This is a genomic window from Serratia sp. J2, assembly GCF_046269175.1.
In the GTDB taxonomy this organism is placed as follows: Bacteria; Pseudomonadota; Gammaproteobacteria; order Enterobacterales; family Enterobacteriaceae; genus Chania; species Chania fonticola_C.
The window spans coordinates 1-57,671 of the sequence record NZ_JBKABN010000012.1; the positions used below are offsets into that span (position 1 = coordinate 1).

44 protein-coding genes (1 of these 44 running past the window's edge) are annotated in these 57,671 nt (G+C 54.1%); 27 read left to right on the top strand and 17 right to left on the bottom strand.

The window, feature by feature from the left end; all coding sequences use genetic code 11:
- Window positions 1–35: 35 nt before the first annotated feature.
- From pflA to ycaO, 4 genes are all read right to left on the bottom strand, one after another.
- Window positions 36–776 (bottom strand): pyruvate formate lyase 1-activating protein, encoded by a 741-nt coding sequence (gene pflA / locus ACKWMY_RS13805; protein ID WP_024484611.1) that lies wholly within the window; start codon window positions 774–776, stop codon window positions 36–38.
- 310 nt (window positions 777–1,086) lie between these two features.
- The gene (gene pflB / locus ACKWMY_RS13810; RefSeq protein ID WP_024484610.1) at window positions 1,087–3,369 is read right to left on the bottom strand and encodes a formate C-acetyltransferase; all 2,283 of its coding nucleotides are present in this window, start codon (window positions 3,367–3,369) and stop codon (window positions 1,087–1,089) included.
- A gap of 60 nt (window positions 3,370–3,429) precedes the next feature.
- Complete coding sequence (gene focA, locus ACKWMY_RS13815) at window positions 3,430–4,290, bottom strand: formate transporter FocA (RefSeq protein ID WP_024484609.1); 861 nt, start codon at window positions 4,288–4,290, stop codon at window positions 3,430–3,432.
- A gap of 449 nt (window positions 4,291–4,739) precedes the next feature.
- Window positions 4,740–6,503: a 30S ribosomal protein S12 methylthiotransferase accessory factor YcaO gene (ycaO, locus tag ACKWMY_RS13820; protein ID WP_409486456.1), complete on the bottom strand. Its 1,764-nt coding sequence runs from the start codon at window positions 6,501–6,503 to the stop codon at window positions 4,740–4,742.
- A 148-nt stretch (window positions 6,504–6,651) separates the two neighbouring features.
- On the opposite strand from ycaO, the gene ansB reads away from it, so the two are divergent.
- The 9 genes from ansB to lpxK all read left to right on the top strand — a co-directional run bounded on the left by ansB (window position 6,652) and on the right by lpxK (window position 19,007).
- Window positions 6,652–7,698 (top strand): L-asparaginase 2, encoded by a 1,047-nt coding sequence (ansB, locus tag ACKWMY_RS13825; RefSeq protein ID WP_024529856.1) that lies wholly within the window; start codon window positions 6,652–6,654, stop codon window positions 7,696–7,698.
- 445 nt (window positions 7,699–8,143) lie between these two features.
- Entirely contained in the window at window positions 8,144–9,229 is a 1,086-nt protein-coding gene (serC, locus tag ACKWMY_RS13830; RefSeq protein WP_024529855.1) for a 3-phosphoserine/phosphohydroxythreonine transaminase, read from the top strand.
- A 116-nt stretch (window positions 9,230–9,345) separates the two neighbouring features.
- Window positions 9,346–10,632 (top strand): 3-phosphoshikimate 1-carboxyvinyltransferase, encoded by a 1,287-nt coding sequence (gene aroA / locus ACKWMY_RS13835; RefSeq protein WP_024529854.1) that lies wholly within the window; start codon window positions 9,346–9,348, stop codon window positions 10,630–10,632.
- Between the two features lie 192 nt (window positions 10,633–10,824).
- Window positions 10,825–11,514, top strand: a complete 690-nt coding sequence (cmk, locus tag ACKWMY_RS13840) for a (d)CMP kinase (RefSeq protein WP_021804920.1) — start codon at window positions 10,825–10,827, stop codon at window positions 11,512–11,514.
- A 191-nt stretch (window positions 11,515–11,705) separates the two neighbouring features.
- The gene (gene rpsA, locus ACKWMY_RS13845; RefSeq protein ID WP_021804919.1) at window positions 11,706–13,382 is read left to right on the top strand and encodes a 30S ribosomal protein S1; all 1,677 of its coding nucleotides are present in this window, start codon (window positions 11,706–11,708) and stop codon (window positions 13,380–13,382) included.
- A 62-nt stretch (window positions 13,383–13,444) separates the two neighbouring features.
- Window positions 13,445–13,729 (top strand): integration host factor subunit beta, encoded by a 285-nt coding sequence (gene ihfB, locus ACKWMY_RS13850; protein ID WP_004928264.1) that lies wholly within the window; start codon window positions 13,445–13,447, stop codon window positions 13,727–13,729.
- 255 nt (window positions 13,730–13,984) lie between these two features.
- Window positions 13,985–16,249 carry a ComEC family protein gene (locus tag ACKWMY_RS13855; RefSeq protein ID WP_409486457.1) on the top strand — a complete coding sequence of 755 codons (2,265 nt, stop codon included), beginning with the start codon at window positions 13,985–13,987 and terminating at the stop codon, window positions 16,247–16,249.
- A 35-nt stretch (window positions 16,250–16,284) separates the two neighbouring features.
- Window positions 16,285–18,030 carry a lipid A ABC transporter ATP-binding protein/permease MsbA gene (gene msbA, locus ACKWMY_RS13860; protein WP_409486458.1) on the top strand — a complete coding sequence of 582 codons (1,746 nt, stop codon included), beginning with the start codon at window positions 16,285–16,287 and terminating at the stop codon, window positions 18,028–18,030.
- Window positions 18,030–19,007: a tetraacyldisaccharide 4'-kinase gene (lpxK, locus tag ACKWMY_RS13865; protein WP_074028966.1), complete on the top strand. Its 978-nt coding sequence runs from the start codon at window positions 18,030–18,032 to the stop codon at window positions 19,005–19,007. The genes msbA and lpxK overlap by 1 nt, the downstream gene beginning before the upstream one ends.
- Window position 19,008: 1 nt before the next feature.
- On the opposite strand, the gene ACKWMY_RS13870 is transcribed toward lpxK, so the two are convergent.
- Window positions 19,009–20,415 carry a VOC family protein gene (locus ACKWMY_RS13870; protein WP_409486459.1) on the bottom strand — a complete coding sequence of 469 codons (1,407 nt, stop codon included), beginning with the start codon at window positions 20,413–20,415 and terminating at the stop codon, window positions 19,009–19,011.
- A 517-nt stretch (window positions 20,416–20,932) separates the two neighbouring features.
- On the opposite strand from ACKWMY_RS13870, the gene ACKWMY_RS13875 reads away from it, so the two are divergent.
- The 6 genes from ACKWMY_RS13875 (at window position 20,933) to ACKWMY_RS13900 (ending at window position 25,385) form a co-directional block, all read left to right on the top strand.
- Complete coding sequence (locus ACKWMY_RS13875) at window positions 20,933–21,142, top strand: cold shock domain-containing protein (protein ID WP_021804914.1); 210 nt, start codon at window positions 20,933–20,935, stop codon at window positions 21,140–21,142.
- A 221-nt stretch (window positions 21,143–21,363) separates the two neighbouring features.
- Window positions 21,364–21,585 carry a cold-shock protein gene (locus ACKWMY_RS13880; RefSeq protein WP_021804913.1) on the top strand — a complete coding sequence of 74 codons (222 nt, stop codon included), beginning with the start codon at window positions 21,364–21,366 and terminating at the stop codon, window positions 21,583–21,585.
- Between the two features lie 110 nt (window positions 21,586–21,695).
- Complete coding sequence (locus ACKWMY_RS13885; RefSeq protein WP_409486460.1) at window positions 21,696–22,955, top strand: winged helix-turn-helix domain-containing protein; 1,260 nt, start codon at window positions 21,696–21,698, stop codon at window positions 22,953–22,955.
- Window positions 22,956–23,425: 470 nt separating this feature from the next.
- Window positions 23,426–23,608, top strand: coding sequence for a Trm112 family protein (locus ACKWMY_RS13890; protein ID WP_021804911.1), 183 nt, complete (start codon window positions 23,426–23,428; stop codon window positions 23,606–23,608).
- A complete protein-coding gene (kdsB, locus tag ACKWMY_RS13895; protein WP_024530368.1) occupies window positions 23,605–24,354 on the top strand; it encodes a 3-deoxy-manno-octulosonate cytidylyltransferase in 750 nt (249 codons plus the stop codon). The genes ACKWMY_RS13890 and kdsB overlap by 4 nt, the downstream gene beginning before the upstream one ends.
- 134 nt (window positions 24,355–24,488) lie before the next feature.
- Entirely contained in the window at window positions 24,489–25,385 is an 897-nt protein-coding gene (locus ACKWMY_RS13900; protein ID WP_024530369.1) for a YcbJ family phosphotransferase, read from the top strand.
- Here ACKWMY_RS13900 and elyC read toward each other — a convergent pair.
- Complete coding sequence (gene elyC / locus ACKWMY_RS13905) at window positions 25,382–26,155, bottom strand: envelope biogenesis factor ElyC (protein ID WP_261161179.1); 774 nt, start codon at window positions 26,153–26,155, stop codon at window positions 25,382–25,384. The genes ACKWMY_RS13900 and elyC overlap by 4 nt on opposite strands.
- A gap of 152 nt (window positions 26,156–26,307) precedes the next feature.
- Here elyC and cmoM point away from each other — a divergent pair, with 152 nt between their 5' ends.
- The 7 genes from cmoM to ACKWMY_RS13940 all read left to right on the top strand — a co-directional run bounded on the left by cmoM (window position 26,308) and on the right by ACKWMY_RS13940 (window position 37,072).
- Window positions 26,308–27,093, top strand: a complete 786-nt coding sequence (gene cmoM, locus ACKWMY_RS13910) for a tRNA uridine 5-oxyacetic acid(34) methyltransferase CmoM (protein WP_024484594.1) — start codon at window positions 26,308–26,310, stop codon at window positions 27,091–27,093.
- The gene (gene mukF / locus ACKWMY_RS13915; protein WP_024484593.1) at window positions 27,090–28,412 is read left to right on the top strand and encodes a chromosome partition protein MukF; all 1,323 of its coding nucleotides are present in this window, start codon (window positions 27,090–27,092) and stop codon (window positions 28,410–28,412) included. The genes cmoM and mukF overlap by 4 nt, the downstream gene beginning before the upstream one ends.
- A complete protein-coding gene (gene mukE / locus ACKWMY_RS13920) occupies window positions 28,393–29,121 on the top strand; it encodes a chromosome partition protein MukE (RefSeq protein WP_024484592.1) in 729 nt (242 codons plus the stop codon). The genes mukF and mukE overlap by 20 nt, the downstream gene beginning before the upstream one ends.
- The gene (mukB, locus tag ACKWMY_RS13925) at window positions 29,118–33,557 is read left to right on the top strand and encodes a chromosome partition protein MukB (RefSeq protein ID WP_409486461.1); all 4,440 of its coding nucleotides are present in this window, start codon (window positions 29,118–29,120) and stop codon (window positions 33,555–33,557) included. The genes mukE and mukB overlap by 4 nt, the downstream gene beginning before the upstream one ends.
- Window positions 33,558–33,776: 219 nt before the next feature.
- The gene (gene ldtD / locus ACKWMY_RS13930; protein WP_211134849.1) at window positions 33,777–35,627 is read left to right on the top strand and encodes a L,D-transpeptidase; all 1,851 of its coding nucleotides are present in this window, start codon (window positions 33,777–33,779) and stop codon (window positions 35,625–35,627) included.
- A 180-nt stretch (window positions 35,628–35,807) separates the two neighbouring features.
- Window positions 35,808–36,356, top strand: coding sequence for a YcbK family protein (locus ACKWMY_RS13935; protein ID WP_021804901.1), 549 nt, complete (start codon window positions 35,808–35,810; stop codon window positions 36,354–36,356).
- 68 nt (window positions 36,357–36,424) lie between these two features.
- The gene (locus tag ACKWMY_RS13940) at window positions 36,425–37,072 is read left to right on the top strand and encodes an MBL fold metallo-hydrolase (RefSeq protein ID WP_065685317.1); all 648 of its coding nucleotides are present in this window, start codon (window positions 36,425–36,427) and stop codon (window positions 37,070–37,072) included.
- A gap of 61 nt (window positions 37,073–37,133) precedes the next feature.
- Here the strand turns inward: ACKWMY_RS13940 and ACKWMY_RS13945 are convergent, their stop codons facing one another.
- From ACKWMY_RS13945 to ACKWMY_RS13965, 5 genes are all read right to left on the bottom strand, one after another.
- Complete coding sequence (locus ACKWMY_RS13945; RefSeq protein ID WP_024530374.1) at window positions 37,134–38,324, bottom strand: amino acid aminotransferase; 1,191 nt, start codon at window positions 38,322–38,324, stop codon at window positions 37,134–37,136.
- Between the two features lie 246 nt (window positions 38,325–38,570).
- Window positions 38,571–39,671 carry a porin OmpC gene (gene ompC / locus ACKWMY_RS13950; RefSeq protein WP_314727617.1) on the bottom strand — a complete coding sequence of 367 codons (1,101 nt, stop codon included), beginning with the start codon at window positions 39,669–39,671 and terminating at the stop codon, window positions 38,571–38,573.
- 303 nt (window positions 39,672–39,974) lie between these two features.
- A complete protein-coding gene (asnS, locus tag ACKWMY_RS13955) occupies window positions 39,975–41,375 on the bottom strand; it encodes an asparagine--tRNA ligase (RefSeq protein ID WP_024530376.1) in 1,401 nt (466 codons plus the stop codon).
- Between the two features lie 277 nt (window positions 41,376–41,652).
- On the bottom strand, window positions 41,653–42,858 hold the full coding sequence (gene pncB, locus ACKWMY_RS13960; RefSeq protein ID WP_074028980.1) for a nicotinate phosphoribosyltransferase: 1,206 nt from the start codon (window positions 42,856–42,858) through the stop codon (window positions 41,653–41,655).
- Between the two features lie 253 nt (window positions 42,859–43,111).
- Window positions 43,112–44,812: a GGDEF domain-containing protein gene (locus tag ACKWMY_RS13965; RefSeq protein WP_074028982.1), complete on the bottom strand. Its 1,701-nt coding sequence runs from the start codon at window positions 44,810–44,812 to the stop codon at window positions 43,112–43,114.
- A 344-nt stretch (window positions 44,813–45,156) separates the two neighbouring features.
- Between ACKWMY_RS13965 and pepN the strand changes: the two genes are divergently transcribed.
- The gene (gene pepN, locus ACKWMY_RS13970; RefSeq protein ID WP_024530378.1) at window positions 45,157–47,772 is read left to right on the top strand and encodes an aminopeptidase N; all 2,616 of its coding nucleotides are present in this window, start codon (window positions 45,157–45,159) and stop codon (window positions 47,770–47,772) included.
- Window positions 47,773–47,804: 32 nt separating this feature from the next.
- Here pepN and ssuB read toward each other — a convergent pair whose 3' ends face one another.
- The 5 genes from ssuB to ssuE are packed head-to-tail and all read right to left on the bottom strand — an operon-like array spanning window position 47,805 to window position 52,107.
- On the bottom strand, window positions 47,805–48,578 hold the full coding sequence (gene ssuB, locus ACKWMY_RS13975) for an aliphatic sulfonates ABC transporter ATP-binding protein (protein ID WP_409486462.1): 774 nt from the start codon (window positions 48,576–48,578) through the stop codon (window positions 47,805–47,807).
- On the bottom strand, window positions 48,578–49,369 hold the full coding sequence (gene ssuC / locus ACKWMY_RS13980) for an aliphatic sulfonate ABC transporter permease SsuC (RefSeq protein WP_409486463.1): 792 nt from the start codon (window positions 49,367–49,369) through the stop codon (window positions 48,578–48,580). The genes ssuB and ssuC overlap by 1 nt, the downstream gene beginning before the upstream one ends.
- Before the next feature lie 11 nt (window positions 49,370–49,380).
- Window positions 49,381–50,529, bottom strand: a complete 1,149-nt coding sequence (ssuD, locus tag ACKWMY_RS13985; RefSeq protein ID WP_211134844.1) for an FMNH2-dependent alkanesulfonate monooxygenase — start codon at window positions 50,527–50,529, stop codon at window positions 49,381–49,383.
- A 15-nt stretch (window positions 50,530–50,544) separates the two neighbouring features.
- Window positions 50,545–51,510, bottom strand: a complete 966-nt coding sequence (locus tag ACKWMY_RS13990; protein ID WP_409486464.1) for a sulfonate ABC transporter substrate-binding protein — start codon at window positions 51,508–51,510, stop codon at window positions 50,545–50,547.
- A gap of 18 nt (window positions 51,511–51,528) precedes the next feature.
- Window positions 51,529–52,107, bottom strand: a complete 579-nt coding sequence (ssuE, locus tag ACKWMY_RS13995; protein WP_211134842.1) for an NADPH-dependent FMN reductase — start codon at window positions 52,105–52,107, stop codon at window positions 51,529–51,531.
- A 358-nt stretch (window positions 52,108–52,465) separates the two neighbouring features.
- Between ssuE and pyrD the strand changes: the two genes are divergently transcribed.
- Together pyrD and ACKWMY_RS14005 are read left to right on the top strand one after the other, a co-directional pair.
- Window positions 52,466–53,476: a quinone-dependent dihydroorotate dehydrogenase gene (gene pyrD, locus ACKWMY_RS14000; RefSeq protein ID WP_024530384.1), complete on the top strand. Its 1,011-nt coding sequence runs from the start codon at window positions 52,466–52,468 to the stop codon at window positions 53,474–53,476.
- Window positions 53,477–53,633: 157 nt separating this feature from the next.
- Window positions 53,634–54,182, top strand: coding sequence for a cell division protein ZapC (locus ACKWMY_RS14005; protein ID WP_211134841.1), 549 nt, complete (start codon window positions 53,634–53,636; stop codon window positions 54,180–54,182).
- 6 nt (window positions 54,183–54,188) lie between these two features.
- Here the strand turns inward: ACKWMY_RS14005 and ACKWMY_RS14010 are convergent, their stop codons facing one another.
- Window positions 54,189–55,292, bottom strand: coding sequence for a YcbX family protein (locus ACKWMY_RS14010; RefSeq protein WP_409486465.1), 1,104 nt, complete (start codon window positions 55,290–55,292; stop codon window positions 54,189–54,191).
- A 104-nt stretch (window positions 55,293–55,396) separates the two neighbouring features.
- Here ACKWMY_RS14010 and rlmKL point away from each other — a divergent pair, with 104 nt between their 5' ends.
- Window positions 55,397–57,517: a bifunctional 23S rRNA (guanine(2069)-N(7))-methyltransferase RlmK/23S rRNA (guanine(2445)-N(2))-methyltransferase RlmL gene (gene rlmKL / locus ACKWMY_RS14015; RefSeq protein WP_024530387.1), complete on the top strand. Its 2,121-nt coding sequence runs from the start codon at window positions 55,397–55,399 to the stop codon at window positions 57,515–57,517.
- A 5-nt stretch (window positions 57,518–57,522) separates the two neighbouring features.
- Window positions 57,523–57,671 carry the 5' end (the start) of an ABC transporter ATP-binding protein gene (locus tag ACKWMY_RS14020; protein WP_309048203.1) on the top strand. Its footprint extends 1,756 nt past the window's final position, so only the first 149 of its 1,905 coding nucleotides appear in the window; the start codon lies at window positions 57,523–57,525; its stop codon lies off the right edge, out of view.

Consider the following 57,671-nt stretch of genomic DNA (forward strand, 5'->3'; position numbering starts at 1 on the left):
GATGCGCCGGGTTTTTTGTTCGAGCAGGGAGAGGCTTAATAGATCACTTTATGGCCGTAGCTTTCCAGGATCCCCTTCACGCGATCCATGGTGTCGGCCTTCGGCGGATGGACGCCGTCCAGCTTGTATTCTTCACCCATCGCGATCCATTTGTGCTTGCCTAGCTCGTGGTAAGGCAACAGCTCGATCTTCTCGATATTGGTCATATCCTTGGTGAACTCACCGAGCAGATGCGTCGATTTATCATCATCAGACCAGCCCGGCACCACCACGTAGCGGATCCAGGTGCGTTGATTACGTTTGGCCAGATAACGGGCAAACTCCAGCGTGCGATGGTTGGAAACTCCCACCAGGTTCTGGTGAATATCGTCATTCATCTGTTTCAGATCGAGCATCACCAGGTCGGTGGTATCCAGCAGTTCATCAATCACCGGGTCGTAACGGCGGACAAAACCGTTGGTGTCCAGACAGGTGCTGATCCCTTCTTTGTGACAGGCGCGGAACCAGTCGCGAACAAATTCGGCCTGCAGGATCGCTTCGCCGCCGGACGCCGTTACGCCACCGCCGGAAGCGTTCATGAAGTGACGGTAGGCCACGGTATCGGTCATCAGCTCTTCAACCGTGACCTCTTTGCCGCCGTGGGTGTCCCAGGTATCGCGGTTATGGCAGTACAGGCAGCGCATCAGGCAACCCTGGAAGAACACGATAAAGCGGATACCTGGGCCATCAACGGTGCCACAGGATTCGAAAGAGTGGATGCGGCCTTTCAAGGACATTGCGGGTTTCTCCAAAATCGACTGTCAAACGCAGTCTAAAATAGGCTGGTAACCGCCAGGCAGGGATCAACGATGTGGCGAAAAAAGGCGCCAGGTAAAACGATTCCTGTTGGCCGGTTACGTACCGGATCACTGTTTTGCCAGATATCCATGCAGTATATACCCATCGCAGGCTAAGCAGCAGCGTAGATACCTGGCAAAACAGACTCAAGACCAGAGTCAGGGGGTAGTTAGTAAAAAGGCCGGAATATCCGGCCTTGGTAAGATTTGTTCAGCGGGGCAGAGCGATCCCGCCCCGGAGAAACCGCGATTAGATCGACTGGGTGAAAGTACGAGTAATCACGTCTTGTTGCTGTTCTTTGGTCAACGAGTTGAAGCGCACAGCGTAACCCGATACGCGGATGGTCAGCTGAGGATATTTCTCAGGGTTTTCCATCGCGTCCAGCAGCATTTCACGGTTCATCACGTTCACGTTCAGGTGCTGACCGCCTTCGATGGACGCTTCGTGGTGGAAGTAACCATCCATCAGACCCGCCAGGTTGGCTTTACGCACGTCGTCATCTTTACCCAACGCGTTAGGCACGATGGAGAAGGTGTACGAGATACCATCTTTTGCATAGGCAAACGGCAGTTTGGCTACGGAGGTCAGAGAAGCTACAGCACCTTTCTGATCGCGGCCGTGCATTGGGTTGGCACCAGGACCAAATGGAGCGCCTGCACGACGACCATCTGGGGTGTTACCGGTTTTCTTACCATAAACCACGTTAGAGGTGATGGTCAGCACGGACTGAGTTGGTACCGCATTACGGTAGGTACGCAGTTTCTGAATTTTCTTCATGAAACGTTCTACCAGGTCACAAGCGATGTCATCTACGCGAGAATCGTTGTTACCGAACTGCGGATATTCACCTTCGATTTTGAAGTCGACAGCCAAGCCGTCTTCGTCACGGATGGTGGATACTTTGGCGTACTTGATGGCAGACAGGGAGTCGGCTGCTACGGACAGACCCGCGATACCACAAGCCATGGTGCGATAAACATCACGGTCATGCAGAGCCATCAGCGCAGCTTCATAGCTGTACTTGTCGTGCATGTAGTGAATGATGTTCAACGAGGTCACATACTGCTTGGCCAGCCAGTCCATGAAGTGGTCCATACGCTCCATGACTTTGTCATAGTCCAGCACGGTGTCCATCATTGGGGCTTCTTTCGGGCCAACCTGCATTTTCAGTTTTTCATCAACGCCGCCGTTGATTGCGTACAACATGGTTTTCGCCAGGTTGGCACGCGCACCGAAGAACTGCATTTGCTTACCGACAATCATCGGGCTGACGCAACAGGCGATGGCATAGTCATCGTTGTTGAAGTCTGGGCGCATCAGGTCGTCGTTTTCATACTGTACGGAGGAGGTGTCGATAGACACTTTCGCGGCGTATTTTTTGAAGTTCAACGGCAGTTTTTCAGACCACAGGATGGTCATGTTTGGCTCTGGAGATGGCCCCATGGTGTACAGCGTGTTCAGGAAGCGGAAGCTGTTTTTGGTTACCAGCGTACGACCATCAACACCCATACCTGCCAGAGATTCTGTTGCCCAGATTGGGTCACCAGAGAACAGCTCATCATACTCAGGAGTACGCAGGAAGCGAACCATACGCAGTTTCATGACCAGGTGGTCGATCAGTTCTTGCGCTTGCAGTTCGGTCAGTTTACCGGCCTTGATATCGCGCTCAATGAACACGTCCAGGAAGGTAGATACGCGGCCGAAGGACATGGCTGCACCGTTCTGGGATTTCACCGCGGCCAGGTAGCCGAAGTAGGTCCACTGTACGGCTTCTTGAGCGGTGCTGGCTGGGCCAGAAATGTCGTAGCCGTATTTGGCGGCCATTTCTTTAATCTGAGCCAGGGCACGGTGTTGTTCAGCAATTTCTTCGCGCAGCTGGATGGTCATTTCCAGATCTTCGCCATTTTCCAGACGGGTCTGCAGAGACTTGAACTGGTTCAGCTTGTCGGCCATCAGGAAGTCGATACCGTACAAAGCAACGCGACGGTAGTCACCGATGATACGGCCACGGCCATACGCATCTGGCAGACCGGTCAGCACGCCAGACTTACGGCAGTTCAGGATGTCTTTGGTGTAAACATCGAATACGCCCTGGTTGTGGGTTTTGCGGTATTCGGTGAACACTTTCTTCACTTGTGGATCCAGTTCACGGCCATAAACCTTGCATGAACCTTCAACCATCTTGATGCCGCCGAATGGGATCAGCGCGCGTTTCAGAGGAGCATCGGTCTGCAAACCAACGATGGTTTCCAGATCTTTGTTGATATAGCCCGCATCATGAGAAGTCACGGTGGAGACGACGTTGGTATCGAAATCAACTGGCGCATGGGTGCGGTTTTCCAGTTTGATCCCTTCCATAACCTTGTCCCACAGAGTGGTAGTGGCTTGACTTGCGCCAGCCAGGAAGGATTCATCACCCTCGTAAGGAGTGTAGTTTTTCTGGATGAAGTCACGTACGTTGACTTCTTTCTGCCAGTCACCTTCGCTGAAACCTTGCCAAGCGGTCGCTAACTTCTCGTTAAGTTCGGTCATTATACACCTACCTTCTAATGTGGATTTCTTTGTAAACCCGGCGCTGTGCCAGCCAACAGATTAATGATTCTGTTTGCCGCCACGCAGATAAATTACCCAGTAAGTCAACCCAACCAGTAGACCACCGCCAATGATGTTACCGATGGTGACGGGGATCAGGTTGTCGATGATAAAGTTGCTTACGGTCAGATGAGCGAATTGCTCGGGTGCTGCCCCCACGGCTTGCCAAAACTCTGGCGTGGCAAAGTGCTTAACCACTATACCCATAGGGATCATAAACATGTTGGCGATACTGTGCTCAAAGCCGCTGGCGACGAACATGGCTACCGGCAGGATCATGGCGAACATCTTGTCCATCAGGCTGCGGCCGGAGTAGCTCATCCAGACGGCCAAGCAAACCATCAGGTTAGCCAGGATACCCAGACAGACGGCTTCTATAAAGGTGTGGTGCAGTTTATGGTCGGCGGTTTGCAATACGTTCAAACCCCACAGGCCATTGGCTGCCATATACTCGCCTGAGAACCAGATCAGCGCAACGAAGAACAGGGCACCAATCAGGTTGCCAATATAGACGTTTAACCAGTTAAGAGCCAGTTGCCCCCAGGTAATACGCCCGCTGGCTTTGGCAATCACGGTCAGTACGGTGGAGGTAAACAGGTCCGCCCCGCAGACGACGACCAGCATTAACCCCATGGAGAAACAGATACCACCCACCAGCTTGGCGAGGCCGAAAGGAATGGCGGCGGTGCCGGTGGTCGCTGTGATATAAAAAACAAAGGCGATAGAAATGAACACACCTGCGGTGATCGCTAAATAAAAAGTCGTCAGCGGATGCTTGGTGGCTTTATAAACCCCCGCATCCTCGGCAACTTTCGCCATCGCGGCAGGTAACAGCATATCGAAGGGGTTGTCAGCTCTCACACTAACTCTCGCTCTTAAGGGTTATTACAACACACTGAGATACTAGCAAAGCAGTATAGGGTAAAAATTGACTTGGATCATAACGCGCGGAAGTAAAACGGCTTAAAACCGCAAAATTAGTAGGGTTTATTGAATTATATTATTGATTTTTATATAAAAAATATTTTTTAATGTTTACAAAAAATTTTGAAGTTAACGCCATTTTGGGGTGGGGAGAGTTAAATTTTTGTACTTATTGTCGCTTTTTGATGAATAAGCATTAATTGATGGTTAATTAATATTTCACGCTGACGTAACAATTGGCAATTTAATTATCCTGTTGGCTGATAAGTGCGCTTTTGATAAAAACATTCAACGCCAAGGTTTGCCTGTTTTTTGATCGGCAACCGAATCAAGGGTGCTTCTTTGGGAGTAACGCCGGTAAGGTTCTACCGGCGTATCAATCAGGCTTAAGCCTGCGCCCAGTGACGGCGTTTGGCCGTTTGCAGCTTTTCGTAAGCCGCCAACAGCGCTTGATGGGCCGGCAGGGCTTTCAATTCACTGTCGATGGCAAACAGGCCGTTGAAGCGCTCTTCGCCGCTCATGGCCGCAGAGGCCGCGTCAACCGCATCCTGACCATACATCTTCACGAAGGCTGTGTGATATTGGGCTGGGTCGCGTTCTGGCTCCAACGCCAACAGCAGCAGTGTCTGCAGGCAACGATAGTAGTTGCTGCGCTCCGGGGTAAACAGCGAGGCGTTGAACTCCTGCGTCCACTCGGCCCAGATCAGTGCCTGCTCGAGATCGCCACCGGCCAATGCCAGCATGGATTTCAGTTCGCCAACGCGCAGGGTGTACCAGGCGTTGTCTTTACCAGAGGCAATGCCCAGCAATTCACGTACGCGGGTGAAATCGTCCAACCCTTCATCATCCAACTGCTGGATCAGAGCCAGGTATTCTTCTGGCTCCCATTCGCTGCCCGGCAGTTGCAGCAGGGTTTCACGCAGGTGCGCGCCCATGCTGTTGTTTGCCAGTAGCAGGTCCTCTGCCGGATAGATGTCGGACATCCCCGGTACGATGATGCGGCAGGCGTACACGTCCAGGTGCTCGTAATCGGCGATGTACACTTCGGCATCTTCTTTATTAAAGATGCTCATCAGGGTGGCGAACTCTTCCTGCGTGCTGCCGCTGAAACTCCAGTCGACAAACGGATAGTCGGCATCCTGTTTGAACATATCCCAGGAGATCAGACCGCTGGAATCGATGAAGTGAGTTTCCAGGTTGGCGTGCTCGGCCACTTCTTCGTCGTCGAAGGTTGGGGCGGTAAACACATCCAGATCTTTCAAGCCGCGGCCTTGCAGCAGTTCGGTAACGGTACGCTCCAGCGCGACTCCGAAATCGGGGTGAGCGCCAAAGGAAGCAAAGCAGGTGCCGTTGGCGGGGTTGAACAACACCACGCAGATCACCGGATAGTTGCCACCTAACGAGGCATCATAAGAGAGGATCGGGAAGCCTTCGGCCTCCAGCTTGGCGATCGCCTCAACCACGTCAGGATAGCGGTTCAGCACTTCGCTCGGGATTTCCGGCAGGCTGATGGACTCGGCGATGATGCGGTTTTTCACATAACGCTCGAACACCTCGGAGAGACCCTGAACCCGCGCTTCGTTGGCGGTATTGCCAGCGGACATGCCGTTGGACACATACAGGTTGCCGATGATGTTCATTGGAATATAAACGGTCTGCTGATCCGATTGGCGGGTGAATGGCAGGGCGCAGATGCCACGATCGCTATTGCCAGACTGCAGATCGATCAGATCGCTGGCAGTCAATTCCTGCTCTGGATCGTAGAAGGCGTGGGTACGCTCATCCAGGATACCTTGTGGCAACCAGTTGTCAGCCGGGATCGGGAACCATTTCTCATTGGGATAGTGAACGAAATCGCCTTCGGCAATCTGTTGACCCAAATAGAAATCGGCGAAGAAATAGTTGGTCGACAGGCGCTCGAAATATTCGCCCAGCGCGGACGCCAGCGCGGCCTTCTTGCTGGCACCCTTACCGTTGGTGAAGCACAGCGGGCAATCGCGATCGCGGATATGCACTGACCAGACGTGTGGCACCGGATTCAGCCAGGAGGCTTCTTCGATATTGAAACCCAGATCGGTTAATTTCTGCTGAAAACGGGCGATGGAGTCTTCCAGCGCAGCGTCTTTGCCAGGAATAAAAGTTTGCGTCATTGTCTTCACTTATGTGGCGTACTAAAAACGCGCAATGATACGGGGTTTTGTTCCCAAGCTCCACGTATTCCTAAAGCCGATCAGATGTCACAGTAATTATGTGGATAAAGACGATAATTCAGCGGGTTATCAATAACGGAGAAACGTAATGAAATCAGTGAAACTCAGCGTGTTGGCACTACTGTTGGCCGGGGTTTGCGGCTCGGCACTGGCGTTACCTAATATCACCTTGCTGGCCACCGGCGGTACTATCGCTGGCGGTGGCGACTCGGCCACCAAGTCCAACTACACCGCAGGTAAACTGGGCGTAGAGGCATTGGTGGATGCAGTGCCAGAGTTGAAAAAGGTTGCCAACGTCCAGGGCGAGCAGGTGGTCAACATCGGTTCCCAGGATATGAATGACGAAGTCTGGCTCAAGCTGGTCAAGAAGATTAATGCGGACTGCGCCAAAACCGATGGCTTCGTGATCACTCACGGTACCGACACGCTGGAGGAGACTGCCTATTTCCTGGATCTCACCGTCAAGTGCGATAAGCCGGTAGTGATTGTAGGGGCGATGCGCCCGGCAACGGCCATGAGTGCCGATGGCCCATTTAACTTGTATAACGCCGTTGTCACAGCCGCTGACCCTCAATCGGCCAAGCGTGGCGTGCTGGTGGTGATGAATGATACGGTGCTTGATGGCCGCGACGTAACCAAAACCAATACCACCGGCGTACAGACTTTCCAGTCGCCTAACTTTGGCCCGCTGGGGTATATCCATAACGGCAAAATCGACTACCAACGTTCGCCACAGCGCAAGCACACCAGCGAAACGCCGTTTAACGTCGACCAGATGAGTACGCTGCCGACGGTCGGTATTATCTATAACTACGCCAACGCATCGGATGCGCCCGCCAAGGCGCTGATCGCCGAAGGTTATCAAGGGATTGTCAGCGCCGGGGTGGGTAACGGCAACCTGTATAAAACCGTGTTTGATACGTTGGCCACGGCGGCCCATAACGGCGTAGCGGTAGTGCGTTCTTCCCGCGTGCCTACCGGCTCCACCACCGAAGATGCGGAAGTGGATGATACTAAACTCGGTTTTGTGGCAGCTGGAACGCTGAATCCACAAAAAGCGAGAATTTTGCTGCAGCTGGCATTAACTCAAACCAAAGACGCCAAACAGATCCAGGCGATGTTTAATCAGTATTGATCCCTGACTCAAGTGGGGGCGTAATGCCCCCATTTTCCCCGCCCTGACTATGCTGTAGGAAATCTCTTTTCGCAGGAACGATTTCATGCAGGTATTTGATAGCCAAAGAATGGCATTTGACGAGACGATGGTGATGTACGTTTTTCCACCTGGTTGATGAATGGTTCGCGGCCCTGGCCCATAGCCGTGTTAGCTGAATACAGCACAAAAAACCGCGTTAACCCGCTGAATACCCCAGTGTCACAGCGTTTTATGGCATAAATAAACTCTGAGGCCGCAGAGCCTGTTATTTGCGGTCTCGCCAGTTTCCCACCCTTGGAACAATAAGCATTGCAGCCGGGTTACGTGAGTGATAAAACCGATAGAGTTGGTTAACATCAGCGTTAACTTCGGGCATATGTCGAAAGCCGGTTTTTACGGCGCACAGTGAATGTGGTGAGGGGAAATGACTCAGGTTTATAATTTTAGCTCAGGCCCGGCGATGCTGCCGGTTGAAGTGTTGCGTCGTGCGGAACAAGAACTGTGCAACTGGCACGGTCTTGGCACTTCGGTGATGGAAATCAGCCATCGCAGTAAAGAATTCATCGCCGTCGCCGAACAGTCCGAACAGGATCTGCGCGATCTGCTGAAAGTCCCCGCCAACTATAAAGTGCTGTTCTGCCACGGTGGTGCCCGCGCGCAATTCGCCGCGCTGCCACTGAACCTGTTGGGTGATAACACCACTGCCGACTATATCGATGGCGGTTACTGGGCGCACAGCGCAATCACCGAAGCGGAAAAATACTGCCAGCCGAAGGTGATCGACGTTAAAACCACCGTTGACGGCTTAAGCGGCATCAAGCCGATGAAAGAGTGGCAACTGAGCGATAACGCGGCTTACGTGCACTATTGCCCGAACGAAACCATCGACGGTGTGGCTATCGATGAAACGCCAGACTTTGGCGATAAAGTGGTGATTGGCGATTACTCTTCGACCATCCTTTCCCGCCCGTTGGACGTTAGCCGTTTCGGCGTTATCTATGCGGGCGCACAGAAAAATATTGGACCGGCTGGCCTGACGCTGGTGATCGTGCGTGATGATCTGCTGGGTAAAGCACGCCGTGAAGTCCCGTCGATCCTGGATTACACCGTGTTGGCAGAAAATGACTCGATGTTCAATACGCCGCCAACCTTCGCCTGGTATCTGTCTGGCCTGGTCTTCAAATGGCTGAAAGAGCAGGGCGGCCTGGTGGAAATGCAAAAGCGCAACCAGGCCAAGGCCGAGTTGCTGTATAGCACTATCGATCAGTCGGACTTCTATCGTAGCCGCGTGGCCATTGCCAACCGCTCCTGGATGAACGTGCCGTTCCAACTGGCCGATCCTGCGCTGGATAAAGTGTTCCTGAGTGAAGCAGAAGCCATTGGCCTGCAGGCGCTGAAGGGCCACCGCGTAGTAGGCGGCATGCGTGCTTCCATCTATAATGCGATGCCGCTGGCGGGCGTGAAGACCCTGACCGACTTTATGGTCGACTTTGAACGCCGCCATGGCTGATTGCCACCGCCCGCATTGAACGGGCGGTCGTACCGCTGTTGTCCTTTTGCATTAAAGCGGCTCCGGCATTATCCCGGGGCCGTTTCGTTTATCAGATTCTGGAGAGTTTTGTTCACATGGTGGATTCCCTGACGTTACAACCGGTTGCTTTGGTCGATGGCACCGTCAACTTACCCGGCTCCAAGAGCGTATCCAATCGGGCTTTGCTACTGGCTGCGCTGGCGCGGGGAACGACCCGGCTGACCAACCTGCTGGACAGCGACGACGTGCGTCATATGCTGAATGCCTTGCAAGCGCTGGGGGTGAGTTACCAACTCTCCGACGATCGCACCACCTGTTCCGTTGAGGGCAACGCGGGTCCGTTGGTTGCCGCGCAGCCGTTGGAGCTGTTCCTCGGTAATGCCGGTACGGCAATGCGTCCATTAGCGGCGGCACTGTGCCTGGGTGAGGGCGACGTGGTGTTGACCGGCGAACCGCGCATGAAAGAGCGCCCGATTGGCCATCTGGTGGATGCTTTACGCCAGGGTGGAGCGCAAATTGATTATCTTGAACAAACCGATTATCCACCTGTGCGCCTGCGTGGCGGTTTCCGTGGCGGCGACGTCAGCGTTGACGGCAGCGTATCCAGCCAGTTCCTGACCGCCTTGCTGATGATGGCACCGTTGGCGGCCCAAGACACCGCTATCCATATTTTGGGTGAGCTGGTTTCCAAGCCTTATATCGATATTACTCTGCACCTGATGAGTACTTTCGGCGTTGAAGTCACGCACGACAACTATCGCGTGTTCCATATCCGTGGGCAGCAGACTTACCGATCGCCAGGCGACTATCTGGTGGAGGGCGATGCCTCTTCGGCATCCTATTTCCTGGCCGCTGCGGCGATTAAGGGCGGCACCGTGCGTGTTACCGGTATCGGTAAGAAAAGCGTGCAGGGCGATACCAAATTTGCCGACGTGCTGGAAAAAATGGGCGCGCGCATCACCTGGGGCGATGACTTTATCGAGTGTAGCCGCGGCGAGCTCAAAGGCATCGATATGGACATGAACCACATTCCAGATGCGGCGATGACCATTGCCACCACCGCGCTGTTCGCGACCGGGCCGACCACCATCCGCAATATCTACAACTGGCGGGTAAAAGAAACCGACCGTCTGGCGGCGATGGCAACAGAACTGCGTAAAGTTGGCGCCGAGGTTGATGAAGGTGAGGATTATATTCACGTCGTGCCGCCAAGCAAGCTGCAGTTTGCCGAGATTGGTACCTACAACGATCACCGCATGGCGATGTGCTTCTCGCTGGTGGCGCTCTCCGATACACCGGTGACCATTCTGGATCCGAAGTGTACCGCCAAGACCTTCCCAGACTATTTTGAGCAGTTGGCGCGTATCAGCCAGTTGGCCTAATATTCTCCATATCCGTTATCGATGGGCCTCGTTTGAGGCCTTTTTTACGCATTGGTGGCCATCTTTTCGGCAATCAGACAGTTCGCGGTAACAGTAAACTTCACAGGCGCGTATAATACGCCCCCGAATCTGCTCCTACTTGGGCAGAGAGCAGGCGTGTTCCTGTGAGGTTTCTACCTGAAGGAGAGAGAAATGACGGCTACAGTTCCGGTGATAACCGTTGATGGACCAAGTGGTGCAGGCAAAGGCACGTTGTGCAAGGCGCTGGCAGAATCCCTTGGTTGGCGTTTGCTGGATTCCGGCGCGATTTATCGCGTACTGGCCCTGGCAGCGTTGCACCATCAGGTGGATATCACCTCTGAAGAGGCGTTAGTCCCCTTGGCCGCCCATCTCGACGTCCGCTTTGTTGCTCAGGACGGCAAGCTGCAGGTTATTTTGGAAGGTGAGGACGTCAGTAATGAGATCCGCACCGAAACCGTTGGCAATACGGCTTCGCAAACGGCCGCATTCCCACGGGTTCGTGAGGCGCTGCTGCGCCGCCAACGCGCATTTCGCGAGGCCCCGGGCCTGATCGCCGATGGCCGTGACATGGGTACGGTAGTGTTCCCGGATGCGCCGGTTAAAATTTTCCTTGACGCCAGTTCCGAAGAGCGTGCGCATCGTCGCATGCTACAGTTGCAGGAAAAGGGCTTTAATGTTAACTTTGAACGTCTTTTAGCCGAGATAAAGGAACGGGATGACCGTGACCGTAATCGGGCTATTGCGCCACTGGTACCGGCTCTCGATGCCCTCGTGTTGGATTCTACCAGCATGTCGATCGAGGAAGTGATCCAGCGGGCGTTGGCATATGCACATGAAGTTTTGGCGTTGCCGCAGCAATAAGCGCGGCGGCGTTTTTAGCTTTTTGTTATATTTGTCATCGTACTGCATAGCAGTAACTGAATATATCGGGTAAAATTTTACCCCTGTAACCTAAACCTTGTCGGCAGGAAGCCAATGGCAAGGTATGTGAAACAACCCCATTCGGCGGGACGCTAAATGGACGTTAAACTATAGAACCCTGAAGATTAAACATGACTGAATCTTTCGCTCAACTCTTTGAAGAATCCCTGAAAACAATCGAAACCCGTCCGGGTTCCATCGTTCGTGGTGTTGTTGTTGCTATCGATAAAGATGTCGTACTGGTTGACGCCGGTCTGAAATCTGAATCTGCCATCCCGGCTGAGCAATTCAAAAACGCCCAGGGCGAGCTGGAAATCCAGGTTGGTGACGAAGTTGACGTTGCGCTGGACGCTGTTGAAGATGGCTTCGGTGAAACTCTGCTGTCCCGTGAGAAAGCTAAGCGTCACGAAGCTTGGATCACGCTGGAAAAAGCTTACGAAGAAGCTGAAACTGTCGTCGGTGTTATCAACGGCAAAGTTAAGGGTGGCTTCACTGTAGAGCTGAACGGTATTCGTGCGTTCCTGCCAGGTTCCCTGGTTGACGTGCGTCCAGTTCGCGACACTCTGCACCTGGAAGGCAAAGAGCTTGAGTTTAAAGTCATCAAGCTGGATCAGAAGCGCAACAACGTTGTTGTTTCTCGTCGTGCAGTAATCGAATCTGAAAACAGCGCAGAGCGCGATCAACTGCTGGAAAACCTGCAGGAAGGCATGGAAGTTAAAGGTATCGTTAAGAACCTCACTGACTACGGTGCATTCGTGGATCTGGGCGGCGTTGACGGCCTGCTGCACATCACTGACATGGCTTGGAAACGCGTTAAGCACCCAAGCGAAATTGTCAACGTGGGCGACGAAATCACTGTCAAGGTGCTGAAGTTCGACCGCGAGCGTACTCGTGTATCTCTGGGCCTGAAGCAACTGGGCGAAGATCCATGGGTTGCTATCGCTAAACGTTACCCAGAAGGCACCAAGCTGACTGGCCGTGTTACCAACCTGACTGATTACGGCTGCTTCGTGGAAATCGAAGAAGGCGTTGAAGGTCTGGTACACGTTTCTGAAATGGATTGGACCAACAAAAACATCCATCCGTCCAAAGTTGTTAACGTGGGCGATGTAGTGGAAGTGATGGTTCTGGACATCGATGAAGAGCGTCGTCGTATCTCCCTGGGCCTGAAGCAGTGCAAAAACAACCCATGGCAGCAATTCGCAGAAACCCACAACAAGGGCGACCGCGTTGAAGGTAAAATCAAGTCTATCACTGACTTCGGTATCTTCATCGGCCTGGACGGCGGCATCGACGGCCTGGTTCACCTGTCTGACATCTCCTGGAACGTTGCAGGCGAAGAAGCAGTTCGTGAATACAAGAAAGGCGACGAAATCGCAGCGGTGGTTCTGCAAGTTGACGCAGAGCGCGAGCGTATCTCCCTGGGCGTGAAGCAACTGGCTGAAGATCCGTTCAATAACTACCTGTCTATGAACAAGAAAGGTACTATTGTTACTGGTAAAGTCACTGCAGTTGACGCCAAAGGTGCTACAGTTGAATTAGCAGGCGGCGTAGAAGGTTACCTGCGTGCTTCTGAAGCCTCTCGCGACCGTATTGAAGACGCAACTCTGGTTCTGAACGTTGGTGACGAAGTTGAAGCTAAATTCACTGGCGTTGACCGTAAGAACCGCGTTGTAAGCCTGTCCGTCCGTGCGAAGGACGAAGCTGACGAGAAAGATGCAATTGCTACGGTTAACAACACCAAGCCGGAAGAAAGCAACTTCTCTAACGCTATGGCTGAAGCCTTCAAAGCGGCTAAAGGCGAGTAATGACGGGGGGCGGTTTCTGACCGCCCCGATACGGTAGTTTAGCTGCAAAGCTTGGAGGAACTATGACCAAGTCTGAACTTATTGAAAGACTTGCTGGCCAGCAATCTCATATTCCGGCGAAGGCCGTTGAGGATGCAGTGAAAGAGATGCTCGAACACATGGCAGCTACGCTAGCCGAGGGTGAGCGCATCGAGATCCGCGGATTCGGCAGTTTTTCTCTTCACTACCGTGCTCCGCGCGTCGGCCGTAACCCTAAAACGGGTGATAAAGTTGAGTTGGACGGCAAGTACGTTCCTCACTTCAAGCCAGGTAAAGAGTTACGTGACCGTGCCAATATCTATGGCTAGTCGCTGACCACCCATAGTGTTGTTGCTTGTAAAGAATATAAAACGGTGCCTTAGGGTGCCGTTTTTTTTCGCCTGTAAAACCTTCCATGCCTGCCAAAATTTGCGCTCCGTTACGCAGCTTTTCCTGCAAATGCCCAATAGCCAACCGATTGTTTACGACCTCCTTTCCTGAGTAGCAACCTGCAACTGGTGGTTATCCGTCTGAGAAGTCACATTTGTTGCAGGATAAACTTGGCAAGGAGCGCGGAAATCAGGATGTCACTGGATAGGGCCGCCATCGCTTTGGTGATGGGGATGCTGCCAATACTGTTTTTGCACCACTTACCGTCGTGGCCTTTATTGATGGGGCTAGCCGTCGCGGCTTTGTGGCTATGGCGATATAAACCGAATCCATGGAGTCAGACACTGTGCTGCTGCCTGCTGGGTTTTATCTACGCCACCGGCAGTGCCAGCCTGTTGATGCAGCAAGTCGCAACGTTGACGACCAGCGGCGATAAAACCGTGATTGCTTCCGTGCGTAGCATTTGGCTGAACGGGGCTGAAACGCCACAGGTGCAACTGCGTATCGAGCAGGTGAGTGGGAACTGGCTGGTGCCTGCGTTGTCCTTTACGGCAAACTGGCGCGGCGAAAAGCCCTGTGCAGGGCAACGTTGGGCGATGAAGGTTCGCTTTCGCCCGGTACACAGCAGCTTGAATGAAGGGGGCTTTGACGGGCAGCGTTGGGCCATTGCTAATCGGCAACCGCTACGTGGCTTTATACGTACCGCAACGGCACTGGATAAGGGCTGCAACTGGCGCCAGCAGATTGTCAAACGGATGGATCAATCGCTGGTGCCGATGACGCAACGGCCGGTGTTGCTGGCGCTGGCGTTTGGCGAACGGACGCTGATGAGTAATGAGCTGCGTGGGCAACTGATGAAAACCGGTGTGGCTCACCTGATGGCGATTTCTGGCCTGCATATCTCGCTGGCCGCCGCCTTTGCCTGGGGGCTGGCGCGTGGCGTGCTGTTTTTATTGCCTGCGCGATATATCGGCTACCGTTTGCCGCTGATCGTCAGTTGGTTGATGGCGCTGTGCTATGTGTGGCTGGCAGGTGGGCAACCTCCGGCAATGAGGGCCTTTATTGCCTTGTCTCTGTGGCTCTGGTTGCGCCTCAAAGGCGTTTCCTGCACTTCCTGGCAAATCTGGCTGTGGTGTATCAGCCTGCTGTTGCTGTGCGATCCTATGTCGGTGCTTTCGGACAGCTTCTGGCTCTCCGCCCTGGCGGTTGCGGCCTTAATATTTTGGTTTGAATGGGCACCGTTGCCCAGGCGCTTCAGCACTTCTTGGGGCTGGGCACCTCTGCGTTGGCTACACATGCAACTAGGGATGACGCTGTTGTTGATGCCGTTACAATTTGGCCTGTTTCATGGCTTGAGCTGGACATCGTTACCCGCCAACCTTTGGGCTGTACCGATCGTTTCTCTGCTGTCGGTTCCGTTGATATTGTTGGCATTGATGCTGTTTTTTATTCCGCCGGTAAGCCACTGGTGTTGGCAATTGGCCGATCTTACCGTCAGTTGGGCCTTATGGCCGCTACCTGGGCTCGAGCAAGGGTGGCTACAGGTTGGGGCTGCCTTGCTGCAATTCAGCGTTCTTGGCTGGTTAGCCGTGGTTTGCTGGCGGTTTCGCTGGTGGTATCACTTTCCTGTTGGTTGTGCCGTTGTGGTGTTAGGTTGCCTGTTCTGGCGGGAAAGAACGCCAGATTATCGCTGGCGGGTCGATATGATCGACGTGGGGCACGGCCTGGCGGTAGTGATCGAGCGGGAAGGAAAGGCCGTCATCTTTGATATGGGCAACCGCTGGCAAGCCTCCAGCGCGGCAGAGCGTAATATTTTGCCATTCCTGCGCTGGCGGCAGATTTCGCTGGAGCAAATCATTATCAGCCATAGCCATCTGGATCATATCGGCGGGTTACCGATACTAGCAGCGGTGTTTCCACAGGCCAGCGTGCGTACGCCGATCGTTAACGTAGGCCACCTGCCTTGCGTACAAGGGCAACGGTGGGTATGGCGAGAGCTAAACTTTCAGGTGTTGTGGCCACCAGCACGGGTGGATTATGCCGCTAACGATGACTCCTGCGTAGTGCGTGTCGATGATGGCAAGTTCAGCCTGTTGCTGACGGGTGATATTGAACGCCGGGCCGAACAGGCGCTGCTGAAACAACGTGCGAATTTACCTAGTACTATCCTTCAGGTGCCTCATCACGGCAGCAAGACATCTTCAACGCCGCCATTTTTGCGTGCCGTTGCCCCCGAGCTGGCGTTTGCCTCGGCATCCCGCTATAACGCGTGGCGGTTACCGGCAGCAAAAATAGTCAAACGCTATCGGGAAAATCACATTCCCTGGCGTGATACGGCCCGATCAGGGCAGCTCAGCGTGTTTTTTTATCGTCATGATTGGCAAGTTAAAGGCTTTCGCGAACAACTAAATCCACGTTGGTATCATCAGCGGTTTGGCGTTGAGGGGGATAATGAGTAGAATGGGCCGCTATTTCTTCCGATGCTGGTATTTGCATGATGAATGATAAAGATCTGTCCACCTGGCAGACGTTCCGTCGCCTCTGGCCGATGATCACACCTTTTAAAACCGGTTTGGTAGTCGCTGCCGTGGCGCTGGTTTTAAACGCCGCCGGGGACACGTTAATGCTGTCCCTGCTCAAACCGTTATTAGACGACTTTGGTAAAGCCGATAGCCGAGTGTTGCATTGGATGCCGCTGGTCGTGATTGGCCTGATGCTGATGCGTGGCATCACCAGCTATGTCTCCAGCTATTGTATTTCCTGGGTGTCTGGCATGGTGGTGATGCAGATGCGCCGTCGTCTGTTCGGTCATATGATGCGAATGCCGGTGGCCTTTTTTGACCAGCAATCAACAGGAACTCTGCTTTCACGTATTACCTACGACTCGGAACAGGTAGCGTCATCCTCCTCCAGCGCGTTGGTTACCGTGGTGCGTGAAGGGGCCTCGATCATCGGCCTGTTCATCATGATGTTTTATTACAGCTGGCAGCTCTCGCTGATCCTGATCGTGCTGGCACCGATCGTCTCCTTCGCGATCCGCCTGGTCTCCAAACGTTTCCGCAATATCAGTAAAAACATGCAAAACACCATGGGGCAGGTGACGACCAGTGCAGAACAGATGCTGAAAGGGCATAAAGAAGTGCTGATCTTTGGTGGTCAAGAGGTGGAAACCGAGCGCTTCAACACCGTCAGTAACCGCATGCGTCAGCAGGGGATGAAGCTGGTTTCGGCTTCTTCTATTGCCGATCCCATTATTCAGTTGATCGCCTCATTGGCATTGGCGTTTGTGCTGTTTGCAGCAAGCTTCCCTAGCGTGATGGATACGCTGACAGCCGGTACCATTACCGTGGTGTTCTCCTCCATGATTGCCTTGATGCGTCCACTGAAATCCTTGACCAACGTGAATGCCCAGTTCCAGCGCGGGATGGCGGCCTGCCAGACGTTGTTCTCGATCCTGGATCTGGAACAGGAAAAGGATACCGGTACTCGTCAGGTTGAGCGCGCCAGAGGCGATATCGAATTCCGTCATGTGACCTTTGCCTATCCGGGGCGTGAGATCCCGGCGCTGCGTGATATCAATCTGAGCATTTCAGAAGGTAAAACGGTGGCGTTGGTTGGCCGTTCGGGTTCGGGTAAATCGACGATTGCCAACCTGTTGACGCGTTTCTACGACGTGCAGGAAGGGCAGATCCTGATGGATGGTCACGATCTGCGGGAATATACCCTGGCTTCGCTGCGCGATCAGGTTGCTCTGGTCTCACAGAACGTCCACCTGTTCAATGACACCATTGCCAACAACATTGCCTATGCTCGTGAAGAGCGCTACAGCCGTGAAGAGATTGAGAAAGCGGCGCGTATGGCCTATGCCACCGACTTCATTGATAAAATGGAGCATGGTCTGGATACGGTGATCGGTGAGAACGGTGTGATGCTTTCCGGTGGTCAGCGTCAGCGTATTGCCATCGCTCGTGCCTTGCTGCGAGATTGCCCAATCCTGATCCTGGATGAAGCCACCTCCGCGCTGGATACCGAATCCGAGCGTGCGATCCAGGCGGCCTTGGACGAACTGCAGAAAAACCGTACCTCATTGGTGATTGCCCACCGTCTGTCGACTATCGAGAAAGCCGATGAGATCCTGGTGGTTGAAGATGGGCGTATCGTTGAGCGTGGCCAGCATGCCGAGTTGATCGAGCAGAAAGGGGCTTACGCACAACTTCACCGCATGCAGTTTGGTCAGTAATGATAGAGCGCATCTGGTCCGGTAGTTCACTGGTTTACCTGCTGCTGTTGCCGCTCTCCTGGCTGTATGGCCTGGTGAGCGGCCTGATCCGCCTTAGCTACCGCTGCGGCTTGCGCAAGAGTTGGCGTGCGCCAGTGCCGGTGGTTATCGTGGGGAACCTCACTGCGGGTGGCAACGGTAAAACACCGATGGTGATCTGGTTGGTTGAACAGCTGCAACAGCGTGGCTACCGGGTCGGCGTGGTTTCCAGAGGTTACGGCGGCAAGTCGGCGGTCTATCCGCTGGTGCTGGATGCTCAGACTACCACCCGGCAGGCCGGTGATGAACCCGTGCTGATCTATCAGCGAACCGGGGCGCCGGTGGCTATTTCGCCAAAACGTGCCGAAGCGGTGCAAGCCTTGTTGAATCAGGGCGAGCTTGATTTGATCATCACCGACGATGGCCTACAGCACTATGCTTTACAGCGTGATTTTGAGCTGGTGGTGATCGATGGCGTTCGTCGCTTCGGCAATGGTTGGTGGTTACCCGCTGGCCCGATGCGTGAGCGTGTGTCTCGCTTAAAGACGGTGGATGCCTGTGTGGCAAATGGCGGTGTTGCCCAACCGGGGGAAATCGCCATGAAGCTCCAGGCGCAGGATGCGGTGAATATCGCCAGCGGTGAACGCCGCCCGGCGATCGAATTACCTCACGTAGTGGCGATGGCAGGGATAGGTCATCCCCCAAGGTTTTTCGCCACGCTAGAAAAGTTGGGGGTTGAGGTCGAGCGCGAGGTGGCCTTTGCCGATCATCAGGAATACAACCACGGGCAGTTAGCCGCATTGGCGAGCCAAGGCCAAACGCTGCTGATGACCGAGAAGGATGCGGTGAAATGCCGTTCCTTTGCCCAGCCTGACTGGTGGTATCTGCCGGTTGAAGCGGTACTTCCCACCGAGCAGGCCGAGCAATTGTTGCAAGGGATCCAGAAGTTAATCAAATAATCTAAGCTTCCAAAGCGTGCAAGCCCAAGGCTTGCGCGCAAGCTTGCAGTGAGCGCTGCTGCGTTTGCTGATAAAGCGCCAATTCATCAATCACGCCTGCCCCTAATGCCTGTTCAAACGCCGTACGGCTCGATGACGCCGCGTATTGCGCATGGTGGCTCCCCCCCAGATTAGACTGAAAAATTCCAGCGGCGCTGACCGGCAGGAAATCCTCATACACCAACGGCTGGAAGCGGATGTAGTCCAGTGCGATGAGCTGTTCGAGCGTGCTGTGCTGCTCAACCGTCTCTTTAGCTGCCAGCCCGCATTCGGTAGGGAAATAGCGGAACCAGGCTAATTGCTGCACACGTAGTGCATTGTAATCATCCGGGAAGGCCTGGAAATGTTCAGCCAGCAGTTGGTAATAGCGTGGAGCATTATCTTCCGTAGCCGGAACCTGTAATGCATCCTGCGCGGCCTGCAGCAGGCGATCGTAAAGCGCACGCCCTTTGGCGGTTAGGGCGACTCCCCGTTGCTCAATCTCACCGAAACGCGCGGTATGATGCCCCACAACCTGATGACCGTCAGGTTCGATAAACAGGACTTGTTCCTCTAACGCTTTGAAACTGGTCTGGCGTAACAGAATAGGGCAGTGGCGCGTAGGCGGGCCTTCGATCACCGCTTTGGGTGGGATCCCGCGTTCTGGCATTGCCGCCTGAACCCGATCGATATCCAGCGTTCTTGGCGTCAGATGGTTGATATGTGGCCCTTTGAAGGCAACGATATCGGCGATCAGGCGATGTTGACTGTGCAACTGCTGATATTCACTGGCGCTGACGGTGGCCAAACGGTGCCAACGGAAGGTTTCGAGTGCTTGGGCAACGAACTCCTGCGCCTGTTCGGCATCCAGCCCACCCCGGATTTCATGTAACGCTATCAGCTCCAGAGCCCGCTCGGTAAAAATGCTGCGGCGATCCAGTAGCCGTTGTGCCAGCTCGCGCAGCGCCACATTCTCAATCAGTTCCAGTCGTAGCAACGAAGTAAATATGCGAAACGGGCTGACTTGCAGATCGGCTTCGTGTACGGCCCGAAAGGCGGTGGAGTGGACGGGGACGCCAGCAGCTGTCAGATCGTAATAACCCACCGGAGACATGCCCATGACGGCAAACAGTCGTCGTAAGGTCTGCAATTCAGCTGCCGTGCCGACGCGGATAGCGCCGTGGCGCTCCATCGATAATCGACCGATTTCACCGGTAATCTGTAACCCATGGGCCAGGGCTGAATCTTTACTCAGCACCTCCCGGTTGGTTTCAGCGACCAGTTCGATCAAGTCACCGTACAGTGGCACCTCTTGTTGATACATGGCCGACATTGCCAGGGAAAATTTGGCGCGAATGTCATTCGGCGAGACGAAGTGCTGGTCGATCATACTGCTAGCTCCTTAGCTCAATAAAATCTGAAAAATGCGGCTTAGGCCGCCAATAGTGCTGGCTAGATGACCCCTCACCGTGTTTTTGACTCAAGTCTAGACAGTTGGTTCATGATTTGTTATCGATTGGCTAACGATATTAGTGTTTTATGCGTTGGCTCTCATTTGCAGGTATAACTCCAAGTGGTGAGTGATGAGCTAAAGGCTCCCTCGATGAGTTTAAAATAAGCTAAATTTTAACTATTAAAATCAGTATGATAGGAATATTCTGGGCGGGTGTGGCTAAAAAGTGTGATAAACCTCTTGTCTTGATGATGAGTTTATGAGTAAATGCATACCGGCCTGTGATGCAGCGCTATTTATGTACGAGTATAGATTAAGTAGTTCCTCCCAAGACGTTATCATCTGATTCCGCTTCAAAGACGAACCTTCTAAGTACCTCCCATAAGTAATGATTCTGAAAAACGGCCAAATTGCCATAGGGCAGGTTTTTGTAAATATTTAAAAGGTAATAGTAATGTCTAAGAAGACTGGTCAGGTTAAGTGGTTCAACGAAAGTAAAGGTTTTGGTTTCATTGAACAACAAGATGGCGGCAAAGATGTATTCGTACACTTCTCTGCAATCATGACCGAAGGTTTCAAGACTCTGGCAGAAGGCCAGCGTGTTGAGTATACCATTCAGGACAGCCCGCGCGGGCCGGCTGCCGCCAACGTTGTTGCTCTGTAAGTTTACAGGGAATAGCGTATAGAGAGCTTAATACAACCATAATGACGCGTTTATGCTGAGTTATGCGGAAGATATTAAGCTCAACAAGCCCGCCGCAGTGCGGGTTTTTTAATTTTTGCTCACGAGAGGTTTGTTACGAAAAACTTTAGGATGGGCTGGTAGCGTCCACACAATAACAAAAATAACGTTGTGAAGGATGCTCAAGTGAAAGGATATAAAATATGTTTAAGAATACAATGCTAAAAATGGGCCAGGTAAAATGGTTTGATCAGGCTCAAGGCTATGGTGTTATTTCACCGGTCGATGGTAGTGACGAAATTTATGTTAGCCGCCGTGCTATCGCCAATACCAAAAACAAGTCATTAAACGAAGGTCAGAACGTCGAGTTCTCGATTTATCGTAGCTCTCACGGGCTGTCAGCGGCAGACGTTATCGCGTTCTGACCCAAACTTTCCTCGCCAGTGCCGGTGCCGCCACCCCATGCACTGGCGAAGAAAATTTCCCCAGGATCCTCTATCATCAGGCCATTGCTCAATGACCCTTGGATATCAGGATGCCAATCCCCGTTATTTCGCTTTCCTCTGCCCGCGCGCTTCATCTTGCCGCTCAAGGGCTGCTATCCCCAATTCAACGCCAGGCTTGCCCCGATGATGTGGTGACCGCCATCGATCGTATGGGCTTGCTGCAAATTGACACCATTAGCGTGGTGGCCCGCAGCCCTTACCTGGTGCTGTTCAGTCGCCTGGGCGATTATCGGCCAGAATGGCTGGAACAGGCGTTGGCTAGTCGCAAACTGTTTGAGTACTGGGCGCACGAAGCCTGTTTTCTCCCTATCGATGACTTTGGTCTGTTACGCCACCGTATGTTGCAACCGCAGGGAATGGGGTGGAAATACTCGCAGGAATGGGTGCAACAGCACCAACAGGCTATCGATGAACTGCTACAGCATATCGCGGTGCAGGGGCCGGTGCGTTCGGCCGATTTTAGCGCCGAAAAGAAAGGCGCTAACGGCTGGTGGGATTGGAAGCCGGAAAAGCGTCATCTGGAAATTCTGTTTACCTCTGGCAAGTTGATGGTGGCTGAACGCCGTAATTTTCACCGTGTCTACGATCTCACCGAACGTTTATTGCCGCAGTGGGATGATGATGTGCATGCTTTACCCGAGGCGATGGCGCAACAACAGATGCTCACCCGCAGTTGCCGCTATCTCGGCGTGTTTAAAGCCGAATGGCTGGCGGATTATTACCGATTGAAACGCGTTTCCCCCAAACCGTTGTTGGCAACGCTATTACAGCAGGGAGAGATCTCCCAGATCGCTATCGACGGGCTGGAAGGGGAGTTTTATGTCCATCAGTCGCTGGCGGCCGAGTTGGCGCTGGCAGAACAAGGGAAGTTGAAGTCTACGGTGACCTGTCTGTTGTCTCCTTTTGATCCGGTGGTGTGGGATCGGCGGCGCGCGCTGGAACTGTTCAACTTTGACTATCGGCTGGAATGCTACACGCCAAAAGAAAAACGCCAGTACGGCTATTTTACCTTGCCGCTGTTGCAGCGGGGCGAACTGATTGGCCGGGTGGATGCGAAAATGCACCGTAAACAGGGCGTGTTTGAAGTAATCAGTTTCCATCTTGAATCTGGGGTCAAGCTGGGCAAGCAGCGTTGTCAGGATATTCGTCAGGCAATCACCCGTACGGCGAAATGGCACGGGGCGCAGCAGGTCTCGCTAGGAGATGTACCCGCATCGCTGGCAGCAGAGTGGGGGCAAGGCTGGGGAGTTCCCTCACCCCAACCCTCTCCCCCAGGGAGAGGGAGCTGAAAGTCCCTGCTCTGTTGGAAGACAGAAGATAATCTTAGCAATACGTCAGGGATTCGCCATGTCCTATAGGTGCTGGTATCAGATATGGATTTCAATCAGTAACAGGATTAATGTTAAAGGCGTGTATCGTAATTAAGTTGTGGCACGTTAAGTCCCCTCTCCTGGGGAAGAGGGTTAGGGTGAGGGCGTTTTCTTGGCGTTACGGACACAACCTAAGCTTTGTTAGTTGCTGTAGTTGGCAAACAGCGCGATGATTTTATGAAGACGTTTGATCATTTGCAGGTTCTCATTTTTTTTGTGATGTATATCACAAAAAATTCTACGCCTGCTAATGAGGTGATTCAACCCCCGCAGAAAAATTTCCCGTTTGGCAACCCTCTGAGCAAATCAGGCGGTGATTAACCGGCCCTATGGCGTTATGCTATCCTCACGCACTTTCCCTAGTTAGCATATCTTCCCCTGGAGGAAGCATGGATCACCGTTTACTCGAAATCATTGCCTGCCCGGTTTGCAACGGTAAGCTCTATTTCAATAAAGAACATCAGGAACTGGTCTGCAAACTGGACGGCCTGGCCTACCCACTGCGTGATGGTATTCCGGTATTGCTGGAAAACGAAGCACGCACCATCCCACTGGACGAGAAGCACGCATGAGTTTTATCGCTATCATCCCGGCGCGTTACGCGTCCACCCGCTTGCCGGGTAAACCGTTGGCGGATATCCACGGTAAGCCGATGGTGGTGCATGTGATGGAACGAGCCCGTGAATCAGGGGCTTCCCGCGTGATTGTCGCCACCGATCATCCAGAGGTGGCCAAAGCGGTCGAGGCTGCCGGCGGTGAAGTTTGCATGACCAGCCCGGACCACCATTCCGGCACCGAACGCCTGGCGGAAGTGATCGAGAAATGTGGCTTTGCCGATGATGAAATCATTGTCAATGTGCAGGGCGATGAGCCGATGATCCCGCCGGTTATCGTGCGTCAGGTGGCAGAAAACCTGGCGGCCAGCAGTGCAGGGATGGCCACGTTGGCGGTGCCGATCGAAACCGCAGAAGAAGCCTTCAACCCGAATGCGGTCAAGGTGGTAATGGATGCACAAGGCTATGCGCTCTATTTCTCACGCGCCACCATACCTTGGGATCGTGAGCGTTTTGCTCAGTCAAAAGAGAGTATTGGCAACAGCCTGCTGCGGCATATCGGGATTTATGCCTACCGTGCCGGTTTTGTCCGCCGCTACGTCAGTTGGCAACCAAGCCAGCTGGAACAGATTGAACTGCTGGAGCAACTGCGCGTGCTGTGGTACGGCGAAAAGATCCACGTCGCGGTGGCGCAGGCCATTCCGAGCGTCGGTGTTGATACCCCAGAAGACCTGCAACGAGTGCGGGACAGCATCAAGCGTTGAGTTGTCTATTGGCCGGGGAGCCCGGCCATCTCAATTCCCTGATTTACCCCTTTTATTGATCTGCATTGAAGAATTTCTCCGCTCACCGTTCAATGATGACTGATGCTTATCCTTAATCTGGAGGGTTTCGTCCCATGGAGCAGCTGCGTGCCGAATTGAGTATTGTGCTGGGAGAGTCCGTCGGTCGTCTGGAACGCGTCAGCGAACAGCCTTATGCCCATCTTTATTCACTGTACGATCGCCAGGATCATGCGATCCCACTGATGGCGAAAAGCTTTGTCTGTGAGGGCATTGCCCAGCAGGAAGCTTACAAGCTATCCATGCTGGCGCGTGAAGGGGACATTCGTCTGCCAACGGTGTTTGGCGTGGTTTACACCCGGCAAGCGCCCTACAAAGAGATTTTGCTGATCGAACGGCTGCGTGGCGTGTCGGTCGAGGCGCCAACCCGGACTTTGGCCCGTTGGGAAGCCTTGATGGACCAGATTGTCGACGGCATGCTGGCTTGGCACCGTATTGACAGCCACGGCTGTGTGGGCACGGTAGACAGCACGCAGGAGAATGATTGGTGCAGCTGGTACCAGCAGCGTATCGAGGTGCTTTGGTCAACTCTGGGTAATCTTAACTCGCCGCTGTTAAGCATGGCAGATCGCCGTCTGTTGTACCGCACGCGCGAAATGCTGATCGACTTCTTTGCCGATTTTGACGACCCTTGCGTGCTGGTGCACGGCAATTTGGGCTTGCGCAGCATGTTGAAAGATGCCAAAACCGATCAACTGCTGGCGATGCTCAACCCAGGCATGATGCTGTGGGCGCCACGGGAATATGAGCTGTTCAGGCTTTGCGAGGCGGGGATGCCGGATCAACTGCTGTTCCACTACCTACAGCGTGCGCCGGTGGCAGAGTCCTTCCTGTCTCGTCGTTGGCTTTATGTGGTGTGGGAGGCGGTAGCCAGGATGATCCATACCGGCAAGCTGGATCGCCCGGCGTTCGATCAGGCCGCACAACAGCTACGGCCGTGGTTGGCTCACTAATCGCTGCTGGTCTCACCGTCACCTTTTAGCTGCTGCCACAGGCTGCCCAGCGTTTCGTATGCGGCCCGTTCGCTGTGCCCAAGGAACATCGCGGAAGGCATCACCCGATCCCAGATATTCAGCGGAGAGGTAATGGCCAGTTGATTGGCCGGAGCCGGGATTGGATGCAGGCCCTGAGCCTCAAAGAAGCGCATGGCACGCGGCAAGTGATTGGCGGATGTCACCAGCGCAAACGGCTGTTGCCCTACCAATTTGGCGACCTCTGCGGCTTCCTGTTCGGTATCCCGCGGGCGGTCCACCAGCACGATGTCGTTGGCAGGCACGCCCAGGCTTTCCGCCACCAGTGCTGCGGTGGCCGCGCTGCTTTGCGTTTTCGCGCCTTTTCCACCGGTAAAGACCATCTTGCTACCCGGGTGCGACAGGTATAGCCTGACGCCTTCGGTCACCCGTGGCAGGCTGTTGTTGAGCAGGTTAGAGCTAGGAGCCCAGTCTGGGTTATAGGTATAACCGCCGCCAAGCACCACGATATAGTCAATCTGGCCGTTGCCTCTATAGGTCGGGTAACTGGATTCTAACGGCCTCAACAGGCGATCGGCGACCGGTTGCAGGCTGAGCAACAGCAACAGCAGCCAGCTCAGGCTTAATATGACCTTGCCGCTTTTCTGCCAACGGGTAAACCACAGCAGCAATAATGCCAGCCCCATTAACAACAGCAGGGCGGGTAGAGGCATCATCAGGCCACCAATAAATTTTTTTAAGTGAAATAACATCAAAAATCAGGTCCTTTTGGGCGAAAAAACGACATCTGGCCGCATTCATGCTGCAAGAAGATTTATTCTAAGCCAGTCTGTGCCAAAATAGCAGGTTTGAATGGGCAGGCGCTTTGCCGTCGGCCAAGATAGAATCAGCGGAGCCGTTGTCCATGCAGGATCGCAATTTTGACGATATTGCCGAGAAGTTTGCGCGTAATATTTACGGCACCACCAAGGGGAAAATCCGTCAGGCGGTAGTCTGGCAGGATCTGACCACGCTGCTGGCCCAGTTGCCACAGCGGCCGCTGCGCATTCTGGATGCTGGTGGGGGCGAAGGCCACATGGCTTGCCAACTGGCAGAATTAGGACATCAGGTCTTGTTGTGCGATCTTTCTGGTGAGATGATCCAACGCGCTGCGTTGCTGGCCGAGCAGAAAGGTGTGAGCCAGAACATGCAATTCATACAAAGTTCGGCGCAAGAGATTGGTCAGCATTTGGCACAACCGGTCGATCTGATATTGTTTCATGCGGTTTTGGAGTGGATCGCCGAACCACAGGTGGCATTACAGGCGTTGTTTGATTGCCTGGTGCCCGGCGGCGCACTGTCACTGATGTTCTTTAATGCCAACGGTTTGTTGATGCGTAATGTGGTGTTGGGCAATTTCCAACTGGTAGATCCCGAGGTCAGGCGGCGTCGCAAGCGCTCGCTGTCGCCGCAGTATCCTCATAGCCCACCGCTGGTCTACGGCTGGTTGGAGCAGATGGGTATGCAGATTTCAGGCAAAACCGGCGTGAGGGTTTTCCATGATTATCTGCAAAGCAGGCAGCTACAGACCCAAAAATTTGAAGAGTTACTGGCGCTTGAACAGCTTTATTGTCGGCAAGAGCCTTACGTGAGTTTGGGGCGCTATATTCACGTCTCGGCGCATAAACCGAACCTGAAGGACGAACTATGAGTGAATTTTCCCAGACAGTACCCGAACTGGTCGCCTGGGCACGGAAAAATGATTTCTCTATTTCGCTCCCCACTGAGCGTCTTGCGTTTTTGCTGGCTATCGCCACGTTAAATGGTGAGCGGCTGGACGGCGAGATGAGTGAAGGTGAGCTGGTTGATGCATTTCGCCATGTCAGCAAAGGGTTTGAACAGACGCATGAAACGGTGGCGATACGCGCCAACAATGCGATTAACGACATGGTGCGCCAGCGCCTGTTGAACCGTTTTACCAGCGAGTTGGCGGATGGCAATGCCATCTATCGCCTGACGCCGCTGGGCATTGGGATTACCGATTACTATATCCGCCAGCGTGAGTTTTCGACCCTGCGCCTTTCCATGCAGTTGTCGATCGTGGCGGAAGAGTTAAAGCGTGCCGCAGACGCTGCCGAAGAAGGCGGCGATGATTTCCATTGGCACCGCAACGTCTTTGCCCCGCTGAAATACTCGGTAGCGGAGATCTTCGACAGTATCGATCTGACCCAGCGTCTGATGGATGAACAGCAGCAGAGCGTGAAAACCGATATTGCGGCGCTGCTCAACCAGGATTGGCGTGCGGCGATCTCCAGCTGTGAGATGTTGCTGTCGGAAACCTCCGGTACCTTGCGTGAACTTCAGGATACGCTGGAGGCCGCAGGTGATAAACTCCAGGCCAACCTGCTGCGTATTCAGGATGCCACGCTGGGTGAGATGGAGCTGGGCTTTGTCGATAAGCTGGTGTTTGATTTGCAAAGCAAGCTGGATCGCATCATCAGTTGGGGCCAACAGGCGATTGACCTGTGGATCGGCTATGACCGCCACGTGCACAAGTTTATCCGTACCGCCATCGATATGGATAAAAACCGCGTGTTCGCCCAACGCCTGCGCCAATCGGTACAAAACTACTTCGATAACCCTTGGACGCTGACCCATGCCAACGCCGATCGTCTGCTCGATATGCGAGACGAAGAGCTGGCGTTACGCAGTGAGGAGGTCACCGGGGAACTGCCGCCAGATCTGGAATATGAAGAGTTCAGCGAAATTCGCGAACAGCTGGCAGCGATGATCGAACAGGCGCTGAAGGTTTACCAGGAACAAAAAATGCCGCTCGATTTAGGGGCAGTGATGCGCGATTATCTGGCGCAATATCCGCGTGTGCGTCATTTTGACGTTGCCCGCATAGTGGTCGACCAGGCAGTGCGCCTTGGTGTGGCTGAAGCTGATTTTTCAGGGTTGCCCGCGCAGTGGCAGGCAATCAATGATTACGGAGCCAAGGTACAGGCCCATGTCATCGACAAATATTGAACAAGTAATGCCAGTCAAGCTGGCCAAGGCATTGTCTAATACGCTGTTTCCGGCGTTGGACAGCCAATTGCGCGCAGGTCGTCACATCGGTATCGATGAATTGGACAACCACGCATTCCTTATGGATTTTCAAGACGAGCTGGAAGAGTTTTATACCCGTTACAGCGTCGAGCTGATCCGGGCGCCGGAAGGGTTCTTCTATTTGCGCCCGCGCTCGACCACGCTCATTCCACGCTCGGTGCTTTCCGAGCTGGACATGATGGTCGGCAAAATCCTGTGTTACCTCTATCTGAGCCCCGAGCGCCTGGCGCACGAAGGTATTTTCAGCCAGCAGGAGCTGTACGATGAGCTGCTGAGCCTGGCGGATGAGAGCAAGCTGCTGAAGTTCGTCAACCAGCGCTCCACCGGTTCGGATCTCGATCGTCAGAAGCTGCACGAGAAAGTGCGCTCCTCGCTCAATCGCCTGCGCCGTCTGGGCATGGTGTATTTCATGGGCAATGACAACAGCAAATTCCGCATTACCGAGGCGGTGTTCCGCTTCGGTGCCGATGTGCGTAGCGGTGACGACCCGCGCGAAGCCCAGTTGCGGATGATCCGCGACGGTGAGGCGATGCCGGTTGAAAACAGCCTGTCACTGAACGATGACGTTGATGCGGAAGATGCGCAGGCAGAAGCCACCCCGGACAGTGCAGAGGATGAACAGGAATGATTGAACGCGGTAAATTTCGCTCACTGACGCTGGTTAACTGGAACGGTTTCTTTGCCCGAACCTTTGATCTCGATGAGCTGGTCACCACGCTTTCGGGCGGTAACGGGGCCGGTAAGTCCACCACCATGGCGGCCTTCGTCACGGCGCTGATCCCGGATCTGACGCTGCTGCACTTTCGTAACACCACCGAAGCCGGTGCCACCAGCGGTTCACGCGACAAAGGCCTGCACGGTAAATTGCGTGCCGGTGTCTGCTACTCAACGCTGGACGTCGTCAACTCACGCCACCAGCGTGTGGTGGTCGGGGTTCGTCTGCAACAGGTAGCGGGGCGCGATCGCAAGGTCGATATCAAACCTTTCACCATTCAGGGGCTGCCAACGGCGGTGCAACCGACCGAACTGCTGACCCAAACCGTGGGCGAACGTCAGGCTCGAGTCCTCTCGTTGCAGGAACTGAAAGAGCGTGTGGAAGAGATGGAAGGGGTGCAGTTCAAGCAGTTCAACTCCATCACAGATTACCACGCCCTGATGTTTGATCTGGGGGTGCTGCCCAAGCGCCTGCGCACTTCTTCCGACCGCAGCAAGTTCTATCGCCTGATCGAAGCCTCGCTGTACGGCGGGATTTCCAGCGCCATCACCCGTTCTCTGCGTGATTACCTGCTGCCGGAAAATGGCGGCGTGCGTAAAGCGTTCCAGGATATGGAAGCTGCGCTGCGCGAGAACCGCATGACGTTGGAAGCGATCCGCGTCACCCAGTCGGACCGCGATCTGTTCAAGCATCTGATCTCCGAAGCGACCTCGTACGTTGCCGCAGACTACATGCGCCACGCCAATGAACGGCGTATCCATCTGGATGGGGCGCTGGTATTGCGCAACGAGTTGCTGAGCAGTCGCAAACAGCTGGCCGCCGAGCAGTTCCGCCACGTTGAAATGGCGCGTGAGCTGGCTGAACAAAGCGGTGCCGAATCCGATCTGGAAACTGATTATCAGGCCGCCAGCGATCACCTCAATCTGGTGCAAACCGCAATGCGCCAGCAGGAAAAGATCGAACGCTATGAAGGCGATCTGGAAGAGCTGACCTACCGTCTGGAAGAACAGAATGAGGTGGTCGCCGAAGCGAGCGAGCAGCAGGCGGAAAACGAAGCGCGTGCCGAAGCCGCAGAGCTGGAGGTGGATGAGCTGAAAAGCCAGCTCGCCGATTACCAGCAGGCGCTGGACGTGCAGCAAACTCGCGCCATTCAATATCAGCAGGCACTTCAGGCTCTTGAACGCGCCCGTGCGCTGTGCCAGGTGCCGGAACTCACCGCCGAAAATGCCGAAGAGTGGCTGGATACCTTCCAGGCGCGTGAGCAGGAAGCGACAGAGTCCCTGTTGCAGTTGGAACAAAAGTTAAGCGTGGCGGATGCCGCTCATAGCCAGTTCGAGCAGGCCTATCAGTTGGTGGGTAAAATTGCGGGCGAAGTCAGCCGTAGTGAAGCCTGGCAAACTGCGCGTGAGCTATTGCGTGACTGGCCTTCGCAGCAGCATCAGGCTGAGCGTGTGCAGCCGTTGCGGATGCGTTTGAGCGAGCTGGAGCAACGCTTGCGCTCGCAGCAGGATGCCGAGCGTCTGTTGCAGGAGTTCTGTAAACGTCACGGGCAAAGTTATCAGCCGGATGAACTTGATGCCTTGCAGCAAGAGCTGGAAGAGCGTTTGGAATCGTTGTCGCAAAGCGTCAGCGAGGCCGGTGAGCGCCGGATGGAAATGCGCCAGGAGCTGGAGCAGATCCAACAGCGCATCAAAGAGCTGACCGCCAGGGCACCGATTTGGCTGGCCGCGCAGGATTCACTGACCCAGCTCAGCGAGCAGAGCGGTGAAGCCTTCGAAGATGGTCAGCAGGTTACCGAATACATGCAGCAACTGCTGGAGCGCGAACGCGAAACCACGGTTGAACGTGATGAAGTGGCCAGCCGCAAGCGCGAAATCGAAGCGCAGGTTGAGCGCCTCAGCCAGCCGAGCGGGGCAGAAGATCAGCGTCTGGTGACGCTGGCGGAGCGCTTTGGCGGCGTGCTGCTGTCGGAAATCTATGACGATGTCACCATTGACGATGCCCCTTACTTCTCCGCGCTGTACGGCCCGTCGCGCCACGCCATCGTGGTGCCGGATCTGTCGCTGGTGCGTGAGATGCTGGAAGGGTTGGAAGATTGTCCGGAAGATCTCTACCTGATCGAAGGGGATCCGCAGTCGTTTGACGACAGCGTGTTTGCCGTCGAAGAGCAAGAAAAAGCGGTGGTGGTGAAAATCGCCGATCGCCAGTGGCGTTACTCGCGCTACCCTGAGGTGCCACTGTTTGGCCGTGCTGCCCGGGAAAATCGCCTGGAAGTGCTGTACGCAGAACGTGACTCATTGGCCGAACGCTACGCCACCTTGTCATTTGACGTGCAGAAAACCCAGCGTTCTCACCAGGCGTTCAGCCGCTTTATCGGTTCACACCTCGCCGTGGCGTTTGACGCGGACCCTGAAGCGGATATCCGTGCTCTGAATAGCCGGCGGGGTGAAATTGAGCGTGCGCTCAATAACCACGAAGCGCAGAACCAACAACAGCGTCAGCAATACGATCAGGCCAAAGAAGGCATTTCCGCGCTCAACCGCCTGATGCCGCTGGTCTCACTGTTGAATGATGAAACCTTGCAGGATCGTGTCGAAGAGATCCGCGAGGAAATGGAAGAGGCGCAGGATGCTGCGCGCTATATCCAACAGCACGGCGTTTCCTTGGCCAAGCTGGAGCCCATGTTGTCGGTGCTGCAAAGCGATCCGGAGCAGCATGAGCAGCTACAGCAGGACTATGTACAAGCCCAGGCCACCCAACGTCAGGCCAAACAGCAAGCCTTTGCCCTGACAGAAGTGGTGCAACGCCGCGCGCACTTCAGCTATACCGACTCTGCCGGTATGCAGAATGCGGATAACGATCTCAACGATAAACTGCGTCAACGCCTGGAACATGCGGAAGCGGAACGTACCCGTGCCCGCGAGCAACTGCGCCAGTATCAGACCCAGTTTACGCAATACAGCCAGGTGCTGGCCTCGCTGAAAAGCTCTTATGACGCCAAACGCGACATGCTTAAAGAGCTGAGCCAGGAGCTGGTGGACATTGGCGTGCAGGCCGATGCCAATGCCGAAGCCCGCGCGCGTCAGCGTCGGGACGAATTACATGCCTCGCTGAGTAATAACCGTAACCGCCGTAACCAGTTGGAGAAACAGCTGACCTTCTGCGAAGCGGAAATGGACAGCCTGCAAAAGAGACTGCGCAAGCTGGAGCGTGATTATTACCAACTGCGTGAGCAGGTGGTGACCGCCAAGGCGGGCTGGTGTGCCGTGATGCGTCTGGTGAAAGACAACGGGGTTGAACGCCGTCTGCACCGTCGTGAACTGGCCTACATGGACGGTGACGAGCTGCGTTCGATGTCGGATAAGGCATTGGGTGCGCTGCGTCTGGCGGTGGCGGATAACGAGCATCTGCGTGACGTGCTGCGCCTGTCGGAAGATCCGAAACGACCAGAGCGCAAGATCCAGTTCTTTATCGCGGTCTATCAGCATCTGCGCGAGCGTATCCGCCAGGATATCATCCGCACTGACGATCCGGTCGAAGCTATCGAACAAATGGAGATCGAACTGGGCCGTCTGACCGAAGAGCTGACCGCGCGCGAACAGAAACTGGCGATCAGTTCGAAGAGCGTGGCGAACATTATCCGCAAGACCATTCAGCGCGAGCAGAACCGTATCCGGATGCTCAACCAGGGGCTGCAAGCGGTTTCCTTCGGTCAGGTGAAGAGCGTGCGCTTGAATGTCAACGTGCGGGAAGCCCATGCCACCTTGCTGGATGTGCTCTCCGAGCAGCAGGAACAGCATCAGGACCTGTTTAACAGCAACCGTCTGACCTTCTCGGAAGCGTTGGCCAAGCTGTATCAGCGCCTGAATCCACAGATCGATATGGGTCAGCGCACGCCGCAAACCATTGGTGAAGAGCTGCTGGATTACCGTAACTACCTGGAGCTGGAAGTGGAAGTCTTCCGTGGCTCCGATGGTTGGCTGCGGGCAGAAAGTGGCGCGCTGTCTACCGGGGAGGCTATCGGTACCGGCATGTCAATTCTGGTGATGGTGGTGCAGAGCTGGGAAGAGGAATCACGCCGCCTGCGGGGTAAAGATATTTCGCCTTGCCGCCTGCTGTTCCTTGATGAAGCCGCGCGTCTGGATGCCAAATCTATCGCCACGCTGTTTGAGCTGTGCGATCGTCTGGAGATGCAGTTGATTATCGCCGCGCCAGAAAACATCAGCCCGGAAAAAGGAACCACCTATAAACTGGTGCGTAAGGTGTTCCAGAACCATGAACATGTGCACGTGGTTGGCCTGCGAGGGTTTGCCAGCGAACAACCGGTTTTAGACCCGGTGTCGGAATAAACGTCACAAAGCTAAAAAAGTGCACTATAAATCTGAAAATAGCCGCCTGAAGGTGGCTATTTTTTTGCATGACGAGGATGATAGGCGTGTTTTTTTGCCGGTGGTAAGCTGGGATGAAACAGTTATTTACGGCGCCGAGAGCAAAAGCGCCGTTCTGTTTGTATACTGAAACTAATAATAGTCTGTGCGGTATTTTTGTGAGCCTACAGGGGGCAAGGGATGTTGCTTAAAAATGGAAACTCAGTACGACGTCTGGCATTGAGTTGCGCAATAGCGTGTGGTTTTGCCGTGTCGTTTTCCGCATGGGCAACCGTTCCGGCGTTACCGGTGGCGTCATCGTCATCGGGAATGTCCGTGGCACAAAGTCGTGCCGAACTGCTTGCGGCATTGCCGAAAAGCGTTGTGCCATATTATCTCTCTACTTTGGCACCGCTGTACGCTGCCAACCAGATGCAGCCTATGTGGCAAGATCGGGAAGCGGTACAGCAATTTCAGCAGCAGCTGGCTGAGTTGGCAATTTCTGGCGTACAGCCGCAGTTTACGCAATGGGTAAAACTGCTGACCGACCCGCTCATCACCGATATGGCGCGTGATATTGTGCTGTCGGATGCGATGCTGGGTTATTTGCAGTTTGTTTCCTCAATCGGGGCCAATGGCAACAACTGGCTGTACAGCAACATTCCTTACAAGCTGAAGGTGCCGGCGAATACGGTGATCAACCAGTGGCAGCTATCGATGCATCAGGGCAAATCGCTGGCCTACATCAATTCGTTGGCCCCGCAGCATCCTCAGTACGCCAAAATGCACTTGGCGCTGCGCGAGATGCTGGCTGATGGGCGCCCGTGGCCACAAATGACCAATGGTGCAAGCCTGCGCCCAGGTCAGCTCAGCGACGATATTCCTGCACTGCGCGATATTCTGGCGCGTACCGGGATGCTGGTCGCCACTCCGGCGGTAGCAGCCGCTTCATCTGAACCTGAAGTCACCAACGCCAACGCGGCCACTCCGGCGGTGGATGATGACCTGTCGGTGGATGAAGAGAAGAATCGTGCGACCGCAGGCGCTGTTGTCAGCCCTGGAGCAGCACCGATCAAAGATCTTGCGCCATCTCCAGAAGTGACCACGCAAGTACAACCTGCCAGTCCAGTTTCCGTAACGGATAATCGTTACACCGAAGATCTGGTGGAAGGGGTCAAACGTTTCCAAACCTGGCAGGGGCTGACGCCTGATGGTGTCATCGGTACCCGGACGCGTGAGTGGCTGAACGTTTCGCCACAAACGCGTGCTTCACTGCTGGCGTTGAATATCCAACGCCTGCGCATTCTGCCAGGGCACGTTGATACCGGCATAATGGTCAACATTCCGAACTACTCGCTCACCTACTATCTGAACGGTAATGAAGTGTTATCTTCGCGGGTGATTGTTGGCCGTCCTAGCCGCAAAACGCCGTTGATGAGCAGCGCGTTGAATAACGTGGTGGTCAACCCGCCGTGGAACGTGCCAACCAAGCTGATCCGTGAAGATATCGTGCCCAAGGCCATGCATGATGCCAGCTACTTCCAGAAACACGGCTACCGGGTGTTCTCGGGTTGGAGCAACGATGCGGAAGTGATCGATCCGGCCATGATTGATTGGGCCGTAGTTTCACCACGCAATTTCCCTTACCGCATCCAGCAGGCGCCAGGTACCAGCAACTCGTTAGGGCGTTTCAAGTTCAACATGCCGAGCTCGGATGCCATCTATCTGCATGACACCCCGAACCACGGTCTGTTCCAGAAGGATATCCGGGCGTTAAGTTCTGGCTGTGTGCGCGTTAACAAGGCTTCCGATTTGGCCAATATGTTGTTGCAGGATGCCGGTTGGAACAACGCGCGTGTTTCCTCCACGCTGAAAGGCGGCAATACGACGTATGTGAACATCCGCCAGAACATCCCGGTGCAGCTGTATTACCTGACGGCCTGGGTCTCTGATGATGGTAAGCCACAGTTCCGCACAGATATTTACAATTATGATGCGACAGTGAGATCGGGTGCACAAATTTTGGCTCAGGCCGAAAAATTGATGCAATAAATGCAGTAATTCTAGATAAATAACGGTCTGAATGTCTGGCCAGTAACAGGCACTGTTTTTTGTGAGTGCTGGTAAACCACAGCGTATCGCGGGTTGACTCCGCATACGCTGGCGGTTATGGTTCGGGCAGTGCGCAGTTTTGTGCATATATTTTGACATTCTTGCCGGGTTTAAAGAGTCATGGACAAAATTGATCATCATCGCCGTAAATGGCTGGCGTTAGGTAGCGCCGCCGTGGGTATCGCACTGCTTCCAGGGCAGGCGTTTGCCAGTCTTTCTACCTCTCGCCCACGTATTCTGTTGTTGAACAACCTCAATACCGGCGAGTCCATCAAGGCCGAGTTCTTCAACGGTAAGGGTTACAATAAAGAAGAATTGGCGCGCCTGAACCACATCTTCCGTGACTATCGGGCCAATAAGGTCAAGAGCATCGATCCGGCTCTGTTTGATCATCTCTATCGCCTACAGGTGATGCTGGGTACCAGCAAACCGGTACAGCTGATTTCCGGCTACCGTTCAATGGCGACCAATACCGAAATGCGTGAGCACAGCCGTGGCGTGGCCAAGCAGAGCTACCACACCAAAGGTCAGGCGATGGATTTCCATATCGAAGGGATCCAGCTGAGTAATATCCGTAAGGCGGCGTTAAAAATGCGTGCTGGCGGGGTAGGCTATTATCCACGTAGTAACTTTGTGCACATCGATACCGGCCCGGTGCGGACCTGGTAATCATTGTGCATCATGATCGCTGAATGGCACCCGCCCCTTGGGCGTGGTGCCGTTGTCGTTGGAGCTTTATGAAATACCATATTATCCCCGTTACGGCGTTCAGTCAGAACTGTACGCTCATCTGGTGCGACGTGACCAAACAGGCGGCGTTGGTCGATCCTGGTGGCGATCCGGAAAAACTGAAGGCCGCCATTGCCGAAAAGGGCGTGCAGGTCAGCCAGATTTTACTGACGCACGGCCATCTCGATCACGTAGGCGCGGCGGCAGAAATGGCCGAGCATTATCAGGTGCCAATCTATGGGCCGGATAAGGAAGATGCCTTCTGGCTTGAAGGTTTGCCAGCACAGAGCCGTATGTTTGGCTTGGATGAATGCGCCGCTCTAACGCCGACCAAATGGCTGGAAGAGGGGGATAAAGTGCAGGTGGGCGAAATGTCGCTGAACGTACTGCATTGCCCTGGTCATACGCCTGGTCATATCGTTTTTATCAACGAACAGGCGCGTTTGGCATTAGTGGGTGACGTGTTGTTCAACGGTGGCGTTGGCCGCAGCGATTTCCCGCGCGGTGACCATCAGGCGCTAATCGCTTCAATCCGCAGCAAATTACTGCCTCAGGGCGATGATATGGCGTTTATTCCAGGACATGGGCCGATGTCTACCTTTGGCCATGAACGTCAAACCAACCCGTTCCTGCGCGAAGAGCCAGCCATCTGGTAGAGGTCTCCCATACAAAACAACAAAGGGGCGCATATGCGCCCCTTTTCAATGCTAAATCCGCTTACAGCACGGCAACGATGGCTTCGCACAGCGGCGCCATATTGTCCGGCGTCATCCCCGCCACGTTAACGCGGCCGGAGTTAACGGCATACACGCCAAATTCATCACGCAGACGCAGAACCTGTTCTTTGGTCAGGCCGCTGAAAGAGAACATGCCGTTCTGGTTGATGATGAAGCTGAAATCCTGCTGCGCCCCTTTTTCCTGCAGGGTATTAACGAACAGCTGGCGCATACGATGAATGCGTTGACGCATGTCGGTCAACTCTTGTTCCCAAATGGCGCGCAGCGCTGGGTTACCCAAGATAGTGGCAACTACGGCGGCACCGTGTGATGGCGGGTTCGAGTAGTTGGCACGGATCGCGGCTTTCACCTGGCTGAAGGCACGCTCGGCGGTTTCTGCATCGGCAGCCACCACGGTGCAGGCACCGACACGCTCGTTATACAGGCCGAAGTTCTTCGAGTAGGAGCTGGCAACGATCAGTTCCTGATGTTTGGCTGCAAAGATACGCAGACCCTGCGCATCTTCTTCCAGGCCCTTGGCGAAGCCTTGGTAAGCGAAGTCGAACAGCGGCAACCAGCCCTTGGCTACGGACAGTTCAGCCAACTGAGCCCATTGTGCTTCGGTTGGATCGATACCGGTAGGGTTATGGCAGCAGCCGTGGAATAGCACCACGTCGCCAGCCTGAGCCTGGTTCAGGCTGGTGAGCAGGCCGTCGAAGTCCAGCGCATGGTTGGCGGCGTCGTAATAATTGTATTCCAACACTTCCAGGCCAACGGCACCAAAGACGTTTTTATGGTTTGGCCAGCTTGGGTTGCTGACCCAGATACGCTTGGCGCTGGTCTGGTTGGCAATAAAGTCGGCCGCTACGCGCAGGGCACCGGTACCACCAGGGGTTTGCGCGGTACGGGCACGCTTGTCGGCAATGATTGGGCTCTGCTTGCCGAACAATAGCTCTTGCGTGCAGCTGGCAAATTCAGGAATACCTTCAATGCCCAGGTAGTTTTTGGTGGTCTCATTTTCCAACAGATACTGCTCAGCTTTCTTGACGCTGGTCAGCACCGGCGTTTTGCCCGTTTCGTCTTTATAGACGCCAATACCCAGGTTGATTTTATTCTCACGCTTGTCGGCGCGGAAAATGTCGGTCAGACCCAGAATTGGGTCGGCAGGTGCAGCGATGATTTTTTCAAACATGTCAGATGCTTCCATGGCCTAGAGTTAAGCAGACAGAAACATCAGGGTAGCGCCAGTTATCGCCTTTGCCAACCGTTTGCGAGAAAAACACCTCGATCTTGTGACGGCGGCAGATTCAGCACAAAAAATGACGGGGAAGGGCGGATTGGCAGAATAAAAAATGGCGCAAAGCGCTAAAAACAAAAACAGGGCCGAAGCCCTGTTTTTTAACTTAGCTGACGGTAAACCGTCATCAAGTGCAACAACTTAGAACTGGTAAACCAGACCGGTAGCTACGATGTTGTCAGTAGCGATGCCGTTAGCACGAGTAAAGTCGTTTTCGTCCAGCAGGTTGATTTTGTAGTCAACGTAGGTAGACATGTTTTTGTTGAAGTAGTAAGTAGTACCTACATCAATGTATTTAACCAGATCGTTGTCAGTGCCGTTAGGGCCAGTCAGGTCCTTACCTTTAGACTGCAGGTAAGCGATAGATGGACGCAGGCCGAAATCGAACTGGTACTGTGCTACCACTTCAAAGTTCTGAGTTTTGTTTGCAATGCTATTAGGAGCTTTAGACGTGCTACCGAATGGAGTCATGTTGCGAGTTTCCGCATACATGGTTGCCAGGTAGACGTTGTTGGCATCGTATTTAGCACCAACGGTCCATGCATCAGCTACGTTACCGCCAGCAGTGCTGTTATCTTTCTGGTCAATGGTACGGTTAGATGAAGAGTATGCCGCACCTAAGCTGATACCGGTATCCAGAATTGCGTAGGTGGTAGAAACACCAACACCGTCACCGTTTTGTTTTTTGATGTCACGATCGTCGTTTTCGTTCTTGCCTTGATACTGCAGAGCGAAGTTCCAACCATCAACCATACCGAAGAAGTTGTTGTTACGGTAAGTAGCAACACCGTTAGCACGGCCGGTCATGAAGTTGTCGGTAGTGGTGTAAGTATCGCCACCGAACTCTGGCAGCATATCTGTCCAGCCTTCAACGTCATACACTACGCCGTAGTTACGGCCGTAATCGAATGAACCGAATTCAGCAAATTTCAGACCTGCGAAGCCCAGACGAGTCTTAGTACCTTCGGTACCTTGTGACTCAGCGTGGTTAGCTTGAACGTTGTATTCCCACTGGCCATAACCGGTCAGTTGGTCAGTAATCTGGGTTTCACCTTTGAAGCCAAAACGCACGTATGACTGGTCGCCATCGTTGCCTTTGTCTTTAGAGAAGTAGTGCAGACCGTCAACTTTACCGTACAGATCCAGTTTGTTGCCGTCTTTGTTGTAGATTTCAGCTGCGTTGGCTGCACCAGCTGCTAACAGAGCTGGGATCACTACTGCAAGAATGTTGCGCTTCATCATCATTATTACCCTCATTGGTTTTATTCGGACACCTTGCCACTGCCGCCAATAATTCTTTTGGAACTATTGTTGATAGATTGGTGTCGTCCTGTGTCTGCACGCAGTGTTCCATTCACGGGCAGGTTTATCTAGAACGAAAATGCTACCAATGTCGCAATCTGGTTTCAGAAAGCAACGATGTGTAACAATTTATGTATTTTAGGGAACTTTGTGATGTAGGTCAATAATCAAAAATGCGAAAGGCCAGCTAAGCTGGCCTTTATTATGTAAAAAAAATGTTTAAATTATGCTGGGTTTTATGACTTAGAAGCTGGCGTTACGTGGCGTTCTTGGGAACGGGATCACGTCACGGACGTTCTGCACCCCGGTGACATAGGCGATTAAACGCTCAAAACCTAAGCCAAAACCGGAATGTGGCACGGTGCCATAGCGGCGCAGGTCACGATACCACCAATAATCTTCTTTATTGAGGCCCATCTCTGCCAGACGCTGATCCAGCACATCCAGACGCTCCTCGCGCTGTGAACCACCGATGATTTCACCAATGCCCGGTGCCAGCACGTCCATCGCCGCGACGGTTTTGCCATCTTCGTTCATGCGCATATAGAAGGCTTTGATATCTTTCGGGTAGTTTTTCACCACTACCGGGGCTTTGAAGTGTTGCTCGGCCAGATAGCGTTCGTGTTCAGATGACAGATCGATACCCCATGAAACCGGGTTCTCGAAGGTCTTGCCGGAAGCGATCAGGATCTCGACCGCTTCGGTGTAGTCCACCTGGGCGAAATCAGAAGAGACAAAGCGCTTCAGGCGGTCAATAGCGTCTTTATCTACCCGCTCAGCAAAGAATTGCAGATCGTCGGCACGTTCATCCAGCACCGCCTGGAAGACATACTTCAGCATGCTTTCGGCCAGCCCGGCAACGTCGTCCAGGGTAGCAAAGGCGACTTCCGGCTCAATCATCCAGAATTCCGCCAGGTGACGGCTGGTGTTCGAGTTTTCGGCACGGAAGGTGGGGCCAAAGGTATAAATTTTTGACAGTGCACAGGCGTAGGTTTCGCCGTTCAACTGGCCGGATACGGTCAGGAAGGCTTCTTTACCGAAGAAATCCTGGCTGAAATCGACCGCACCTTTATCGGTGCGCGGCAGGTTTTCCATATCCAGCGTGGAGACGCGGAACATTTCACCGGCACCTTCGGTGTCAGAGGCGGTGATCAACGGGGTAGAAACCCAGAAATAACCGTTCTCGTGGAAGTAGCGGTGGATAGCCTGTGCCAACGTGTGGCGAACGCGGGCAACCGCGCCAATCAGGTTGGTACGTGGGCGCAGGTGGGCAACTTCACGCAGGTATTCGATGCTGTGGCGTTTGGCCGCCATTGGATAGGTGTCTGGATCGTCAACCCAACCAACCACCTTGATGGCCGTGGCTTGCAGTTCGAAACTCTGGCCTTCACCCGGCGATGGCACTACGGTACCGGTCACTTCAACGGAACAGCCGGTGGTCAGGTGTAACACTTCGTCCTGATAATTCGGCAGAGAATCATTAACGACGGCCTGTAACGGATTAAAGCAGGAGCCGTCATAAACGGCGAGGAAGGAGATACCAGCTTTAGAATCTCTCCGGGTACGTACCCAACCGCGCACGGTGACTTCACTGTCAACCGCAGCACGACCTTGCAGTACGTCGACTACAGGCACTACGCTCATAGATTTCTCTCTTATAAGTTTTTCAGAAATAGGCTAACAACCCAAGAATTTGGGGATGTTGCTATGTTACTTGCCGCGTTGCAGAGCACAAGCAGAAATCATCAGAATGGGACAACATTTATTGCAGTGGGATAAAAAACAGGAGGTATATAAAGGAAGAGAGGGATCGCTGGTGAGAAATGCCACACGGCTTGTATCACCGGTTGGCTCCTGTTCCTTAATGCACCTCCGTACAGTTCCCTCTCCCAGTGGGAGAGGGTTGGAGAGAGGGGGCACCTTAACTGGCTTTCTTCACCAGTGGCAGATCGAAGGCTTTGCGCAGTGCTTTGACAAACGCAGGGTCCTGGCAGATGGTTTTGCCTGGGCTATCGGACAGTTTAGCCACCGGCTTGCCTTTACACTCGACCAGCTTGATCACGATATTCAATGGCTTGACGCCGGGGATATTGCAGGTCAGACGCGTGCCGATACCGAACGCCAGGTTGATACGCCGATCAAAGTGGCGATACAGCGCCAACGCCTTATCCAGATCCAGATTGTCTGAAAACACCAGCGTCTTGCTCATGGGATCGATACCCAATTGCTGGTAATGGGCAATGGCTTTTTCACCCCATTCGATCGGATCGCCAGAGTCGTGGCGCAACCCTTGATAACGCTGGGCAAACTGCTTGCCGAAATCACGCAGGAACGCATCCATGGTGATACAGTCGGTAAGTGCTATGCCGAGCTGATCGGGATATTCATCCAGCCAGGCCTGCAAGGCGGCACGCTGGCTGTTGGCCAGCACCGGGCTAATCTGTTGATGAGCCTGGAACCATTCATGGGCTTGCGTGCCAACCGGTATCAGATCCAGTCGATGCGCCAAATCGTAGTTACTGGTGCCAACCAGATAGGGGAATTCGTTTTTCAACGTGCTGACAATGGCCTGTTGCACATCGCGGGAGAAGCGACGACGGCTGCCAAAGTCCATCAGCTTGAAGCGTGAGATATCAATATCTCCGCTCAGTTGCTTGAACTGTGCCAGGTTCTGGCGCAACTGGCTGATTGCCATCTCTGGCGTGGCCTGTGGAGAGCGCTGGCGGTGCACGACTTCGCTGATCACTGCCAATAACGGCACTTCCCACATAATCACTTCGCGCCAGGGACCAGCGATGCGGATATGCAATTTGCCGTCGTGATTGCTAATGCTGACCTGTTGCGGATCGTAGCGAAACTCCCGAAGCCAGCTCAGGTAATCCTGATGGAAGAAAGGCAGGCTGGAGAGATAGCGGTGTTCGGCTTCGGTTAGCGCCAACTCGCTCATCATGGCAACCTGCGCGCGGATCTCGTCGGCATATTCGCCTAGCAGTTCGTCGCCACGGCAACGAAACTCCGCCGCAACGGTAATTGCGGGGTAGCGATGGAACACTGCTTGCTGCATATGAAGCTTGTAGGCGTCAGTATCAAGCAGTGAAGTCAAAATCGGGGAAGCGTATAGAGTCATATCGCGTTACAGCATCCTCGTCAGGCGCGTGTCCAAATCCGGATAATCAAAAAAGTGGGGGGAGTATACCCGGATTATCCTGTTATTGAAGCCTCATCACACCACAAATGGCCTGAACGGGTCGAGGATAAAACGTGCCTTTATTTTACCGGGGGCGCAACCTCAGACAGAAAAAGCCATTTAATCCAATAAACTGAATGGCTTAGTTGATTTACTCATAAAAATTATGAGGTTAATTATTTTAAACACCGATTCAGATAAAACCGGTTGGCGTATAAATACTGACCCGATTGCGCCCGCTCTTCTTACAAAAATAGAGCGCTTCGTCGGCCTGCTTGATGGCTGGATGCAGTTCTGCCAGGTTGCCTACGGCAGCGATGCCACAGCTGATGGTAAAGCGCACCCGTTTTCCGTTGACCAACTCCAGGCACATCTGTTGGGTTTGCTCACGCAGGGCTTCCATCATGCTGCGGGCATTTTCCAGGGAACAGTGACCGAGCAGCAGGGCAAACTCCTCACCGCCATAGCGGCAAAAGATATCGCTGGAACGGAAGGTGTTACTTAACGACTGGGCGAACATCACCAGCACTCGGTCGCCGACATCGTGGCCATAGGTATCGTTAAGACGCTTGAAGTTATCGATATCGATCAGACAGAACGCCAGCGGATAGCTATTCTGGGCGAGCATTTCACACTCGAGGAAAAATTTGCGGCGGTTATAAATGTTGGTCAACGGATCGAAGAATGACGAGACTTCCAGCTCTTTGATTAGCTGTTGCTTTTCGTTTTCCAGCGCGAGCTTGACCTGATTGTATTGTTTGAGCTGGGTGATGGCATCACTGATGGCGATCAGCTCTTTGCTGTAAAAAGCGTCGTTGTCATCAATATTCGTATCGCCTTGTGACAGGCGCAGAATATTTTTATGCGTTTTGGTCAGCCAGCGGGTAATGTTGGAACAGAAGATCATGGAAGGCAGCAGGATGAACAGGGCAATCAGCCCACTCAGAGAAATCATGCCGTAGATGGCCGTCTGGCTATCATACTTTTTGGCTTCGGAAGCGGCCATCTCCAGCTCAAAGCTGCGCTCATAGAGTCTTTGGGAAAGCTTGTCCATCTCCTCGATATAGCTGGCGATCAGGTTGATGTCATAGACGGTATTGTGGGTAATGGCTTGATATAGCCCGTCTGAAATGCTGCTGATCCGGTTGTTGGAGATGTTACGCAGTATCTCATCCACCAGTTCGGCAATCTGCGGATCGTTATAGGCCAGCTTTAAGAACGCCAAACGGGTACCGAGCGGGGTGAATACCCCGGTCAATTGGATAGCCTTCAGATAAGCATTCTTGCGTTCCAGGCTGCTGAGATTGACGTCGATAATCTGATCGATCAGTTCGGTCAGCGACATATTCAGCCGATTATTAAGGCGAACAGCCTCCAAAAACAGAAAAGAGTCCGCATTGATCAGCCGGGTGTCATAGGTATAGCGGTAGAAGGCTTTGGTGGTCTGGACGATATAATAGGCGCTGTTGATATTGAACAGATTGCTGTTGGCAGTGTCGACTTGTGTGACCTGGCGGGAATCGTTATCCAGTAGCCTTTCCATCCAATCGAGCATGGACAGTATGGCAATCTTTTGCCGAATGCCCAGGCGCAGGGCGAGATCGGCGTCAACATTGGATTTAACAATCGCGATTTTTTCACGCGCCTGTTTATCGGCCTGTTGCCATTGGGCTTGGGTCACGGATTTATCCGCCAGGCCTAATCTTTTTAACCGGTGTGCCAGCAGCGTAGCCTGAAAGGCCTCGGCCACTTCTTTGGTTCTGCTGATTTTATACAGATTTTCCAGACTTCGGTCATAGCTAGCCCGGGCTTTTATCAGCCCATTGGCGATAAAAACCGCAAAAGACAGCATGATGGCAAAGGTGAAGAAATAGATCAGGTATTTTACTTTCATGCCAATCCGTTTCTCCTACTGGCTCTTGGATAATTATATCATTGCTAGCGCTGGTTTTCCTCCGCAATTCGGTTGCCAACGGGGATGGAACCGCGCCTGTTAAAGCATAAAATGCTGAGTTTGACGTTAAGCGAAGCGCCAGGGTAGCTGGAGCATAGCAAACAACAGCGAATGTCTGCGTGAGTCGCGTGATTTCTTGGTGCGATTTGCTGCCATTTCTGGGTTTTTTTTATAGCTGTGATACAGTTTATTCACAATCGGGCCATTGAGATACCACGTCGTCCTGCACGGCGGTACGCTCCGAGTCCGGGATCTGTAACTCACTGAGACGTCAAAGGGTTTTTATGACACAACAGCCACAGGCGAAGTATCGCCACGATTATCGCGCCCCAGATTATACCATCACCGATATCGACCTGGATTTTGAACTGGATGCAGACACCACGCGCGTGACCGCCGTCAGCCAGATCAAACGGCAGGGTGCCGCTGGCGCCCCGTTAACGTTGAATGGCGAAGACCTGACTCTGGTGAGTATTCAAGTGGATGGGCAGCCTTGGAGCGCCTATCGTCAGCAGGAAAACCAACTGGTCATTGAACAGCTACCGGCTCAGTTTACCCTGACGATCGTCAACGACATTCATCCAGCCAAAAATAGCGCGTTGGAAGGGCTATACCTGTCTGGCGAAGCGCTGTGTACCCAATGCGAGGCCGAAGGCTTCCGCCATATCACCTTCTATCTGGATCGCCCAGACGTGCTGGCCCGTTTTACTACCCGCATCGTCGCCGATAAAGCACGTTATCCTTTCCTGCTGTCGAACGGCAATCGGGTGGCTGAAGGTGACCTGGCAGACGGCCGTCACTGGGTACAATGGCAGGATCCGTTCCCGAAACCTAGCTATCTGTTTGCGCTGGTGGCAGGGGATTTCGACGTGTTGCGTGATAGCTTCACCACCCGTTCTGGTCGTAAGGTGGCCTTGGAGCTGTTTGTCGATCGCGGCAACCTGGATCGTGCCGATTGGGCCATGACCTCGCTGAAAAATTCGATGAAGTGGGACGAAACCCGCTTTGGCCTGGAATACGATCTGGATATCTACATGATCGTCGCCGTGGATTTCTTCAACATGGGGGCGATGGAGAACAAAGGGTTAAATATCTTTAACTCGAAGTATGTGTTGGCCAAGGCCGAAACCGCCACCGACAAGGATTACCTGAATATTGAAGCGGTGATTGGCCACGAATATTTCCATAACTGGACCGGCAACCGCGTGACCTGCCGTGACTGGTTCCAACTTAGCCTGAAAGAAGGGCTGACGGTGTTCCGCGATCAGGAGTTCAGCTCCGACCTGGGCTCCCGTTCGGTCAACCGCATCGATAACGTACGGGTGATGCGTGGGGCGCAGTTTGCCGAAGATGCCAGCCCGATGGCGCACGCGATCCGGCCGGATAAAGTGATCGAGATGAACAACTTCTACACCTTGACGGTGTATGAGAAAGGATCCGAAGTGATCCGCATGCTGCATACGTTGCTGGGAGAACAACAGTTCCAGGCGGGGATGCAGCTCTATTTCGAACGCCACGACGGCAGTGCGGCCACCTGCGATGATTTTGTACAGGCAATGGAAGACGCTTCCAACGTCGATCTGTCGCTGTTCCGCCGCTGGTACAGCCAGTCCGGCACGCCGCTGCTGACGGTGCGTGATGACTATAGCGCCGAGGATCAGCAATACCGCTTGCACGTCAGCCAGAAAACCGCGCCGACGGCCGATCAGCCAGAAAAACTGCCGTTGCATATCCCGCTGGATATTGAGCTTTACGACAGCGAAGGCAACGTCATTGCCTTGCAGAAAGACGGTTCACCGGTCAATAACGTGTTGAACGTCACCGCCGCCGAACAGACTTTTGTGTTTGATGGCGTCGCGCATAAGCCGGTTCCTTCGCTGCTGCGTGAGTTCTCGGCACCGGTCAAGCTGGATTATCCGTACAGCGATCAGCAACTGACCTTCCTGATGCAGCATGCACGCAATGAGTTTTCTCGCTGGGATGCCGCGCAGAGCCTGCTGGCCATCTACATCAAGCTGAACGTGGCCAAATATCAGCAGAAGCAGCCATTGTCGCTGCCGCTGCACGTGGCAGATGCCTTCCGGGCGGTGCTGCTGGATGAGAAGCTGGATCCGGCCCTGGCCGCGCAGATCCTCACGCTGCCATCGGAAAACGAAATTGCCGAGCTGTTCGCCATTATCGATCCACAAGCCATTTCGGCGGTGCATGAGGCGATCACCCGTTGCCTGGCTAAAGAACTGGCCGATGAGTGGCTGGCGGTGTATCACGCTAATAAAACCGAAGGGTACCGGGTTGAGCACGGCGATATTGCCAAGCGTTCGCTGCGTAATATTTGCCTGCATTATCTGGCCTTCGGCGATGCAGAGCAGGCCGACAGGCTGGTGGTGCAACAGTTCCAGCAGGCCGACAACATGACCGATTCGCTGGCGGCATTGGCCGCGGCGATGGGGGCACAACTGCCTTGCCGTGATGCCTTGATGGCCGAGTTTGATGAGCGCTGGCATCACGATGGTCTGGTGATGGACAAGTGGTTCATCCTCCAGGCCACCAGCCCGGCGGCAGACGTACTCGGTAAGGTGCGTGCGCTGCTGCAACACCGTTCATTCAGCCTGAGTAATCCAAACCGCACCCGCTCGCTGATTGGTGGATTCGCCTCGGCTAACCCGGCGGCGTTCCATGCAGCAGACGGCAGCGGTTATCAGTTCCTGGTGGAGATCCTCAGCGATCTGAACAAGCGTAACCCACAGGTTGCCGCGCGGCTGATTGAACCTCTGATCCGCCTGAAGCGCTATGATGCCTCTCGTCAGGCGTTGATGCGTCAGGCGCTGGAGCAGTTAAAAGGGCTGGAGAACCTGTCTGGCGATCTGTTTGAGAAGATCACCAAGGCGCTAGACGCGTAAAAAGCAAGGGGACGGCATTTGCCGTCCCCTGATTAATTCGCCACCCGGCGGGAGTTCTCGACAGCTTGCGGTGGTGCCAGCACTCTTGCCAATACCTCTGCTTCCAGCTCCGCCAGTTTTGCCGAGCCTTTACGACGTGGCCGTGGTAAATCGATGGTCAAATCCAGCCCGATACGTCCTTCTTCGATTAACAGCACCCGATCGGCCAGCGCGATCGCCTCACTAACGTCATGCGTGACCAGCAATACGGTGAAACCATGCTGTTGCCAAAGCGTTTCGATCAGCCCCTGCATTTCAATACGGGTTAACGCGTCCAGTGCCCCCAACGGTTCATCCAACAGCAATAGCCGTGGGCGATGGATCAACGCACGGGCCAGGGCGACACGCTGTTTCTGCCCGCCAGACAGCGCGGCTGGCCATTCATTGGCACGATCGGCCAGCCCAACGGTGGTTAACGCCTGCAATGCAGCATCACGCCAGTTGCCGCGCAGGCCAAGCCCCACGTTATCGATCACCTTTTTCCACGGCAGCAGGCGAGCATCCTGAAACATCAGACGGGTATCGTCTTTGGCGTGGCTGAGCGGGGCATTCCCATTCAACAGTGTCCCGCTGTTGGCCGTTTCCAGCCCTGCGAGCAGGCGTAATAAGGTGCTTTTACCACAGCCGCTGCGGCCAACCACGGCCACAAACTGGCCTGCGGTGATGCGGAGTTGCAGATCGTCCAGCACGGTGCGATTGCCATAACGCTTGGTGATGGCTTCCAGGGTAATGGGGGTGCCTTGCGGGATGCGAGTCGGTGCCGTCATTATGCTTCTCCTGATTTCAGTTGATAGGCCGGATGCCAGCGTAACCAGACACGTTCGAGCAATTGTGCGCAGGCATCGGCCAGTTTGCCGAGCAGGGCATATAGAATGATGGCGACCACCACCACGTCGGTCTGTAGGAATTCACGGGCATTCATCGCCAGATAACCGATGCCCGAGTTGGCGGAGATGGTTTCGGCGACGATTAGCGTCAGCCACATAAACCCGAGGGCGAAACGCACGCCGACCATGATCGAAGGCAGCGTGCCGGGTAGCACCACCTGCGTGAACAGGCTAAAGCCGCTCAGGCCGTAGCTGCGTGCCATTTCCAGCAGGCCACGATCGATATTCTTGATGCCGTGATAGGTATTCAGATAGATCGGGAATAGCGTACCCAGCGCCACCAGGAAGATTTTGGCGGACTCGTCGATGCCGAACCATAAGATCACCAGCGGGATCAGCGCCAGATGCGGCACGTTACGGATCATCTGTACCGAGCTGTCGAGCAGACGTTCTCCCCAGCGGGACAGGCCAGTAATGAATCCCAGCACCAGGCCAATGCTGCCACCGATACTGAAGCCAATCAGCGCGCGCCAACTGCTGATGGTCAGGTGTTGCCACAGCTCGCCACTCTGGGTTAAAGCCCAAAAGGCAGCCACTACGGCGCTCGGCGCGGGTAAGATACGGTTAGATAACCAGCCAGCCTCAACGGAGATCTGCCAGCCAATCACCAGCGCGACCGGCAAAGCCCAGGGGGCTAGCCGATGCAGAATTTGTTGTGCACCGATCGCCATCACTGTTCTCCTCAGCTTTGTGACACTTTTTGTGGGACATAGATATTGGCGACCACTTCACCCTGCGGTTTGATCGCACGCAGTTGGGTCGGTTGTTCGCTGGCCGCCAGATCGAGATGCGGGAACAGCAGTTCACCTACGCGATAGGCCTCTTCCAGATGCGGGTAACCGGAAAGAATAAAGGTATCGATACCCAGATCGGCATATTCCTGAATGCGTTCCGCCACCGTTGGGCCATCTCCCACCAAAGCCGTGCCAGCACCGCCACGCACCAATCCGACACCGGCCCACAGGTTAGGGCTGATTTCCAGATTGTCTTTCTTGCCGCCATGTAAGGCCGCCATTCGCTGTTGGCCAACGGAGTCGAAGCGGGCAAAGGCTTTCTGTGCATCCGCAATGGTTTGATCATCCAGATTGGCGATCAAACGATCGGCCGCTTGCCAGGCTTCTGCGGTGGTTTCGCGCACGATGACGTGCAAACGGATACCGAAGCGGACTTTACGCCCCAGGGCTGCCGCTTTGGCTCGTACTTCCTCTATTTTTTCTTTTACCTGGGCAGGGGGTTCTCCCCAGGTCAGATACAGTTCGACCTGCTCGGCTGCCAGATCCTGTGCCGCCTCTGAAGAACCGCCAAAATACAGCGGTGGGCGAGGTTGCTGCACCGGGGGAAACAACAGCTTGGCGCCTTTCACCTGAATATGCTTACCGGCGAAATCGACGGTTTCACCTTCCAGCACTTTGCGCCACACATGGGTAAATTCGGCGGAGGCCTCATAGCGTTCGGTGTGGTTAAGGTGCAAACCTTCCGCTGCCAGCTCTTCCGGATCGCCACCGGTCACCAGATTGAAGAGGGCGCGGCCATTGGAAAGGCGATCCAGCGTGGCGGCCTGCCTGGCTGCCAACGTCGGGGAGATGATGCCAGGGCGAAGGGCCACCAGGAATTTCAGCCGTTGCGTGACAGGAATTAATGACGCGGCAACCAGCCAAGAGTCTTCGCAAGAGCGCCCCGTTGGGATCAGCACGCCGCCGAAACCGAGCCGGTCAGCAGCCTGGGCGATCTGCTGAAGATAACCGTAATCGACCGCACGTGCCCCTTCCGAACTTCCCAGATAGTGGCCATCTCCGTGAGTCGGTAAAAACCAGAATACGTTAATGCTCATAGGGTTCTCTCCTGATTATTGTGCGGCTGGATGCCAGACGCGTTGAGAAATATCGACCTGCACCGGAACCAACCGGTTGGCGAAAAAGAGATCGGCGGTTTTTTGCTGGGCAGCAATGGTGGCGTCCCCTAAGGGTTTGATGGCCGTTGGCGGGCGATGATCCAGATAGCTGGCAATCACCGCTTCCGGTAAGCCCATCGCCTTGGCCAGCAGGGTAATGCTCTGCGCCCGATCGCTATGCGTCAGCGCATCTGCCTGGGTCAGTACCGCCAGCACCTGCTTGATGAAAGGGCCGTTGGCTTCGGTATAAGGGCGAGCGGCCAGGTAGAAAGAGCCGGTCTGGTTCAATTCGCTGCCATCGGTCAATACCCGCACACCGCCTTGCAGCAGCGCGGCAGAATAGTAGGGATCCCAGATCACCCAGGCATCGACATTGCCCTGTTGGAAGGCTGCTCTGGCATCAGCGGGCGTCAGATAAACCGGTTGGATATCGGTAAACTTCAGGCCATCCCTTTGCAGTGCCCGCAGCAGCAAGTTGTGTGAGCTGGAGCCTTTCTGGAAGGCTACTTTGTGGCCTTTCAACTCGGCGACGCTGTGGATCGGGCTATTTTCCGGCACCAGGATCACTTCCGCCTTGGGTTTTGGCGGCTCTACGCCGACGTACAGCAGGTCGGCCCCGGCAGCTTGGGCAAAGATTGGCGGGATATCGCCGGTGCTGCCCAGATCGATGCTGCCGACGTTCAGCGCCTCGAGCATCTGTGGGCCCGCCGGGAATTCGATCCAACTGATGTTGGTCGTGGGGAAGCGTTGTTCCAGCAATTGATGGGTTTTGGCCAACACCAGACTCACCGAGCCTTTTTGGTAGCCGATACGAAACTGAGCAGGCGCGTTATCTTGTGCGACGACGGTATTGGTCAGCGCCAGCGCCATGATGGTGGCCAGCGCACCGGTGCTAAGCCAACGGCGGAAAGAGAGTGGCATGATGATTTCCTTAGGCGGTTAGGCAGTTTGCCGGGTTAACAGAGAGGCGGCGGTGTTTAGCGCCGGCGGTTTACGGCGGCTGAGCGCCAGATAAAAACTGTCCAACGCTTCGTTCAGACGCGCGGCCACCCCATCGGATAGCTGGGCCTGTTCACCGTTAAGCACTATCTGGCCGTCATCGGCAAACACGCCGTGCAGCACTTCCTGGGCTTTCAGCGCCGTTAGCACCGGTTTCAACGCATAGTCCACCGCCAGCATGTGGCCGATGGAGCCGCCGGTGGCCAGCGGTAGAACCACTTTGTGTTCCAGCGCTCGTTCAGGAAGCAGGTCGAGTAAGGTTTTCAGCGCGCCAGAAAACGATGCCTTATAAACCGGCGTGGCGATCAAGAGGCCATCCGCAGCGGCCAGTTGCGCGGCAAAGGCTTTAATATCAGGGCTGTTAAAATTGGCGCGCAGCAGGTCTTCAGCCTGGAAATCGTGCAGGGTATAGGGGATCACTTCTACCTGCTGCTGTTGTAGCCAGCGTTGGCACAGTTGTAACAGCGCCGCCGAGCGTGAGGGGAGCCTTGGGCTGCCAGCCAGAGAAATAACGCGCATCGCCACTCCTTATATCGAAAAGTTATCAATGTTAAATTAATGTTCGAAAAGTGTTTTAAAACTAACAGCAAAAGGGGGCGTTATTTAAATCTCTTTTTTTGATTTTGATATGCGCAAAGGGGGAAAAGCAGGGAAGTAGCTCCATACAAGGGAAACGATTGCGCTAAACGCGCTTTTTTTGCCTTTAATCAATTCCAATTGGCGAGGGGATACCGGATAATACGCCCCCGGTCGACAGGCCTATCCTGCTGACTTGAGGTTGTCGCTAAATAACCGCAACACCTGTATCCCCATCAGGCACAGCGATTTACTTGCGACCTCAAGTCAGCAGGATATCACCGGGAAATCAGGAGAGTACATGTACTACCCCATCGTCAGGAAAGCCTTGTTCCAGCTCGATCCCGAGCGCGCACACGAATTGACCTTCAGTCAACTGCGCCGTATTACCGGCACCCCACTAGAGTTTCTTATCCGTCAGTCGGTGCCGAGCAAACCGGTGAGCTGCATGGGGCTCTCCTTTAGCAACCCATTAGGTTTGGCTGCCGGTCTGGATAAAGACGGCGAGTGCATTGATGCCTTTGGCGCGATGGGCTTTGGCTTTGTTGAGGTCGGTACCGTTACACCGCGTCCGCAAGCGGGCAATGATAAACCTCGTCTGTTCCGCCTGGTCCCGGCCGAAGGGCTGATCAACCGCATGGGGTTCAATAACCACGGCGTAGACAATCTGGTTGAAAACGTTAAAAAATCCCATTTTGGCGGCGTGCTGGGGATCAATATCGGCAAGAATAAAGACACGCCGGTCGAGCAGGGCAAAGACGATTATCTGATCTGTATGGATAAGGTTTATCCGTATGCCGGCTATATCGCGATTAATATCTCATCACCCAATACTCCGGGATTACGATCCTTACAGTATGGTGAAGCGCTGGACGATCTGCTAGCGGCGATAAAAAATAAGCAGGCCCAATTGCAGGCTCGCCATCACAAATATGTGCCGGTTGCGGTAAAGATCGCGCCGGATCTTTCAGAGGAAGAACTGATCCAAATAGCGGACAGTTTAGTGCGTCATAATATAGATGGGGTCATTGCCACCAATACCACCCTCGATCGTAAACTGGTTCAGGGATTGAAATACTGCGATCAGGCAGGGGGATTAAGTGGCCGTCCGGTACAGTTACGCAGCACCGAAGTGATCCGTCGTTTGTCACAGGAGTTGCAAGGGCGCTTACCGATTATCGGCGTTGGTGGAATTGATTCCCTGACGGCGGCACGGGAAAAAATGGAGGCCGGGGCAACTTTGGTACAAATTTATTCCGGTTTTATCTTCCACGGACCGCGTTTGATTAAAGATATCGTTACCCATATCTAATATTTTGCCTTTCATTTTCGACCGGGGGTTTATTTCTGCCCCCGGCTCGTCTATATTTTGTTCGGTAGCGGAATTATCCGATGTTTAAGCAACCTTTCTGGTGATAAAATCGCCCTTTGCGTAATACTGCGTTGGCATGTGGTGAGAAGGATAAGTAATGAAGATAAAACCTGATGACAATTGGCGTTGGTATTTTGACGCTGAGCACGATCGACTGATGCTCGATTTAGCCAATGGTATGATCTTTCGTTCACGCTTTCCGGCAAAAATGCTAACCCCGGATGCCTTCGCTGAAAGCGCATTCTGCGTCGATGATGCGGCGCTTTATTTTGATTATGAAGAACAGTGCAAACAGATAAAGCTCAGCCATGAACAACGTGCCGAGTTGGTATTAAATGCGCTGGTGGCCTTTCGTTTTCTTAAACCTCTGATGCCCAAGAGCTGGCATTTTGCTCAGCAACACTATCCGCTACGCCCTAAAAATGGCGAGTTGGCGGCGGTGAAGGTGATGGATAGCGGTGTTGATGCGCGTTTGCTGGTGGTGGAAGCCGGGGATAATGCCAGCCTGTGCTTGCTGGCACAAAATCAGCTGGCGTTGGCTGGGCGAACCATGGTGCTGGGGGATGCGATCAAAGTGATGCACGATCGCCTGAAACCCTGCATTCCGGATGAACAGTCTGCCCCGGCTTACGACAGGGCAGTGTAATAAGCGTTACGCCAACTTCACATCGCTTTTAGGAATACAGCTGCAACAGAGGATGGTGCCGTTGGCAGCCATTGCGCTTTTCTTTAGCGGTGCAACTTCGCCCTCCACCAACGTTATCTTGCAACTGCCGCACAGGCCAGCCCGGCAGGAGTAAGGGATGCGAATGCCTTGCTGCTCCAACTGCTCTAACAAGATCTGCTGGTTATTACCGGCAAACACCTTTCCTTGATATTCAATGCTCACGCTGGTGGTGCTGTCCTGCGGTGCTTGCAGGCTTTCGACGACCTTGCCAGCCCCATAAGGCCGCGGCGGTTTGGTTGACAACACTTCAACGCTATCGCCGACGCGGATAATACCGCTGTTACGGGCAATCATGTTTTGACCAAAGTCGACGTCGCCATTATCGGCAGTGCGGAACTGTTGCAGCGTACTCAACGGCTCGCCGCTCGGGTGTTTGCGGCCACGCTCCACGCTGACCGTAGTCAATACGCAGCGGCTGCAGGGTTTCACCAGATCGAACATCACGTCGCCGACGCGGATCACCTGCCAACCATCTTCTGCCCAGGCCGGGCTACCGGTCACCACCAGGTTCGGGCGGAACTGCTCCAGTCTGATGCTGCTTGGGCAACGTTGTTGCAGATCCTGGAACGAGGCTTCATTAATCAGCAGATAAGGGTAACCGTCGGCAAAGGAGAGCGGAATTTCCGGGTGCTTCTTTACCCTACGGGTTAATTCAGGCCCAAGCCAGCGCAGCTGTACCTCGCGCTGAAAATAACCGCTTAACCAACTGTTGATGGCCACCGGCGCGATCAACGCGGTGAAATGGTTGCCCCACACCTCGGTCGGCTGCGCATCGGGGGCGAAATCAATGAAGCGGATCGCCGCGCTTTCACCGTCCGGTGCGGTCAGAAACAGGCCATCGGCCAACAACGCCGGGGTAAACAGCACCATCTGCGGGTATTGGCGGGCGGTGATGAAGGTACCGTCTGGCTCGGTGATCATGAAGGAGCGATCAAAAGCCAGGCCGTGACTGGCCACCTGGGCGTGAGAAAGCTGCAAACCCCGTAGTGATTTGACCGGATGAACGTAAAGTCGGGAGAGCGTGATCACCCCTGCCTCCGTGCGATAAATGAAATAGAAGGGAGCAACTTTATGACAAGCGGTCTGGATTAGCTATAATGCGCAACAATTTTCTTTTTGGTGATAAGCACGATATGAACACTCTGTTTGCCAGCACGGCGCGTGGATTGGAAGAACTGTTAAAAAGCGAACTGGAGCGGCTTGGCGCTCACTCCTGCAAAGTGGTGCAGGGGGGAGTACATTTTCAGGGTGACGATCGTCTTCTGTACCAAAGCCTGCTCTGGAGCCGCCTGGCCTCACGTATTCTGTTGCCGCTGAATGAATTTCGCGTGCACAGCGATTTGGATCTGTACCTCGGTGTGCAGGCCATTGACTGGCCATCGATATTTGGCCTGGATAAAACCTTTGCGGTGCACTTCAGCGGCCTCAATGAAGAGATCCGCAATAGCCAATATGGCGCGTTGAAAGTCAAAGACGCCATTGTGGACAGCTTTACCCGCAAGCTCAACGATCGGCCAATGGTAGAGAAACAGCAGCCGGACATTCGCGTGAACGTTTTTCTGCAGCGCGATATGGCCAGCGTAGCGCTCGATCTGAGCGGCGAAGGTTTGCACCAGCGCGGCTATCGCGATCTGACTGGCCAGGCTCCGCTGAAGGAAAACCTGGCGGCGGCGATTGTCCAACGTTCCGGTTGGCAGCCAGGGACGCCGATGCTGGACCCGATGTGCGGCTCCGGTACGCTGTTGATCGAAGCGGCGATGATCGCCTCCGATCGTGCGCCTGGCCTGCATCGCCAACATTGGGGCTTTACCGCCTGGAACGGCCACAATGCCGAACTGTGGCGTGAAGTGATCACCGAAGCGCAGGTGCGGGCGAAACGTGGTCTGCAGGAAACCCCGTCACGCTTCTTCGGTTCGGATATCGATCGCCGCGTCATTGAAATGGCGAAGGGGAATGCCCGCCGCGCTGGCGTGGCCGAATTGATCACCTTTAACGTTAATGACGTCAGCAAACTGACCAATCCACTGCCGGAAGGCCCGGTAGGCACGGTGGTCAGCAACCCGCCATACGGTGAACGCCTCGAGAGCGAACCGGCACTGATTGCGCTGCACAATATGTTGGGGCGCATTATGAAGAGCCACTTTGGTGGCTGGCAGCTTTCGCTGTTCAGCGCCTCACCGGAATTGCTCAGTTGCCTGCAACTGCGCGCCGAGCGCCAGTTCAAAGCGAAAAATGGCCCGCTGGATTGCGTACAGAAAAACTACCAACTGGCAGAAAACCCACAGGGTGCGGGTGGCGTACAGGTGGCGGAAGACTTCGCCAACCGTCTGCGCAAGAATCTGAAGAAATTGGACAAATGGGCAAAGCAGCAGGGAATTGAGTGCTATCGCCTGTATGATGCCGATCTGCCAGACTATAACGTGGCGGTGGATCGCTATGGCAGTAAGGTGGTGGTACAGGAGTACGCGCCGCCGAAAACCATCGATGCGCAGAAAGCCCGCCAGCGCCTGTTTGACGTGATTAACGCCACGTTGGCGGTGTTAGAGCTGCCTTCGAATCAGCTGATCCTGAAAACCCGCGAACGCCAGAAGGGCAAGAATCAGTATGAGAAGCTGGCGCAGAAGGGTGAGTTCCTGCTGGTAGAAGAGTTCAATGCCAAGCTGTGGGTCAACCTGACGGATTATCTCGATACCGGGTTATTCCTCGATCACCGCATCGCTCGCCGTATGCTGGGTGAAATGAGCAAAGGTAAAGACTTCCTCAACCTGTTTGCCTACACCGGTACCGCGAGTGTACATGCCGGGTTGGGGGGCGCACGTAGCACCACCACGGTGGATATGTCGCGCACCTATCTGGAATGGGCAGAAAAGAACCTGCGGGTTAACGGCCTGACCGGTAGACAGCACCGCTTGATCCAGGCAGATTGCCTGTCCTGGCTGCACAATGCCGACGAACAGTTCGATGTGATCTTTATCGATCCGCCGACGTTCTCCAACTCCAAGCGTATGGAGAACACCTTTGACGTACAGCGCGACCATCTGGCGCTGATGAAAGATTTACAACGGATACTGCGGCGTAACGGAACCATCATGTTCTCCAACAACAAACGCGGTTTCCAGATGGATCTGGCAGGTCTGAATGCACTGGGTCTGGAGGCGAAAGAAATTACCGCCAAGACGCAGTCAGAAGACTTTGCCCGTAACCGTCAGATCCACAACTGCTGGCTGGTCACCCACGCCGGCGAAGGAAAATAATTACTATGTCGTTAATCAGCATGTCCGGTGCCTGGCTCTCTTTCAGCGATGCACCTTTGTTAGACAACACCGAAATTCATATTGAAGACAATGAACGCGTCTGCCTGGTTGGGCGCAACGGGGCCGGTAAATCGACCCTGCTGAAGATCCTCGG

What these genes read in the sequence shown, in the direction of transcription:
- pflA (WP_024484611.1), bottom strand. Translation starts at nt 776, where the DNA reads ATGTCCTTGAAAGGCCGCATCCACTCTTTCGAATCCTGTGGCACCGTT.
- pflB (WP_024484610.1), bottom strand. Translation starts at nt 3,369, where the DNA reads ATGACCGAACTTAACGAGAAGTTAGCGACCGCTTGGCAAGGTTTCAGC.
- ycaO (WP_409486456.1), bottom strand. Translation starts at nt 6,503, where the DNA reads ATGACGCAAACTTTTATTCCTGGCAAAGACGCTGCGCTGGAAGACTCC.
- ansB (WP_024529856.1), top strand. Translation starts at nt 6,652, where the DNA reads ATGAAATCAGTGAAACTCAGCGTGTTGGCACTACTGTTGGCCGGGGTT.
- serC (WP_024529855.1), top strand. Translation starts at nt 8,144, where the DNA reads ATGACTCAGGTTTATAATTTTAGCTCAGGCCCGGCGATGCTGCCGGTT.
- aroA (WP_024529854.1), top strand. Translation starts at nt 9,346, where the DNA reads ATGGTGGATTCCCTGACGTTACAACCGGTTGCTTTGGTCGATGGCACC.
- cmk (WP_021804920.1), top strand. Translation starts at nt 10,825, where the DNA reads ATGACGGCTACAGTTCCGGTGATAACCGTTGATGGACCAAGTGGTGCA.
- rpsA (WP_021804919.1), top strand. Translation starts at nt 11,706, where the DNA reads ATGACTGAATCTTTCGCTCAACTCTTTGAAGAATCCCTGAAAACAATC.
- ihfB (WP_004928264.1), top strand. Translation starts at nt 13,445, where the DNA reads ATGACCAAGTCTGAACTTATTGAAAGACTTGCTGGCCAGCAATCTCAT.
- ACKWMY_RS13855 (WP_409486457.1), top strand. Translation starts at nt 13,985, where the DNA reads ATGTCACTGGATAGGGCCGCCATCGCTTTGGTGATGGGGATGCTGCCA.
- msbA (WP_409486458.1), top strand. Translation starts at nt 16,285, where the DNA reads ATGATGAATGATAAAGATCTGTCCACCTGGCAGACGTTCCGTCGCCTC.
- lpxK (WP_074028966.1), top strand. Translation starts at nt 18,030, where the DNA reads ATGATAGAGCGCATCTGGTCCGGTAGTTCACTGGTTTACCTGCTGCTG.
- ACKWMY_RS13870 (WP_409486459.1), bottom strand. Translation starts at nt 20,415, where the DNA reads ATGATCGACCAGCACTTCGTCTCGCCGAATGACATTCGCGCCAAATTT.
- ACKWMY_RS13875 (WP_021804914.1), top strand. Translation starts at nt 20,933, where the DNA reads ATGTCTAAGAAGACTGGTCAGGTTAAGTGGTTCAACGAAAGTAAAGGT.
- ACKWMY_RS13880 (WP_021804913.1), top strand. Translation starts at nt 21,364, where the DNA reads ATGTTTAAGAATACAATGCTAAAAATGGGCCAGGTAAAATGGTTTGAT.
- ACKWMY_RS13885 (WP_409486460.1), top strand. Translation starts at nt 21,696, where the DNA reads ATGCCAATCCCCGTTATTTCGCTTTCCTCTGCCCGCGCGCTTCATCTT.
- ACKWMY_RS13890 (WP_021804911.1), top strand. Translation starts at nt 23,426, where the DNA reads ATGGATCACCGTTTACTCGAAATCATTGCCTGCCCGGTTTGCAACGGT.
- kdsB (WP_024530368.1), top strand. Translation starts at nt 23,605, where the DNA reads ATGAGTTTTATCGCTATCATCCCGGCGCGTTACGCGTCCACCCGCTTG.
- ACKWMY_RS13900 (WP_024530369.1), top strand. Translation starts at nt 24,489, where the DNA reads ATGGAGCAGCTGCGTGCCGAATTGAGTATTGTGCTGGGAGAGTCCGTC.
- elyC (WP_261161179.1), bottom strand. Translation starts at nt 26,155, where the DNA reads ATGTTATTTCACTTAAAAAAATTTATTGGTGGCCTGATGATGCCTCTA.
- cmoM (WP_024484594.1), top strand. Translation starts at nt 26,308, where the DNA reads ATGCAGGATCGCAATTTTGACGATATTGCCGAGAAGTTTGCGCGTAAT.
- mukF (WP_024484593.1), top strand. Translation starts at nt 27,090, where the DNA reads ATGAGTGAATTTTCCCAGACAGTACCCGAACTGGTCGCCTGGGCACGG.
- mukE (WP_024484592.1), top strand. Translation starts at nt 28,393, where the DNA reads ATGTCATCGACAAATATTGAACAAGTAATGCCAGTCAAGCTGGCCAAG.
- mukB (WP_409486461.1), top strand. Translation starts at nt 29,118, where the DNA reads ATGATTGAACGCGGTAAATTTCGCTCACTGACGCTGGTTAACTGGAAC.
- ldtD (WP_211134849.1), top strand. Translation starts at nt 33,777, where the DNA reads ATGTTGCTTAAAAATGGAAACTCAGTACGACGTCTGGCATTGAGTTGC.
- ACKWMY_RS13935 (WP_021804901.1), top strand. Translation starts at nt 35,808, where the DNA reads ATGGACAAAATTGATCATCATCGCCGTAAATGGCTGGCGTTAGGTAGC.
- ACKWMY_RS13940 (WP_065685317.1), top strand. Translation starts at nt 36,425, where the DNA reads ATGAAATACCATATTATCCCCGTTACGGCGTTCAGTCAGAACTGTACG.
- ACKWMY_RS13945 (WP_024530374.1), bottom strand. Translation starts at nt 38,324, where the DNA reads ATGTTTGAAAAAATCATCGCTGCACCTGCCGACCCAATTCTGGGTCTG.
- ompC (WP_314727617.1), bottom strand. Translation starts at nt 39,671, where the DNA reads ATGATGAAGCGCAACATTCTTGCAGTAGTGATCCCAGCTCTGTTAGCA.
- asnS (WP_024530376.1), bottom strand. Translation starts at nt 41,375, where the DNA reads ATGAGCGTAGTGCCTGTAGTCGACGTACTGCAAGGTCGTGCTGCGGTT.
- pncB (WP_074028980.1), bottom strand. Translation starts at nt 42,858, where the DNA reads ATGACTCTATACGCTTCCCCGATTTTGACTTCACTGCTTGATACTGAC.
- ACKWMY_RS13965 (WP_074028982.1), bottom strand. Translation starts at nt 44,812, where the DNA reads ATGAAAGTAAAATACCTGATCTATTTCTTCACCTTTGCCATCATGCTG.
- pepN (WP_024530378.1), top strand. Translation starts at nt 45,157, where the DNA reads ATGACACAACAGCCACAGGCGAAGTATCGCCACGATTATCGCGCCCCA.
- ssuB (WP_409486462.1), bottom strand. Translation starts at nt 48,578, where the DNA reads ATGACGGCACCGACTCGCATCCCGCAAGGCACCCCCATTACCCTGGAA.
- ssuC (WP_409486463.1), bottom strand. Translation starts at nt 49,369, where the DNA reads ATGGCGATCGGTGCACAACAAATTCTGCATCGGCTAGCCCCCTGGGCT.
- ssuD (WP_211134844.1), bottom strand. Translation starts at nt 50,529, where the DNA reads ATGAGCATTAACGTATTCTGGTTTTTACCGACTCACGGAGATGGCCAC.
- ACKWMY_RS13990 (WP_409486464.1), bottom strand. Translation starts at nt 51,510, where the DNA reads ATGCCACTCTCTTTCCGCCGTTGGCTTAGCACCGGTGCGCTGGCCACC.
- ssuE (WP_211134842.1), bottom strand. Translation starts at nt 52,107, where the DNA reads ATGCGCGTTATTTCTCTGGCTGGCAGCCCAAGGCTCCCCTCACGCTCG.
- pyrD (WP_024530384.1), top strand. Translation starts at nt 52,466, where the DNA reads ATGTACTACCCCATCGTCAGGAAAGCCTTGTTCCAGCTCGATCCCGAG.
- ACKWMY_RS14005 (WP_211134841.1), top strand. Translation starts at nt 53,634, where the DNA reads ATGAAGATAAAACCTGATGACAATTGGCGTTGGTATTTTGACGCTGAG.
- rlmKL (WP_024530387.1), top strand. Translation starts at nt 55,397, where the DNA reads ATGAACACTCTGTTTGCCAGCACGGCGCGTGGATTGGAAGAACTGTTA.